Source organism: Sorangium sp. So ce834 (genome assembly GCF_051521425.1).
Taxonomy (GTDB): Bacteria; Myxococcota_A; Polyangia; order Polyangiales; family Polyangiaceae; genus Sorangium; species Sorangium cellulosum_D.
Genome location: NZ_CP150351.1, coordinates 5,521,788 through 5,579,072, shown reverse-complemented (window position 1 = coordinate 5,579,072; position 57,285 = coordinate 5,521,788). Strand labels below are relative to the sequence as shown.

At 73.4% G+C, this 57,285-nt stretch carries 46 protein-coding genes (2 of these 46 running past the window's edge); 23 read left to right on the top strand and 23 right to left on the bottom strand.

Annotation, left to right across the window (positions count from 1 at the left end; all coding sequences use genetic code 11):
• The 7 genes from WMF20_RS20090 to WMF20_RS20060 all read right to left on the bottom strand — a co-directional run.
• Nucleotides 1–62, bottom strand: the 5' end (the start) of a protein-coding gene (locus WMF20_RS20090; RefSeq protein WP_437615931.1) for a hypothetical protein. 1,480 nt of this gene lie to the left of the window's left edge; the window shows 62 of its 1,542 coding nt (coding positions 1–62); its start codon is at nt 60–62; its stop codon lies beyond the left edge, outside the window.
• 125 nt (nt 63–187) lie between these two features.
• Nucleotides 188–1,204, bottom strand: coding sequence for an ABC transporter ATP-binding protein (locus WMF20_RS20085; protein ID WP_437615929.1), 1,017 nt, complete (start codon nt 1,202–1,204; stop codon nt 188–190).
• Nucleotides 1,201–2,214, bottom strand: coding sequence for an ABC transporter ATP-binding protein (locus WMF20_RS20080; RefSeq protein WP_129575911.1), 1,014 nt, complete (start codon nt 2,212–2,214; stop codon nt 1,201–1,203). Before WMF20_RS20080 ends, WMF20_RS20085 begins: the two co-directional genes overlap by 4 nt.
• A 43-nt stretch (nt 2,215–2,257) precedes the next feature.
• A complete protein-coding gene (locus tag WMF20_RS20075) occupies nt 2,258–3,331 on the bottom strand; it encodes an ABC transporter permease (RefSeq protein WP_437615927.1) in 1,074 nt (357 codons plus the stop codon).
• 2 nt (nt 3,332–3,333) lie between these two features.
• The gene (locus tag WMF20_RS20070) at nt 3,334–4,254 is read right to left on the bottom strand and encodes an ABC transporter permease (RefSeq protein WP_129575909.1); all 921 of its coding nucleotides are present in this window, start codon (nt 4,252–4,254) and stop codon (nt 3,334–3,336) included.
• A gap of 290 nt (nt 4,255–4,544) precedes the next feature.
• Nucleotides 4,545–4,910 (bottom strand): glutaredoxin domain-containing protein, encoded by a 366-nt coding sequence (locus tag WMF20_RS20065; RefSeq protein WP_129575908.1) that lies wholly within the window; start codon nt 4,908–4,910, stop codon nt 4,545–4,547.
• 173 nt (nt 4,911–5,083) lie between these two features.
• Complete coding sequence (locus WMF20_RS20060) at nt 5,084–6,052, bottom strand: quinone oxidoreductase family protein (RefSeq protein ID WP_437617146.1); 969 nt, start codon at nt 6,050–6,052, stop codon at nt 5,084–5,086.
• A 171-nt stretch (nt 6,053–6,223) separates the two neighbouring features.
• Here WMF20_RS20060 and WMF20_RS20055 point away from each other — a divergent pair, with 171 nt between their 5' ends.
• From WMF20_RS20055 to WMF20_RS20035, 5 genes are all read left to right on the top strand, one after another.
• Nucleotides 6,224–7,756 carry a GH1 family beta-glucosidase gene (locus tag WMF20_RS20055; protein WP_437615925.1) on the top strand — a complete coding sequence of 511 codons (1,533 nt, stop codon included), beginning with the start codon at nt 6,224–6,226 and terminating at the stop codon, nt 7,754–7,756.
• A gap of 228 nt (nt 7,757–7,984) precedes the next feature.
• The gene (locus WMF20_RS20050; protein ID WP_437615923.1) at nt 7,985–9,484 is read left to right on the top strand and encodes a hypothetical protein; all 1,500 of its coding nucleotides are present in this window, start codon (nt 7,985–7,987) and stop codon (nt 9,482–9,484) included.
• A gap of 88 nt (nt 9,485–9,572) precedes the next feature.
• Entirely contained in the window at nt 9,573–11,156 is a 1,584-nt protein-coding gene (locus WMF20_RS20045) for a family 43 glycosylhydrolase (protein ID WP_437615921.1), read from the top strand.
• Between the two features lie 457 nt (nt 11,157–11,613).
• Entirely contained in the window at nt 11,614–12,831 is a 1,218-nt protein-coding gene (locus WMF20_RS20040) for a hypothetical protein (protein ID WP_437615919.1), read from the top strand.
• 45 nt (nt 12,832–12,876) lie between these two features.
• Nucleotides 12,877–13,545 carry a hypothetical protein gene (locus WMF20_RS20035; protein WP_437615917.1) on the top strand — a complete coding sequence of 223 codons (669 nt, stop codon included), beginning with the start codon at nt 12,877–12,879 and terminating at the stop codon, nt 13,543–13,545.
• A 109-nt stretch (nt 13,546–13,654) separates the two neighbouring features.
• On the opposite strand, the gene WMF20_RS20030 is transcribed toward WMF20_RS20035, so the two are convergent.
• Both WMF20_RS20030 and WMF20_RS20025 read right to left on the bottom strand, forming a co-directional pair.
• The gene (locus WMF20_RS20030) at nt 13,655–14,587 is read right to left on the bottom strand and encodes a fibro-slime domain-containing protein (RefSeq protein ID WP_437615916.1); all 933 of its coding nucleotides are present in this window, start codon (nt 14,585–14,587) and stop codon (nt 13,655–13,657) included.
• Nucleotides 14,588–14,885: 298 nt separating this feature from the next.
• Complete coding sequence (locus WMF20_RS20025) at nt 14,886–15,602, bottom strand: SDR family oxidoreductase (protein WP_437615914.1); 717 nt, start codon at nt 15,600–15,602, stop codon at nt 14,886–14,888.
• Nucleotides 15,603–15,651: 49 nt separating this feature from the next.
• On the opposite strand from WMF20_RS20025, the gene WMF20_RS20020 reads away from it, so the two are divergent.
• A complete protein-coding gene (locus WMF20_RS20020; protein ID WP_437615912.1) occupies nt 15,652–16,551 on the top strand; it encodes a LysR family transcriptional regulator in 900 nt (299 codons plus the stop codon).
• A gap of 26 nt (nt 16,552–16,577) precedes the next feature.
• On the opposite strand, the gene WMF20_RS20015 is transcribed toward WMF20_RS20020, so the two are convergent.
• The 6 genes from WMF20_RS20015 to WMF20_RS19990 form a co-directional block, all read right to left on the bottom strand.
• On the bottom strand, nt 16,578–18,977 hold the full coding sequence (locus WMF20_RS20015; protein WP_437615910.1) for a glycoside hydrolase family 31 protein: 2,400 nt from the start codon (nt 18,975–18,977) through the stop codon (nt 16,578–16,580).
• A 98-nt stretch (nt 18,978–19,075) separates the two neighbouring features.
• The gene (locus tag WMF20_RS20010; RefSeq protein WP_437615908.1) at nt 19,076–21,376 is read right to left on the bottom strand and encodes a peptide ABC transporter substrate-binding protein; all 2,301 of its coding nucleotides are present in this window, start codon (nt 21,374–21,376) and stop codon (nt 19,076–19,078) included.
• A 45-nt stretch (nt 21,377–21,421) separates the two neighbouring features.
• Nucleotides 21,422–22,438: a UDP-glucose 4-epimerase GalE gene (gene galE / locus WMF20_RS20005; protein WP_129575900.1), complete on the bottom strand. Its 1,017-nt coding sequence runs from the start codon at nt 22,436–22,438 to the stop codon at nt 21,422–21,424.
• Nucleotides 22,439–22,608: 170 nt separating this feature from the next.
• On the bottom strand, nt 22,609–24,999 hold the full coding sequence (locus WMF20_RS20000) for a peptide ABC transporter substrate-binding protein (protein ID WP_437615904.1): 2,391 nt from the start codon (nt 24,997–24,999) through the stop codon (nt 22,609–22,611).
• Between the two features lie 145 nt (nt 25,000–25,144).
• Nucleotides 25,145–25,522 (bottom strand): type II toxin-antitoxin system RelE/ParE family toxin, encoded by a 378-nt coding sequence (locus WMF20_RS19995; RefSeq protein WP_437615902.1) that lies wholly within the window; start codon nt 25,520–25,522, stop codon nt 25,145–25,147.
• Nucleotides 25,519–25,797: a type II toxin-antitoxin system Phd/YefM family antitoxin gene (locus WMF20_RS19990; RefSeq protein WP_437617145.1), complete on the bottom strand. Its 279-nt coding sequence runs from the start codon at nt 25,795–25,797 to the stop codon at nt 25,519–25,521. The genes WMF20_RS19995 and WMF20_RS19990 overlap by 4 nt, the downstream gene beginning before the upstream one ends.
• A gap of 141 nt (nt 25,798–25,938) precedes the next feature.
• Between WMF20_RS19990 and WMF20_RS19985 the strand changes: the two genes are divergently transcribed.
• Nucleotides 25,939–30,360, top strand: coding sequence for a hypothetical protein (locus tag WMF20_RS19985; RefSeq protein WP_437615900.1), 4,422 nt, complete (start codon nt 25,939–25,941; stop codon nt 30,358–30,360).
• A 26-nt stretch (nt 30,361–30,386) separates the two neighbouring features.
• Here the strand turns inward: WMF20_RS19985 and WMF20_RS19980 are convergent, their stop codons facing one another.
• Both WMF20_RS19980 and WMF20_RS19975 read right to left on the bottom strand, forming a co-directional pair.
• Nucleotides 30,387–31,379 (bottom strand): OmpA family protein, encoded by a 993-nt coding sequence (locus tag WMF20_RS19980; RefSeq protein WP_437615898.1) that lies wholly within the window; start codon nt 31,377–31,379, stop codon nt 30,387–30,389.
• A gap of 238 nt (nt 31,380–31,617) precedes the next feature.
• Entirely contained in the window at nt 31,618–32,658 is a 1,041-nt protein-coding gene (locus WMF20_RS19975; protein WP_437615896.1) for an RNA polymerase sigma factor, read from the bottom strand.
• A gap of 302 nt (nt 32,659–32,960) precedes the next feature.
• Between WMF20_RS19975 and WMF20_RS19970 the strand changes: the two genes are divergently transcribed.
• On the top strand, nt 32,961–33,386 hold the full coding sequence (locus tag WMF20_RS19970; protein ID WP_437615894.1) for an EVE domain-containing protein: 426 nt from the start codon (nt 32,961–32,963) through the stop codon (nt 33,384–33,386).
• A gap of 32 nt (nt 33,387–33,418) precedes the next feature.
• Entirely contained in the window at nt 33,419–34,165 is a 747-nt protein-coding gene (locus tag WMF20_RS19965) for a hypothetical protein (RefSeq protein WP_437615892.1), read from the top strand.
• 226 nt (nt 34,166–34,391) lie between these two features.
• Here the strand turns inward: WMF20_RS19965 and WMF20_RS19960 are convergent, their stop codons facing one another.
• Nucleotides 34,392–35,213, bottom strand: coding sequence for a fatty acid desaturase family protein (locus WMF20_RS19960; protein ID WP_129575895.1), 822 nt, complete (start codon nt 35,211–35,213; stop codon nt 34,392–34,394).
• A gap of 328 nt (nt 35,214–35,541) precedes the next feature.
• Here WMF20_RS19960 and WMF20_RS19955 point away from each other — a divergent pair, with 328 nt between their 5' ends.
• From WMF20_RS19955 to WMF20_RS19930, 6 genes are all read left to right on the top strand, one after another.
• Nucleotides 35,542–36,621, top strand: coding sequence for a fatty acid desaturase family protein (locus tag WMF20_RS19955; RefSeq protein ID WP_437615890.1), 1,080 nt, complete (start codon nt 35,542–35,544; stop codon nt 36,619–36,621).
• 13 nt (nt 36,622–36,634) lie between these two features.
• A complete protein-coding gene (locus WMF20_RS19950; RefSeq protein WP_437615888.1) occupies nt 36,635–37,486 on the top strand; it encodes a hypothetical protein in 852 nt (283 codons plus the stop codon).
• Nucleotides 37,487–37,827: 341 nt separating this feature from the next.
• On the top strand, nt 37,828–40,446 hold the full coding sequence (locus WMF20_RS19945) for an efflux RND transporter permease subunit (protein WP_437615886.1): 2,619 nt from the start codon (nt 37,828–37,830) through the stop codon (nt 40,444–40,446).
• 635 nt (nt 40,447–41,081) lie between these two features.
• Nucleotides 41,082–41,213 carry a hypothetical protein gene (locus WMF20_RS19940; RefSeq protein ID WP_437615884.1) on the top strand — a complete coding sequence of 44 codons (132 nt, stop codon included), beginning with the start codon at nt 41,082–41,084 and terminating at the stop codon, nt 41,211–41,213.
• Nucleotides 41,206–42,483 carry an AAA family ATPase gene (locus WMF20_RS19935; protein WP_437615882.1) on the top strand — a complete coding sequence of 426 codons (1,278 nt, stop codon included), beginning with the start codon at nt 41,206–41,208 and terminating at the stop codon, nt 42,481–42,483. Before WMF20_RS19940 ends, WMF20_RS19935 begins: the two co-directional genes overlap by 8 nt.
• Nucleotides 42,480–43,058, top strand: coding sequence for a hypothetical protein (locus WMF20_RS19930; protein ID WP_437615880.1), 579 nt, complete (start codon nt 42,480–42,482; stop codon nt 43,056–43,058). The genes WMF20_RS19935 and WMF20_RS19930 overlap by 4 nt, the downstream gene beginning before the upstream one ends.
• 12 nt (nt 43,059–43,070) lie before the next feature.
• On the opposite strand, the gene WMF20_RS19925 is transcribed toward WMF20_RS19930, so the two are convergent.
• A complete protein-coding gene (locus WMF20_RS19925; protein WP_437615878.1) occupies nt 43,071–44,111 on the bottom strand; it encodes a hypothetical protein in 1,041 nt (346 codons plus the stop codon).
• Entirely contained in the window at nt 44,092–45,087 is a 996-nt protein-coding gene (locus tag WMF20_RS19920) for a hypothetical protein (RefSeq protein ID WP_437615876.1), read from the bottom strand. Before WMF20_RS19920 ends, WMF20_RS19925 begins: the two co-directional genes overlap by 20 nt.
• Nucleotides 45,088–45,481: 394 nt before the next feature.
• On the opposite strand from WMF20_RS19920, the gene WMF20_RS19915 reads away from it, so the two are divergent.
• From WMF20_RS19915 to WMF20_RS19895, 5 genes are all read left to right on the top strand, one after another.
• Nucleotides 45,482–45,787 carry a hypothetical protein gene (locus WMF20_RS19915; RefSeq protein ID WP_437615874.1) on the top strand — a complete coding sequence of 102 codons (306 nt, stop codon included), beginning with the start codon at nt 45,482–45,484 and terminating at the stop codon, nt 45,785–45,787.
• A gap of 68 nt (nt 45,788–45,855) precedes the next feature.
• Nucleotides 45,856–46,728 (top strand): MNIO family bufferin maturase, encoded by an 873-nt coding sequence (gene bufB / locus WMF20_RS19910; RefSeq protein ID WP_437615872.1) that lies wholly within the window; start codon nt 45,856–45,858, stop codon nt 46,726–46,728.
• Nucleotides 46,712–47,635, top strand: a complete 924-nt coding sequence (locus WMF20_RS19905) for an HvfC/BufC family peptide modification chaperone (protein WP_437615870.1) — start codon at nt 46,712–46,714, stop codon at nt 47,633–47,635. Before bufB ends, WMF20_RS19905 begins: the two co-directional genes overlap by 17 nt.
• A 9-nt stretch (nt 47,636–47,644) precedes the next feature.
• Entirely contained in the window at nt 47,645–48,076 is a 432-nt protein-coding gene (locus tag WMF20_RS19900) for a secondary thiamine-phosphate synthase enzyme YjbQ (protein WP_437615868.1), read from the top strand.
• A 131-nt stretch (nt 48,077–48,207) separates the two neighbouring features.
• The gene (locus WMF20_RS19895) at nt 48,208–48,960 is read left to right on the top strand and encodes a lysophospholipid acyltransferase family protein (RefSeq protein ID WP_129575880.1); all 753 of its coding nucleotides are present in this window, start codon (nt 48,208–48,210) and stop codon (nt 48,958–48,960) included.
• Between the two features lie 40 nt (nt 48,961–49,000).
• On the opposite strand, the gene WMF20_RS19890 is transcribed toward WMF20_RS19895, so the two are convergent.
• Nucleotides 49,001–49,864 (bottom strand): SGNH/GDSL hydrolase family protein, encoded by an 864-nt coding sequence (locus WMF20_RS19890; protein WP_437615866.1) that lies wholly within the window; start codon nt 49,862–49,864, stop codon nt 49,001–49,003.
• A 147-nt stretch (nt 49,865–50,011) separates the two neighbouring features.
• On the opposite strand from WMF20_RS19890, the gene WMF20_RS19885 reads away from it, so the two are divergent.
• Complete coding sequence (locus WMF20_RS19885) at nt 50,012–51,391, top strand: site-2 protease family protein (protein WP_437615864.1); 1,380 nt, start codon at nt 50,012–50,014, stop codon at nt 51,389–51,391.
• A gap of 49 nt (nt 51,392–51,440) precedes the next feature.
• Nucleotides 51,441–51,896, top strand: coding sequence for a dUTP diphosphatase (dut, locus tag WMF20_RS19880; protein ID WP_129575878.1), 456 nt, complete (start codon nt 51,441–51,443; stop codon nt 51,894–51,896).
• A gap of 22 nt (nt 51,897–51,918) precedes the next feature.
• Here the strand turns inward: dut and WMF20_RS19875 are convergent, their stop codons facing one another.
• Both WMF20_RS19875 and WMF20_RS19870 read right to left on the bottom strand, forming a co-directional pair.
• Complete coding sequence (locus WMF20_RS19875) at nt 51,919–52,827, bottom strand: LysR family transcriptional regulator (protein ID WP_437615862.1); 909 nt, start codon at nt 52,825–52,827, stop codon at nt 51,919–51,921.
• An 8-nt stretch (nt 52,828–52,835) separates the two neighbouring features.
• Nucleotides 52,836–54,332: a serine/threonine-protein kinase gene (locus WMF20_RS19870; RefSeq protein ID WP_437615860.1), complete on the bottom strand. Its 1,497-nt coding sequence runs from the start codon at nt 54,330–54,332 to the stop codon at nt 52,836–52,838.
• A gap of 494 nt (nt 54,333–54,826) precedes the next feature.
• Between WMF20_RS19870 and WMF20_RS19865 the strand changes: the two genes are divergently transcribed.
• A protein-coding gene (locus tag WMF20_RS19865; protein WP_129575876.1) for a phosphoenolpyruvate carboxylase crosses the window boundary here: on the top strand, nt 54,827–57,285 show its 5' portion. The gene runs 283 nt beyond the window's last position; only the first 2,459 of its 2,742 coding nucleotides appear in the window; the start codon lies at nt 54,827–54,829; the stop codon falls past the right edge of the window.

The following is a 57,285-nucleotide window of genomic DNA, read 5'->3' as shown; positions in this document are numbered from 1 at the left end:
CCGCCGATGAGGAGGGCCGTCGGGATCTGGGCGCGAAGCGTGGCGTCAGAAATTCGCGGCATCGGTCCAAGGATCCTAACCTCCTCGACCCAAACAGAGGTCAGGAAAATCCTGTCATCGGACATTCCCCGTCATGTCTGGACAGCGAGCTCAACCGATGTCGGGAACTGCGCTCCGCCGGACCACCTCACGGATGCGTAGGTGCGGTGGGCAACTCGGTGAGGTGGCAAGCAGCCCAGTGACCGGGACGGCGCTCCTCCAGCGGAGGAACCTCGATGCTGCACCGCTCCATCGCATAGGGACAGCGGGTGTGGAAATGGCACCCTGAGGGCGGATTCAGCGGACTCGGCACCTCGCCGACGAGCGTCAGGCGACGCCGCTTGCGCTCCTGGTCGGGATCGGGGATCGGGATCGCCGACAGCAGCGCCTGCGTGTACGGATGCTGGGGTGAGCGGAATAGTGCATCTGGGCGGGCGCGCTCGACGATCCGGCCGAGGTACATCACCGCGATCTCGCTTGACAGATGGCGGACCACCGCGAGGTCGTGCGCCACGAACACGTACGTGAGGGACAGCTCGCGCTGGAGCGAGGCGAGCAGGTTGACGATCTGCGCCTGGATGCTCACGTCGAGCGCGCTGACCGGCTCGTCCGCGATCACGAGCTTCGGCTTCAGGGCGAGCGCGCGGGCGATGCCGATGCGCTGCCGCTGGCCGCCGGAGAACTCGTGCGGATAGCGGCGCATGTACGAGGGCGAGAGCCCCACGAGCTCCATCAGGCGCGCCACCTCGCGGAGCGCCTCGTCGCGGGACGAGGCGAGGCCGTGGGTGAAGAGCGGCTCGGCGATGAGGTCGTGGACCGTCATGCGCGGGTTCAGGCTCGCGTACGGGTCCTGGAAGATCATCTGCATCTCGCGGCGCGCCTTGCGCAGCGCGCGCGGCTCGAGCGTCAGGATCTCCCGGCCGTCGATCTTCACGCTCCCCGACGTGGGCGGGACGAGGCGCAGGATGCCCCGCCCCGTCGTCGACTTGCCGCAGCCGGACTCGCCGACGAGGCCGAGCGTCGCGCCGCGGTCGACGTCGAAGGAGACGCCGTCGACCGCGCGCACCGTGCCGACCTGCCGCTGGAGCAGGCCGCGCCGCACCGGGAAGTGGACCTTGAGATCGCGCACCGAGAGCAGCGGCGGAGGTGTGGCGGGTGTGGTCATGGCGCTCGTCCGGCGACGTCCTCGACATGGCACCGCACGACGTGCAGCGCCCTCCTGTCCCCCTCGCCCGAGACGACCCGCGGAAGCGGCGCCTCCTCGCGGCACGCGGCGACCGCGTGGGCGCAGCGCGGGTGGAACGGGCAGCCCGGCGGCAGGCGCGCGAGCGACGGCGGCATCCCGGGGATGGGGACGAGATCCGCGCCGCGCGGGCCCTCGAGCCGCGGGATCGACCGCGACAGGCCGATCGTGTACGGGTGGCGCGGGGCGTGGAAGATGGCGTCGACCGGGCCCTCCTCGACGATGCGCCCGGCGTACATGACCGCGACGCGATCGGCCATCTTCGCGACGACGCCGAGGTCGTGCGTGATGAGCAGGACCGCCGCGCCGAGCGCCTCCTTCCGCTCCCGGATGAGATCCAGGATCTGCGCCTGGATCGTGACGTCGAGCGCCGTCGTCGGCTCGTCGGCGATGAGCAGATCCGGGTCGCAGAGCAGCGCCATGGCGATCATCACGCGCTGCCGCATCCCGCCCGAGAGCTGGTGTGGATAGTCGTCGATCCGCGACGCCGCCGCGGGGATGCCCACCGCCTGCAGCATCTCGACGCTGCGCCGGCGGGCCTCGGCGCGCCCCATGCCGCGGTGCAGCTCCAGCACCTCGATGAGCTGCTCGCTCACCCGGAGGTAAGGGTTCAGCGACGTCATCGGGTCCTGGAAGATCATCGCGATCCGGTCGCCGCGGATGCGCTCCATCCGCGCCTCGCTCGCCTCCACGAGGTCCTCGACGACGCCCCCCTCGGACTCGATCAGGATCTGGCCGCCGACGATCCGCCCAGGCGGGTCGGGGATGAGCCGGAGCAGCGAGAGGCTCGTCACGCTCTTGCCCGAGCCGGACTCGCCGACGATCCCGAGCACCTCGCCGCGATCGAGGCTGAAGGAGATGCCGTCGACCGCGCGCACGACCCCCTCCTCGGTGAAGAAGTGGGTCTTCAGGTTGTTGACCTCGATCAGCATGGTTCGTCTGAGCGCGCGCGCGCCGCGGGGGCGGCGCGCCCCTTCAGTCCTTTCGGATGCGTGGATCGAGGGCGTCGCGGAGCCCGTCGCCGAGGAAGTTGAAGCAGATCAGCGTGAGCGCGAGCATCAGCGCCGGGAAGATGAGCTGCCAGGGGAAGAGGTCCATCGCGTCGGCGCCCGTGGACGCGAGCAGGCCCCAGCTCGAGAGCGGCTCCTGCGTGCCGAGGCCGAGGAAGCTCAGGAACGCCTCGGTCATCATCACCTCGGGGATGGTGAGCGTCGTATAGACGATGATCGGGCCGACCGCGTTCGGCACGAGGTGCCGGAAGATCAGCGCTGCGTGGCCGACGCCGATCGAGCGCGCCGACTCGATGAACGGCTGACTGCGCAGCGCGATGACCTGGCCGCGGACGATGCGGGCCATCGTGAGCCAGGAGATGCCGCCGAGGGCCGCGAAGACGACGACGATCTGGAAGATGGGGAAATAGCTCGGATCCGAGGGATCCTGCACGAACAGGCCGAGCGCGACCTTCCAGGCGCGGTAGAGGGGCGTCTGGTCGTTCGCGAAGAAGACCATGAGCAGGATGACGAGGATGAGGAACGGGAACGTGTAGAGCACGTCCACGATGCGCATCATGATCGCGTCGACCTTGCCGCCGAAGTAGCCGGCGACGCCGCCCCAGCTCACGCCGATGACGAAGCTCACGAGCGTCGCGATGATGCCGACGGCGAACGAGATGCGCCCGCCGAAGAAGACGCGGGCCATCAGGTCGCGGCCGAAGTAGTCGGTGCCCATCCAGTGCGCGAGCGAGGGCGGCTGCGCGCCGAGCTTGAGGTCGGCCTTGTCGTACCGGTAGCTGGAGAGCTCGGGGACGAGGATGCAGGCGAGGATCATCGCGAGGAGCACGGCGCCGCAGGCGACCGCCGCGCGGTTCTTGCGGAGCCGCCGCCATGCGTCGCGCCCGAGGCTCGACCCCTGCTCGAGCGCGTCGAGCCGCAGCGGGCCGGCCGGGCGCGGCGCCGCGCCGCCGGGGACGGCGGGCAGGTCGCCGGGCGCGGCGGGCGAGGCGCCGGCAGCGGCGGGCTCTGCTGCGGGCGGCGGGGGGGCGGCGGGCATGGTCAGCGCAGCTCCACCCGCGGGTCGATGAAGGCGTACGCCACGTCGACGAGCGCGTTGAAGAGCATGAGCAGGAAGCCGTAGACGAGCATGACCCCCATCACGAGGTTGTAGTCGCGGTTCGTGGCCGCCTCGACGAAGTAGCGGCCCATGCCGGGGATGTTGAAGATCTTCTCGACGACGAGGGAGCCGACGAGCAGGCCGCTGAAGCCGGGGCCGAGGAAGCTCACGACCGGGAGCAGCCCGCCCCGGAGCGCGTGCTTCAGGACGACCTTGCGCTCGGAGAGCCCCTTGGCGCGCGCGGTCCGGATGAAGTCGGAGCGGATCACCTCGAGCATCCCGCCGCGCGTCAGCCGGGCGATGTAGGCGGCCACCGGCAATCCGGCGCAGATGACCGGGAGCACCATGTGCCGCCACGTCTCCCAGCGGGCCACGGGGAACCAGTAGAGCTTGAGCGAAAAGACCAGCATGAGCAGCGGCGCGAGCACGTACCGCGGCACGCTGAGGCCGACCATGGCGACCCCCATGGCCGCCGTGTCTTTCCAGGTGTTCTGGCGGATGGCGCCGACGATGCCGAGCGGGATGCCCATCGCCAGGGCGAAGAGCATCGCCCAGAACCCGAGCTGCATCGACACGGGCAGGCTGAGGGCGATGATCTCGTTGACGGTGCGGTTCGGGTACTTGAACGTCGGGCCCAGGTCGCCGCGGGTGACGAGCGCAAAGAGCCAGTCGCCATACTGCTTCAGCACCGGATCGTTCAGGTGGTACTTGGCGTCGAGCTGGCGCTGGACCTCGACGGGCACGGCCCGCTCCTGGTCGAACGGGCCGCCCGGCACGATGCGCACCAGGACGAACACCAGGGTGGCGACGAGGAGGAGCGTGGGGATGATCGAGAGCAGCCGCTTGATGGCGTAGGTGCTCACGGCGCGCCGCCTCCCGGCCGTGGGGCCGCGCCGCTCGCCTCGTCATGCCGCCGCCTTCCGTGGATCCCGAGCGATGTCACGAGGTGCCTCCGTGCTGCCTTCCTTCGGCGCGGCGACGGCCGCGAGGGCGCGCCGCGTCTTCCCGCATATCACGGAATCGCTGGCCGGCACGGCGTTTCGCGCCGCGCGGCGCGTCGCGCTGCCGCGGCCGAGGCGGCCTGCGCGCTGGGGGCGCCGGATGCGGCCGGCGCGCCAGGCACGCGCGGCGCTCGCCGTTCATCCGCGCCCGTTCACGGTTGCTTCTTGAGCTTGCCCTGGTCGCGGAGCTTCACGAGCTCGGCGTAGCCGCCCTCGAGGACCCCGTCGACGAACACCATGGGAAGCGTCGGAAAGCCGGCCCAGAGCTTGATGGCGAGCCGCTCCCTCCACTTGGAGAGGTAACTCCCGTATTCCAGGTAGGTATATCTCACGCCCTCTCCATCGAGCAGCCGACGCGCCTTCTTCACGAAGGGATTCTGGGCCATCCCGACGACGACCACCCCGTCGCGGCTCACGGCGCCTGCGACCTCATCCACGATGGAGCGATGAAAGCTCGCGATCTGCGACTTCACCGCTTCGGCGACCTTCTCGGGAGCAAGCATGGGACGTTCGGACATGAGATGAGCACCTCCGCGCCGGCAGCGTACCGGCGCGGAGAGCGCGCGGTCAACCTCGCGCCGGAACGCGCTACTGCGCCTCGCGGCCCAGCGCGAGCGCCAGAGTTCGTGGAGACGGCGAACCGCCTTGCGTGGCCCGCTCGCGATCTCCGCGCGTCAGGCCGCCGGGCGCTCTACGGCACGAGCAGCACCTTCCCCGTCGTCGCCCGCCCGGCGAGCGCGCGGTGCGCCTCCGCCGCGTCGGCGAGCGGGTACGTCGCGCCGACCGAGATCGTGAGCTCGCCGCGCGCGATCGCGCCGAGCACGTCCTCGGCGCGCTGGAGCAGCTCCTCGCGCGTCGCCGTGTAGTGCCCGAGGGTCGGCCGCGTCAGGAAGAGCGACCCCTTCTGGCTCAGGATCTGCGGGTCGAACGCGGGCACCGGCCCGCTCGACTGGCCGAAGAGCACCAGCATGCCGCGCGGGCGGAGCGCGCCCAGGCTCTTCTCGAACGTGTCGCGCCCGACCCCGTCGTAGACCACGTCGACCCCGGCGCCGCCCGTGAGCCGGCGCGCCTCGACCTCGACGTCGGCCTGCGTGTACAGGATCACCTCGTCGGCGCCGGCCTCGCGCGCGAGCCGCGCCTTCGCCTCGGTCGAGACGGTGCCGATCACGCGCGCGCCGAGCCGCTTCGCCATCTGGCAGAGGAGCAGCCCCACCCCGCCCGCCGCCGCGTGGACCAGGCACGTGCGGCCCGGCCCGAGCGCGAACGTGGAGCGCACGAGGTAATGCGCCGTCATGCCCTGGAGCATCGCCGCCGCCGCGCGCTTCGCGCCGACGCCCGCTGGCACCGGGACCAGCTTCGCGACCGGGATGCGGACGTGCGTGGCGTACGAGCCGGCGCAGCCGGCCCACGCGACCTCGTCCCCTTCCCTCACCTCGGTGACCGACGGCCCCACCGCCTCGACGCGCCCCGCGCCCTCGAGCCCGAGCGGGATCGGCGGCTCGACCTTGTACTGGCCGCTCCGCTGGTAAATGTCGATGAAGTTCACCCCGGCGGCCTCGACGCGGACCACGGCTTCACCCGGGCCCGGCGTCGGCGTCGGGTGCTCCTCCAGCGTCATCACCTCGGGGCCGCCGGCGGCTTTCGGTCGGATCGCGAGCATGCCGCCCATGTTGCCGAGCCGGCGCGGCTCGTCAAGCAGCCGGCGCAGGCACCGACGCACCGTCGACGCATCGTCGACGCATCCTCGACGCATCGCTTCCCGCCGGGCGCCGCCGCGGCGCAGGCATCGATCCCATTGCTGCCCAACGCGCGCCGTGGATGATGCGCTCTCATGTCCGCTTCCACTCCTTCCGAGTCGCTCACCCAGCACAACGCCCCTGGCGCCTCGCACGCGCCGTCCGCTGCCGCGGCCGCCTCGGCGCTCGCGTCGCCGGCCCCGTCGGCCGGCGCGGGGCCGGCAGGCACGACGGCGGCGCCGTTCCCCGAGGGCTTCCTGTGGGGCGCGGCCACCGCGGCCTACCAGATCGAAGGCGCCGCCGCCGAGGACGGCCGCGGCCCCTCCGTGTGGGACGTCTTCTCGAACACCCCCGGGAAGGTCTTCGAAGGGCACACCGGAAACGTCGCGTGCGACCACTACCACCGCTACAAGGAGGACCTCGGGCTGCTCGCCGAGCTCGGGGCCAAGAGCTATCGCTTCAGCGTCTCGTGGACGCGCGTCCTCCCGGAGGGCACGGGCAAGGTCAACGCGAAGGGGCTCGACTTCTACGACCGGCTCGTCGACGAGCTCCTCCGCCTCGGCATCGTCCCCATGTGCACGCTGTTCCACTGGGACTTCCCCCAGGCGCTCCAGGACCGCGGCGGGTTCCTCCAGCGGGACGTCGCCGACTGGTTCGCCGACTACACGACCGTCGTCGCAGAGCGGCTCGGCGATCGCGTGCCGTGGTGGGTGACGCAGAACGAGCCGCAGGCGTTCATCGGCAACGCGCTCCTCGAGGGGCACTTCGCCCCGGGGCTCAAGCTCCCGTACCGGGACTACCTGACCGCCGCGCACAACCAGATGCGCGCCCACGGCAAGCAGGTGGACGCACTGCGCGCCGCGGCCAAGGCGGCGAAGGTCGGCTACGTGCTCGCGACCCAGGTCCAGCGCCCCGCGACGGAGGACCCGGGCGACGTCGAGGCGGCGCGCGAGGCGATCTTCTCGGTGTACGAGCGGCACCCGTGGAACAACGCCTGGTGGATCGCGCCGGTGCTCGAGGGGCGGTATCCGGAGAGCGGCCTCAAGCTCTTCGGCAACGACGTGCCCGACTTCCCCGCCAGCGACTTCGACCAGATCAAGCGGCCGCTCGACTACCTCGGGCTCAACATGTACTCGGCGGGCACGTGGCGGCGGGGCAAGGACGGCAAGCCCGAGCGCGTCGCGTCCCCGCCCGGCTACCCGCGCGCGACGCTCGACTGGCTGCAGGTCGTCCCCAGCACCCTGTACTGGGGCACGAGGTACTTCTGGGAGCGGTACAAGCTGCCCATCGGGATCACCGAGCACGGCACCGCCACGCGGGACCAGGTCTTCCTCGACGGGAAGGTGCACGACCCGCAGCGCATCGACCTGATGCACCGGTACCTGCTCGGCCTGGCGCGGGCGATGAAGGAGGGCGTCGACGTCTTCGGATACTGGGCCTGGTCGCTCCTCGACAACTTCGAGTGGGCCGAGGGCTACAGGGAGCGGTTCGGGCTCGTCTACGTCGATTACCAGACCCAGCGCCGGATCCCGAAGGACTCGTTCTCCTGGTACAAGAACGTCATCGCCACCAACGGGCGCTCGCTCCTCGGGCCGACCGCGGTGGCCTGGGACAACGTGACCGGCTGATCCCGGAGGCCCGCGGCCCGATGCCCCGTCGGGCCGCGGGGCCGGGCGCTTCCCCGCGCCGCTCCTCGTCGCGCTCGCGGTCCCGAGCGCGAGCGGGCAGCGCGAGCGGGCGTCGAACTCTGGCTTTCCCCAGGTCCTCTCCCTGCGCCATCTTCGACGATGATATCGTCGCGGCGTGGAGGGGCAGGGATGAACAGGAGCGAATACAGGCTGAGGCGTCTTGCTCTGGTGACCGCGCTGGCTGCGTTCGGATGCGGCGCGAGGAGCAGCCTGGACGACGCGGCGCCGACCCCGGCGAGCGGCCCGGCCGCCGGGGAAGGCGGCGCCGGCGGTAGCGGCGTCGGCGCCGGCGGTAGCGGCGTCGGCGCCGGCGGTAGCGGCGTCGGCGCCGGCGGTAGCGGCGTCGGCGCCGGCGTCGGCGGCAGCGCCCCTGTGTGCGAGGCGGGTTGCCTCGAGCTCGCGTTCGCCCGTCGATTCGACCGGGCCGACGTGGTCGGCCTCGCCGTGGACGCTCGCGGCAACATCCTCCTCACCGGGACCTTCGACGGCACGGTCGACTTCGGCGGCGGCCCTCTCGTGAGCACGGGCAACATGGACGCGTTCGTCCTCAAGCTCGATCCGCTCGGCAACCACCTCTGGAGCCGGCGGTTCGGCGACGTCTCCGCCGTGCCCGATCTTCAGGCCGGCATCGCCATCGCGGCGGACGCGTCGGGGAACATCCTCGTCGGGGGCCACTTCGGTGGAACGACGGATTTCGGCGGTGGCCCGGTGAACGCGCAGGGCTTGAACGCCTTCCTCGTCCTGCTCGACGCCTCGGGGCAGCACGTCTGGAGCACGCACTTCGGAACGGGGTCCGCGACGGTCCGCGGCGTCGGCTTCCTGCCAGCGGGCGATATCGTCGTCACCGGTGATTACGTGGGGACCGTGGACCTCGGCGGGGATACCTTCACGAACGACGCGGACGCCATGAACGTCTTCGTCGCCAGGCTCGATGCCGCGGGCGGCCACGTCTGGAGCAGGAGCTTCGGCTGGGACAGCGCGCACGTTTCCGCGCTCGCCCTCGACGCGGCGGGGAACCTCGTGCTCGGAGGCAGCTTCCACCACCTCGTCGACTTCGGCGGCGGCCCGCTCCGGGCTGCTGGCCCATCCTGGGCAGCCGAAGCGTCCGATATCTTCGTCGCCTCGCTCGGTCCGGACGGCGAGCATCGATGGAGCCAGCGGCTGGGCAGCGTCGCTGGCGAGCACCCCGGCGGCACGGTCGTGGATGGGGCAGGCAACGTGGTCTCGCTCGGCTTCTTCGGCGAGACGTTCCAGTTCGGCGGCGACACGCTGACGAGCGATGGGGATGCCGTGTTCGTCGCCAAGCTCTCCGCCACCGGCGCCCCGACGTTCGCCAGGAGCTTCCCCAGAGCGCACGCGCTCGCCGCCGACGCCGCCGGCAACACCTGGCTGGCCGGCGCCTTCATCGAGGACACGGACTTCGGCTGCGGTCCGCTGACCACGAGAACCCAGGGGCTGTTCGTCGCCGGGCTCGACCCGCGCGGCGACGGCTTCTGCAGCGCCTCCTTCCAGCCGTCGGAGCACGGAGGCCTCTCCCGGCTCGCCCTCGACCCCGCCGGAGCCCTGATCGCCGTCGGGAACCTCAAGGGCACGATCGATTTCGGCGCCGGACCGATCTCGAGCCCCGAAACGGAGGAGTCGATGCTCGTTGTCAAATTCATCCCGTGATCGCGCTGCGATCATGGCCGTGGCCGAAGAGAAATGGAGGGTGCGATGTCGGGTCCCGTGCCGGCGCCGGGCCCTGGTCTGCGCTGTCATGCCCACGGCGGTCGCGCTGCTGCTCCTCGGCGGCTGCGGGGAGGACGCCGTGCCCGCGGGCTCCGCCGAGATCGCGGGGAGCCGCGGCGGCGGCGTGTACGCCAACCCGGTTGTCCCGGGCGACTTCCCGGATCCTTCGGTCCTCCGCGTGGGCCGGGCGTACTGGGCGACGGCGACGAGCTCCGAGTGGGGCGCGCCGTTTCCGCTCCTCCGCTCGACCGATCTCGTGAACTGGGATCGGGTGGGCTCGGTCTTCCCCGATCTCCCGTCCTGGGCCTCGGGGAGCCTCTGGGCGCCCGAGATCACCGAGAACCGCGGCCGATATTACGTCGTTTACACGGCCCGGAAGCACGGCGGCCCGCTGTGCGTCGCCGCGGCCAGCGCCGATGCGCCGGACGGGCCGTACACCGACCATGGGCCGCTCACGTGCATGGCGGTCGGCTCCATCGACGGCTGCCCGATCCGCGACGAGAACGGGGTGCGCCACCTCGTCTGGAAGGAGGACGGGAACAGCATCGGGGCGCCGACGCCGATCTGGGCCCAGGAGCTCTCGGAGGACGGCACCGCGCTGCTCGGCGCGCCGGTCGTCCTCTTCCAGAACGACGCGCCTTGGGAAGATGGCGTCGTCGAGGGGCCTTATCTCATGCGGCACGGAGGCCGCTTCTACGCCTTCTACTCGGGCGCCGGCTGCTGCGGCAGGGCGTGCAGCTACGCGCTCGGCGTGGCGCGCGCGCCGCGCCTGCGCGGGCCCTGGGAAAAGAACCCGGCGAACCCGATCCTCACCGGCAACGACGCCTGGAAGTGCCCCGGCCACGGCAGCGTGGTGGACGACGGCGGCGGGCGGTTCTTTCTCCTCTACCACGCGTACAGCGCCCTGGACTCGGTGTACGTCGGCCGGCAAGGCCTGCTCGACGAGGTGACCTTCGGAGCCGACGGCTGGCCGTCCTTCCGCGGCGGCGGGCCCAGCGCCCGCGCCGCATCGCCCATCGCGCCCCAGGCGCCCTGGCCCGCGGAGATCGTGGACGAGTTCGACGGCGGCGCGCTCGATCCGCGCTGGCAGTGGCCCGTGGCGGCGCGCCCCGACGCGACCCTCGAGCCCGAAGGCGGTGGATGGCTCACGCTGGGCGCGATGCCGGGGGCTCCGGGCAGCCACCTCGGCGCGGTCGTCGGGCGCCCGACGCTGCGGGGCGATTATGAGGTGACCACGGAGATCTCGGCCCCGCCGGACGTCGAGGCGGGGCTCGCGGCCTACGGCGACGGCGACAACGCGGTCGGGATCTCGATGGGCGGCGGCCGCGCCGCCGTCTTCCGCTTCGCGCACGGCGAACGCCGGGTGGTGGCCGAGACGAGCGCGCCCTCGCGCGCCGAGCTCCGGATGACGGTCGTGCGCGGGCACCGTTTCCGCTTCGCGATCCGCGCCGGCGGCGCCGACGCCTGGGCCCCGGTCGGGGACGCCGTCGACGCCGACGATCTGCCGCCATGGGATCGCGGCGTGCGCGCGGCCCTGTTCGCGCGCGGCCCGAGCGGAGCCGCCGCGCGGTTCGCGTCGTTCCGCATGGCGCAGCCGTCGCCCCGGCGCTGAAGCCCGTCGAGCGCCCGCGGGACACGACAGGCGCTCTCGCCGCTCCGGAATCCGGATTACATCCCGAGGAGCGCCGGTGTCCATCGGACGCGACAACACGGCCGCTTGGCCGGCGCGCAGCGCGGGTCGCGTCGCGAGGGGGCGGGCTCGCGCCTGGCACGAGCAAAGACTCTGCGGACGCGATGCGAATGAGCTAATCTGTGCGTCTTTGCCTGTGTGCGCACCAACGCACAGGTGTCCACAAAGGAACATGGATATGGCTCTACGGAACGTTGTAGTTACGCTCACCTCAGTCTGTGTGATGTTCCTCGTCGCGTGCGATCCCGGCGACCCTCCCCCTGCCGGCGCTGGCGCTGCGGGTGGGGCTGGCGGCTCGGGTGGGGCTGGCGGCGGCGGCGGCTCTGCCGAGCCGGGGTGCCCCGCGCCGTCCGGCGGCCCGACGGATCACTCGGGCGATGTGAGCGAAAATGAGACCTGGACCGCGGAGGGGAGCCCGCACGTCGTGAGCTTCCCTGTCCGCCTCCGCCCCGGCGTGACGCTCACGATCGAGCCGTGCGCCGAGGTGCTGCTCGAGGAGGACACGGGCATCTCCGCGATGGATGAGGGCGCCGAGCTGAAGGCCGAGGGCACCGAGGCGCGGCCGATCACGTTCCGCGGCAGCGAGGGCGCGCGGTGGAACGACGTGCACGTCGCGTGGCCTGCCAAGGCGACCCTCCGCCACGTGACGCTCGAGGGGGGCGGCGGCGATCGCTTCCACGCGAACGCGGCGCTCTCCGCGTACGGGGCGTCCGTGACCCCCGCGGCGCCGGTCCTGCTCGTCGATCACGTGACGGTGCGCGGGTCGCTCGGCGCCGGGGTGCTCCTCCTGCGGGCGTCGGCGTTCGCGGAGGGCTCCACCGATCTCGTGATCACCGAGAGCGGCAGCGAGGAGCACCCGTATCCGCTGGAGCTCGGCGAGCAGGCGCTCGGCTCGATCCCGGTCGGCGTGTACACCGGCAATCGAAAGGACGAGATCCTGATCCAGGACGAGGGCGCCAATCAGACCTCCGGGCTGCAGCAGGACACGACCCTGCGCGACCGCGGCGTGCCCTACCACTTCGGCGACTGGCGCGACGCCCGCTTCAACATCGGCGGCGGCGGCGAGGACGCGCCGCTCACGACGCTCACCATCGAGCCCGGCGTCACCATCCGGTTCGAGCCCGGCAATTTCATGCAGATCGAGCACTTCACCGGCGATTTCGCCGCGAGCGGCGCCCTCCGCGCGCTGGGCACGCCGGAGAAGCCCATCGTCTTCACCTCGGCCGCGGAGACCCCCGCGCCCGGCGACTGGGGCGGGCTCTGGTTCGGCGGCATCCCGCGCGACGAGAACGTCCTGGAGAACGTCATCGTCGAGTATGCCGGTTACGACTGCGGCTGCATCCTGCTCAGCTGCAACGATCTCGCGACCTTCAATGGCGCCGTCATCTTCAGCCAGGCGCCGAGCAGCGGGTTCATCCAGGGATCGACGTTCCGCCACGTCGCCGGCCACGGCGTCACCCGCGGCTGGAACGGCACCGCGGGGCCCGACTTCGTCTCTGGAAACACCTTCGAGGACGTGAGCGGCTGCAAGCAGACGCGCCCCTGGGTCGAGGGCCAGCCGTGCCCCGACCCGAAGCCCGCCTGCCCGGAGGACTGATACCGCGCCGCCCTGCGACGAGGGTCGCCGCCGGACGATCTGCACATGCTCTACGGCATCTACGATTACACCTACCTGGCGAAGATCGGCGCCGGCGGCGCCGGCATCCTCTGGACACAGTTCGTTCCGGCATCCGACCTCAGCAATGCAGCGGTGAGCCTCGCGGTCGACAGCGCCGGCAACGCGATCGTGGCGAACGAGGATCCCCCGGACGGTTCGCATCTCGGCGCGGAATACTTCACCGTCTTCAAGTTTGACCCGGCGGGCGCTCTGGTCTGGACGCGGATGTTCGAGAACAACGGGGCGATGGGCGCCTCCTCGGTGGCGGTCGACGCGTCGGATGAGATCCTCGTGGCGGGCTCCGCGGATGGGTTCGTCGACTTCGGCGGCGGCGTGCTCCCCGCCGGCCCCGTGCTCGTCAAGCTGGACTCGGCAGGCCAGCACGTCTTCAGCCGCTCGGTCCGCTTCGGCAGCAAGATCGCCCTGGATCCTGCCGGCGGCGTCATCCTCGCCGGGGACGGGCTCGCCAGGCTCGACGCGAGCGGCAACGAGCTCTGGTGGGTCGATTTCGGTGCTCCCGTGGAGGATATCGCGATCGCGCCGAATGGCATGATCGGCGTCACCGGCGACATGAACGGTCCAGTCGATTTCGGGACCGGCCCGGTACCTTACGCGGGGGGCCGCGATATCTTCGTCGCCACGTTCGGCCCCTGAGGGGCTCGGTCCCGGCGTCGTCGCGACGCCCGCGCGCGCACGGTGGCGCGGGCGTCGCGCGGCGAGCGGGGCGATCCCGCTCGCGGCCCGGGGCGCGGCGCGTCTCGCCTCACCGCGGGACGTCGACGGGCACGAAGCAGGAGATGTTCGTCTCGATGTGGAAGTTCGACCCGTCGGTGTGGCGCTCCGCGTGGAAGATATCCATCGTGTACGTGTTGCCCGGAGAGATGCCGAGGTAATCGGCCTGGGCGTCGAAGTCGATGACGCCCGACTCGGGCCCGTGCATGCTGCCGAGATCGAGGGCGAGCTTGCCGTTGATGAAGATCCACATGTCGTCGTCGCCCCGGAAGCTGAACTCCTGGCCGGCGACGTAGCCGAACTTGAGGTGGATCTCGGTGGTGAAGAGGAAGTTCTGGTTCTTGCCGTTGGGAGGGTTGATCCCGAACCCCTCCTCCGGCGCGAGCGGGAAGAAATCCGTGCTGTCGAAGATGTACCGGCCAGAGCCGGGCGGCGACTCCTCGAGCTCGAGCTGCTTGGGGAACGTCATGTTCACGCCGGGCACGTCGCGGTACCACTGGCTGAACGACTCGGCGCTCGTGATGACGACCTGGTTCGGGTTCCCGCCCCCGCAGTCGAGCGGGGTCTGCAGGTCGGCCTGGCAGCCCACCGAGCTGAGGAACACCGGCTTGCTGTCGCCGTCGAGCTGCGGCTCGATGAGCTTGCGGCGAACCACATCGCCCCGGAAGTCCATCTCGAAGTCAGGGTGCGTGTCCTTGAAGTCGCGGTAGAGGACATCGAGCGTGCTCTTGCAATCGCTCCCGCCAGCGCCGCCGGCGCCGATGGTCACGTTGCCCCCCGAGATGCTCCCGATGTCGTCGCCCGTCGAGCTGCTGCTCTCCCCCGAAGGCGACCCGCTGGTGCCGCCGGAGGTCGGGCCGCCGCCGGAGCCGGAGCCCGAGTTGCCGTTGTTGTCGTCAGGCCCCGAAGAGCAGGCCAGGGCCGCGACGGTGAAGGTCACAAGAAAGAGAGATCGAGGGGACATAGAGCACTCCTGGGAGAAAGTAGGACAACCACACCTCGTGAGGGTTGTCAACGTCGCCCCTGGAATCCTACGCGAGATCGCGCGGCGCCCGCTGCCACGATCGCCTGGAGATCGCTGAATTCAGCCCGGCTGCATCCGACGGAATCCTGCCTTGTTCGACGCGAGAGGAGGTAATGCGGTGCGTCGTCCCTGCCCCGCGGGAAGAGGTCGAATCGGTGAGCTCTCCCGTGCTGGGCCCCGTCTCTCCGCCTCGCGTCTCCGCGCTTCCCGTCGCGTCAGGCCGCCTCGGCGGACGAGCTCAGACGAGGCGGTGTCCCCCGTCGACGTGCAGCGTCTCGCCGGTCGTGAACCCGTTGCCCATCAGGAAGAGGGCGGCGTGCGCGATGTCCGCGGGCGCGCCGACGCGCCGGACCGGGAGACGGCGCGCGTGCTGCTCGAACCGCTGCTCCTTCTCGCCGCCAGCGATGGAGTCCCAGATCGGCGTATCGACCCAGCCCGGCGACAGCGCGTTCACGCGCACCGGCGCGAGCTCGACGGCCAGGGCGCGCACGAGCGACTCGAGCGCGCCGTTCGCCGCCGCGACGACCGCGCCGCCCGGCCCCGGCCGCGCCGCCGCGATGCCGGTGGTGAAGACGAGCGAGCCGCCGGGCTCGATCCGCGCGTGCTTGGCGATGTGGAGCGCCGCCACGAGCTTCGAGTCGATCGTGCGGCGCGCCGCCGCGACGTCGAGCTCGCGGATCGGCTGGTAGTGGCCCTGCACCGCCGTGACCACCACGTGGTGCGCGGGCGGATGCTCGCTGAACAGGCCCCGCACCTCGGCCTCCTGCGTCGCGTCGGCGGCGACGGTGCGCACGCGGCGCGCCTCCCCGAGCTCGGCCGCGGCGGCGGCGAGCCTCTGCGGCGAGCGGCTCACGAGGGTCAGCGTCGCGCCCCGCGCGAGGCAAGCCTTGGCCACGCCGAGGCCGATGCCGGACGAGCCGCCGATGATGACGACATGCTGGTGTTCAAGGTTCATGAAGGAGGGGTAACGCGGGCGCCTCGCGCGCACCATGGGACGATATGGCATGCTTCATCCCATGAACGGGATGATCTCCCTCGAGGACGCACGGCTCTTCGCGGCCGTCGCGCACCACCTGAGCTTCGTCGAGGCGGCCCGGCGCACGGGGGTGCCCACCAGCACCGTGAGCCGCCGGGTGGCGCTGCTGGAGGAGGCGCTGGGGGTGCGGCTGCTCCAGCGCACCTCCCGCCGCGTCGGCCTCACCGGCGAGGGCGCGCGGCTGCTCGAGCGCGCCGGGCCCCTGCTCGAGGAGCTCGGGTCGGTGCTCGACCGGGTCGCAGATCGCGAGGACGAGCCCGCGGGCAGGCTCCGGGTGACGGCGCCCGTGATGACGGGCGCGCAGCGCATCGCGCCGGCGCTGTCCGCCTTCGCCGCCCGGCACCCTCGCCTGACCGTGGAGCTCACGCTCACGAACGCGGTGGTCCCGCTGGTCGAGGAGGGCGTCGACCTGGCGTTTCGCGCGGGGCCCGTTCAGGACGCCGAGCTCGTGGCGCGGCGCCTGTGGTCGCTCCCGTACGCGCTGGCCGCGTCGCCGCGCTTCGTGCAGCAGGCCTTGCGGGGCCGCGCGCGGCTCGCGCGCGCGTCGCTCGGCGCCTTGCCCGCCGTCCTGAGCCGCGCGGACGCCGCGTGGCGCCTCCGCCGGCGGGACGGCTCCGTCGAGGAGGTCCGGCCGCGCGCGCGCTTCTGCGTCAACGATCCGCGGGCGGCGATCGCCGCGGCGGCGCAGGGGCTGGGCGTGGTCTGCGCGCCCCGCGAGGTGATCGCGCAGCACGGCGAGGCGCTCGTCGAGCTCACCGTGACGGGCCGCACCGTCGAGCCGCGCGAGCTCTTCGCGGTGTACCCGTCGCGGCGGCTCCTCCCCGCGCGGGTGCGCCTGGCGCTCGACTGGGTGATCCGGCACGGCTGAGCGCCCCGCGCCGGCGCCGCCGGCGCTCAGGACGCCCGGAGCTCGATCCGCTGCCAGTCGGCCGCCACCTCGAGCTCGACGCCCCCGTCCAGCGCGCGGTGCGACCTCGCCCCGGCCACGGCGCGCGGCGGCGGCGCGCCGTAGATCCGGATCGTCTCCACCTCGCGCGCCGCCGGCGCCGGCAGCTCTCCCTCGACGCAGCGCTCGAGCGTGAACGCCGCGCCGTCGAAGCCGCCCGAGAGCCGCGTCGTGCGCGACGCGCCGTGCCCGTCGCCCTCGTCCTCGTAGAGGCGGCCGCTCACCCGCTCCGCCGCGTGCACGTGCCAGGTGATCTCCTCCCAGCGCGCGCTCGTCGTGTGCATCCGCGGCGCGGTGAGCGCGACCGCGCCCCCGGCGCGCAGCCACACGGGGACGACCCCGAGCGGCGCATCGGCGATCACGTGGCGCCCGCCCTCCTCCACCTTCCCCGCGCGCTCCAGGTTGGCGAAATCCATCCACGCGCCGGGGGGCAGGTACGACAGCCGCTTCGACTGCCCCGGCCGCACCACCGGCGCGACGAGCAGGTCGTCGCCGAAGAGGAACTGATCGTAGGCGTGGAGCGCCTCGGGATCCTCGGGAGCCTGGAAGGACAGCGGCCGCATGACCGGCAGGCCCGTCTCCGCGGCCTCGCGCATCAGCGTGTACAGGGTCGGCAGGAGCCGGTAGCGCTGCTCGAGCACCGCGCGCGCGAGGCCGAGGTACGGCTCGCCGAAGCGCCACGGCTCCTGCGCCGGGCGGCCCCGCGCCGCGTGGTTGCGCATCAGCGGGTAGAACAGCCCGGCCTGCATCCAGCGCACGAGCAGCTCGCCGTTCGCGCGGCCGACGAAGCCCGGGATGTCCGCGCCGACGAACGGCACGCCCGAGAGGCCGAGGCCGAGGAGCATCGGGATCGACGCCTCCAGGTGCGTGAAATTGCTGGCAAAGTCGCCGGTCCACACCGCGGCGTAGCGCTGGATGCCGGCGAAGGCCGCGCGCGTGAGCACGAAGGGGCGCCGCTCCGGCGCGTGGCGGGCGAGCCCCTCGTGGGCGGCGCGCGACATGCCCAGGCCGTAGACGTTGTGGACCTCGAGGTGCCGGCGGGCGCCGTGGCGCGCGTCGTACGGGAGCGTGCTGCCCTCGATCGTGCCGAGGCCCGAGGTGCGCCCGCCGTTCGGCGCGGGCAGGCCCCTGTCGGGCCGGACGGAGAAGCACGCCGGCTCGTTCATGTCGTTCCAGATGCCGGCGATGCCCGCGTCGACGAAGGCCTTTTGCAGCTCGCCCCACCAGCGCTGCACCTCCTCGCGCGTCAGATCCGGGAAGACCGCGGGATCGGGCCAGACCTCGCCGACGAGCGTGTCGCCGCGCGACAGCCGGACGAGGAAGTCGCGCGCGCGCGCCTCGTCGTACACGGCATAGCCCTCATCCGCCTTGATCCCGGGGTCGACGATCGTCACGAGCCTGACCCCCTCGGCCGCGAGATCGCGCGCGAGCCGCGCCGGGTCCGGGAAGCGCGAGCGGTCCCAGGTCCACACCCGGTAAGCATCCATGTAGTCGATATCGAGGTGGACCACGTCGAGGGGGAGGCCGCGCGATCGGTAGCCGCGGACGACGCCGCGCACGTCGTCCTCGTTCTCGTAGCCCCAGCGCGACTGATGCGCGCCGAGGCTCCAGAGGGGCGGCATCGCGGGGAGCCCGGTGAGCGCGGCGTAGCGCCGGAGGACGTCGGCCGGGCGCGGGCCGGCGAGGAGATAGACGTCGAGCTCGGGCCCCCACGACTCCCATTCGATGCGATCCGGGCGGCGGAGGGCGATATCGACCTCCGAGCGCCACGTCTCGTCGAGGAAGAGGCCCCAGGCGGCGCCGCCGCGGAGGGCCAGGAAGAAGGGAATCGAGGCGTAGAGCGGGTCGGACTCGACGTGCGGCGGGAAAGCGTCGGTGTTCCAGAAGGTGAAGCGCAGGCCGCGCTTGTCGAGGGGCCCGACCTTCTCGCCGAAGCCGAGGTAGGCCTCGCCGGGCGGCGCCGCGAGCGAGAGGCGCGAGCGGTGCTCGTCGACGGGGAACGCCGGCCGGACCTCGCCGGAAACGCCCTCGCTGCGCGCGAGGGCGCGGCCCTCTCCGTCGCCGAAGGTCCATGTGCCCGAGGCGAGCGAGACCTCGAGAGAGGCGCCCTCGGCGCACACGTGGAGCGTGTCGCCCTCGCGGCGCGCGGAGAGCGGCAGCGCGCCGTCGGCCACCACGGCGAAGGACCGCTTGGGCGGCAGATCGGGGTGCGTGAAGCTCGTCACGGCGGACGAGGGGGCGTGGCGCACGCGCAGCACGCCGGGGCCTGGACAGCGGATCTCGACCGCGGCGCGGGCGCCGGAGAGGAGCACGTGAGCCGCGCCGATCGCGGCGTCGGTGAGGAGCATCTGGCGACTCTAGCCGGCTGTGGCCGCCCGGGCCATGAATCGCCCCGGTCGTTCGTCACGGCGCCTCGTCATCGGAGACCCTCGTCGTGAGGCCTCGCTCACTGCGCACCTGCCAGCCGCCCCGGCGGCGGCAGCTCCAGCACCGGCGGGGGCTCGCCGGCCGGCCGGTGCTGCCAGTCGGGGTCGATCCAGAGCCATTTGACGAGCTGCGTGCTCCGCGCGTTGGGGACGTATCCCCTCACCCACGGCTTCACCAGCGTCGGCTTCTCCTCGAAATAGAGCGGGATCCGGCACATCCCGTCGAGCGCCCGCCGCTCGGCCGCGCGGAAGCGACGGATGCTCTCGCGCGGATCGGCGATCGCGGCGGCCCGGCGGAGCTCCTCGTCGAACTCCGCATCTGCCCAGCCGCTCCGGTTGTTGGGGCTGTACGACAGGAAGTTGCCGAGCCACGTCTGCGGATGGTTGTAGTCGGCGTACCAGGCCAGCCGGATCACCTGGAAGTTGCCGTCGCGGAGATTCTTGAGCATCACCCGCCACTCCTCGTTCCGCAGCGTGGCGGAGATCCCGAGGTGGCGCTTCCACATGTCCTGGATGGCCACGGCGACCTGCCCGTGCCCCTCCCCCGTGTTGTAGAGGACCTCGAGCGGCGGAAACCCCTTCGCGCGGAGCTCGTCCCCCTCGCGGGCGACCTCGTACCCGGCCTCGGCGAGCAGCGCGCGAGCGCGCGCGGGGTCGTGGCCGACCTCGGGGCTCGCGAACGGATCGGCGCCGCGCGCCCGGTCCTCCGCCACCTGCTCGGCGTAGCCGGATCCGGTGATGTCGGGCACGTAATGCGTCGCCGGCTTCCCCACCCGCGTGACCTTCTCGACGAGCTCGCGCTTGTCGATCGCGAGGTTCAGCGCCCACCGCACGCGCGCGTCGTCGAGCGGCGGCTTCGCCGTGTTGACCTCGTAGTACACGGTGGAGAGGTACTCGCTCCGCCGGAAGTCCTTCTTCCCGGACAGCCAGCCGAGGTGGTCGTACGGGAGCTCGGAGTTGTCGCCGACGTAATCGAGATCTCCCGCCTTGTAGAGCTGCAAGGTGGCGTTGTACTGGGCGATCTCCATCCAGACGATCCGGTGGATCCGGAGGGCGTCGTGGGCCCAGTACGCCGGATTCCGCTTCATCGTGATCTCGTACCGGAACTTCCACTCGTCGAGCTGGTAGGGCCCGTTGACGACGATGTTCTCGGCGCGAAACCAGAGCTCCGGCTCGCCGCGCGCCTCGAACGGCTCGATGACGTCGCGGCGCACCGGGAGCAGGGTGACGAAGCTCGTGAGATCGGTGAAGTACGGCGTGGGCTGCTCGAGCTCCACGTCGAGGGTGAGGTCGTCCCGGGCCCGCACGCCCACGGCGCTGTCGTCCTCGACGAGCTCCGAGGCGGCGACGAACCCGGTCACCCCGCCGCCGGAGGGCGGCGATGGCCGCGGCGCGGCGGGGTCGTACGTGGGGACGCTCGCGTGGGGCGCGACGAGCGCGTGCTCGGCGGCGCCCCCGGGCGCGAGCAGGCAGCCCGGGAGGAAGCCGCGGCCCTGGGGTCCCTCGATCTCGAACCAGCGGTCGGCCGCGCCGTTGCAGGCGACCGGCGGGCCGACCCCGAGGAGGGCGACCTCGGCGCCGCGCCACGCGCCGCCGGCGGCCGCGTCGACGGGCGCGGGCGCCGGGGCCGAGCCGGCCGCGCCGAACGAGAGCCGCTCGCCGGCGCCGGTCTTCTCGTCGGGCTCGGCGTACGTCACCGAGGCGACCCCGGGGGGCGGCGCCGCGAGGGGCGGCACCGCCGACGTCACCCGGGCGGGCGACTGGCCGAGCACCACGACGAACGCGCCCCGCGGCAGGGAGAGCGCGGGCGGCGCGTCGGGCCGCGGCGCCGCGCGCAGCGTCGCGGCCTCGCGCAGCGCCTTGAGCTTGCCCAGGTTGAAGAGCTCGCCGTTCTTGAGGACGTGCAGGTTCGTCGCGGCGAGCGAGGCGGTGGAGGGGCGCAGCACGCGCTTCCACGCGTACTCGAAGTCGTGCGCCGTCACCGGCTTGCCGTCCGACCAGCGCGCCTCGGGCCGCAGGTGGAACCGGAAGATCCGGTTGTCGTCGCTCTGCTCCCAGCGCGTCGCCACCCCCTGGACCGGGCGGAGGTCGCCGGGGCCGTAAGCGGTCAGCCCCTCGAACATCTGCTGGAGCAGCGAGATGCTCACCGAGTCGACGGCCTTGCCGGGATCGAGGTATTCCGGCTCCTCGCCGTTGTTGACGTAGAAGGTCGCTGCGTCCTTGCCGGTGCGCGCCGTCGTCCCGACGTAGCCCTCGCTCTCGCCGGAGCAGGCCGCGAGCGACGCGAGGAGGGCGCCGAGGACTGTGCCTCTGTGGTTCAAATTCCCCCCATCACGGATCCAGGGACGCGCTCGGGAGATGCGGTGTCAGTCGGCGAACCCCTTCGGGTTCTGCTCCTGCCAGCGCCAGCTGTCGCGGCACATGGTCTCGAGGTCGCGCTCCGCGCGCCAGCCGAGGAGCTCCGTCGCGCGCGCCGGGTTCGCGTACACGGAGGCGACGTCCCCGGGGCGCCGCGCGACGATCTCGTAGGGGACCCGCTTGCCGCTGACCTTCTCGAACGCGGCCACCACCTCGAGCACGGAGTTCCCGCGCCCGGTGCCGAGGTTGACCGTGAAGCTGTCGCCGACGGTGAAGATGCGGTTCAGCGCGGCGAGGTGCCCGAGCGCGAGATCGACCACGTGGATGTAGTCGCGCACGCCGGTGCCGTCCGGCGTCGGCCAGTCGCCCCCGAACACCCGGAGCTTGTCGCGCCGCCCCACCAGCACCTGCGTGATGAACGGCGTCAGGTTGTTCGGAATGCCGTTCGGGTCCTCGCCGATGAGCCCGCTCTCGTGCGCGCCGACCGGGTTGAAGTAGCGCAGCGACGCGAGCGACCAGCCCCCGGTGGCCGCGACGTCGCGCAGGATGTACTCCACCATGAGCTTGGATTGCCCGTAGGGGTTGGTCGGCCCGAGCCGGCACCCCTCGTCGAGCGGCACGCGCTCGGGATCCCCGTAGACCGTGGCCGACGAGCTGAACACGAGCTTCCGCGCGCCCCGGGCGTCCAGCGCCTTGAGCAGGCACACCGTCCCGGCGACGTTGTTCTCGTAATAGGCGAGCGGCTTCTCGACCGACTCGCCGACCGCCTTGAGCCCCGCGAAATGGATCGTCGCGTCGACCGGGTGCTCGGCGAGCAGCCGATCGAGCAGCGCCGCGTCGCGGACGTCGCCCTGGACGAACGTCACCTGCTTGCCGGCGATCCGCTCCACGCGGTCGACGGCCGCCTTGCGGCTGTTGCAGAGGTTGTCGAGGACGACCACTCGGTAGCCCGCGCGGAGGAGCTCCACGCAGGTGTGCGAGCCGATGTAGCCCGCGCCTCCGGTGACCAGGATCGTCTTGCTCATGTCGTTCTCCCGAGAGGGTCCATGCTGCTCTCCGGTGGATGAGGCCATGGCCCAGGCCAGCGCGTCAACGGGGACGTCTCCTCATCCCGCGGCCGCTCGGCCCGCGAAATCGTTGCGCCGCATCGTCGCGCCGCGCGGCCCGCGGGCGCTGCCGCGGCCGCCTGTCGCGCTCAGGGCGCGTCCGGCCCGCCCAGGGTCGGGCCGATCCGGCCCGGCGCGGGAAACTCGAGCTGCGGAAACGCGATCTCGTTCGACGGGTCGTCGCGCCACCGCGGGTCGATCCAGAGCCACTTCACGAGCTGCACGCTCCGCGCGTTGCCCTTGAACCCCTTGACCCAGGGCTTCACCAGCGTCGACTTCGTGTAGAAGTAGAGCGGCATCTTGGGCATGCGGTCGACGGCCCGCTCCTCCGCCCTGCGGAACATCCGGATGCTCTCCTTGGGATCGGACGTCGCCGCGGCGGCGCGCATCAGGTCGTCGAACTCCCGGTCGGCCCAGCCCGTCCGGTTCTGCGGGCTGTACGAGAGCAGCGTGCCGAGCCAGGTCGCCGGGTGGTTGTACTCGCCGATCCAGCCGAACCGCACGACCTGGAAGTGGCCGTCGCGCACGTTCTTGAGCATCACCTTCCACTCCTCGTTCCGCAGCGTGGCGGAGACGCCGAGGTGGCGCTTCCACATATCCTGGACAGCGACGGCGATCTGCTTGTGCCCCTCGCTCGTGTTGTAGAGGATCTCGAGGGCCGGGAAGTTCTTCGCCCGGTATCCGTCGCCCTCGCGGACGACCTCGTAGCCCGCCTCGGCGAGCATCGCCCGCGCGCGCTCCGGGTTGAACATGACGTCCGGCGACGAGAACGGGTCGACCCCGAGCCGCCTGTCCTCGGCGACCGCCTCCGCGTAGCCCGATCCCGTGTAGTCCGGGACGTAGTGCGTGGCCGGCGTCTGCCCGCCGCGCGTGATCTTCTCGACGATCTGCTGCTTGTCGACCGCGAGGTTGAGCGCCCGGCGGACGCGGACGTCGTCGACCGGCGGCTTCCTCGTGTTGAACTCGAACCAGTACGTGGAGAGGTAGGGATATCGCTGGAAATCCTTCTTGGTCGACAGCCAGTCCAGGTGCTCGGAGGGAAGCGAGGAGTTGTCGCCCGCGTAATCGAGATCGCCCGCCTTGTAGATGTTCATGGCGGCGTTGTACTGCTCGATCTCCAGCCAGACGACGCGGTGGATCTTCAGCTTGTCGCGGTTCCAGTACATCGGATTCCGCTTCATCGTGATCTCGTAACGGAACTTCCACTCATCGAGCGTGTAGGGGCCGTTGACCACGATGTTCTCGGGGCGGAACCAGAGCTCGGGTTCGCCGCGCTGCGCGAACGCCTCGATGACATCCTTGCGCACCGGGAAGAGGGTCACGTAGCTCGTGAGATCGGTGAAGTAGGGCGTGGGCTGCTCCAGCTGCACGTCGAGGGTGAGGTCGTCGCGGGCGCGGACGCCGACGGCGCTGTCGTCCTCGACGAGGAGCGCGTCGGGCACGAACCCGACCGGGGGCTCGCTCGGCGCGGCCGCGGGGGCCGCCGCGGGGTCGTACGTGGGGAGGTCCGCGTGCGGCGTGACGACCGCGTACGTGTCGCGGGGCGCCGCGCCCGCGGCGGGGGGGACGAGCAGGCAGCCCGGGAGGAAGCCGCGCGCGCCGTCCCGCGCGATCTCGAACCAGCGGTCGGCGGCGCCGTTGCACTGGCACGTCGGGCCCGCGCGGACGATGTCGACCACGGCGCCCTGCCAGCCGCCGCCGGGCGCGGGGCCGAGGGCCGCCGCGCCGCCCTCCCCGAACGAGAGCCGGTCGCCGGCGCCGCCTTTGCCGTCGCCCTTGGCGAACGTCACCGCGGCGGCGCCCTCGGGCAACGCCGCGAGCGGCGCGATCGCGGTGTCGACCTGGATCGGCGAGCGCGCCAGCACCACGACGAACGACCCCTTGGGCAGCTCCAGGGCGGACGGGGCGTCCGGCCGGGGCGCCATGCGCAGCGCCGCGGCCTCGCGCAGCGCCTTGAGCTTGCCCAGGGCGAAGAGCTCGCCGTTCTTCAGGACGTAGAGGTTCGTCGCGGCGAGCGAGGCGGTGGAGGGGCGCAGCACGCGCTTCCACGCGTACTCGAAGTCGTGCGCCGTCACCGGTTTGCCGTCCGACCAGCGCGCCTCGGGCCGCAGGTGGAACCGGAAGATCCGGTTGTCGTCGCTCTGCTCCCAGCGCGTCGCCACCCCCTGGACCGGGCGGAGGTCGCCGGCGCCGTAGGTGGTCAGCCCCTCGAAGAGCTGCTGGATCAGCGTGGAGCTCGCCGAGTCGTTCGACTTTCCCGGGTCGACGTACTCCGGCTCTCCGCCGTTGTTGATGTAGATCGTCGCATCGTCCTTGCCGACGCGCGACGTCGTCCCGGCGTATCCGCCTTCGCCCTCGCTGCACGCCGCGAGCGCGAGGCCCGCGAGCCCGAGCGCCGCGACGACGCCCCGCGCCGCTCGACCGGCGCCCCCGCCGCCCCCCTCGCCGCCGGCACCTCGTCGCTCCGGAGCCCGTCGCATGCTGCGGAAGTAGCACGGGGCGGTAGGGGCAGGAAGGCAGCGGCTGCGCGGCCCGGACGTGGCGCAGCCGACGCGCGGCCTGGTCATGGCCAGCTGCGCGGGCCGGCGAGCCTCCACGGTCGCACGGAATATCGCGGACGTACGCTCACCGACGCCAGAGCGCCCGCAGATCGAACGACAGCTGGCGATGGTGCTTGATGGCGAGCAGATGAATTCGCTCGCCGCCGAGCGCATAGAGCAGCAGATAGTCGCCGACGATATACTCCCTCAGCGACGAATCGGGGCCGAGACGGCGCCGGAGCGCCTGGATCCGCGCATCGGCCTCGACGGATTGCGGCGCCCGCGCCAGGAAGTCGAACCCGATCTGAGGAGAGACCTCCAGGCTCGGGATCACATCGCCGAAGAGGAGATCCAGCAGGTCGCCGAACGCCGAGGAGAGCTCCGCCTCCTCGAGAAAGCGCCGGATGTCGTCCAGGTTGCGCTCGAAGTTCTCGGTGACCCGAACCGCGGCGCGGCGGCTCATCGACCGTGCTTTTCGCGGAGCTCCTCGACGCTCAGCGTCCGCCCTGCCTCGAGATCGTCGAGGCCGCGCTCCGCCTCATCCAGGAGGGTGAGGTGGACATGCTCCCGTTCCAGGCGATGGTAGTGATCGAGCCTGCGCGCATCGACGAGGGCGATGTAGCTCTCCCCGTTGCGGGTGAGGATCTTCTCGTGACCCGCGCGAACCTGGTCCGCAAGCTCCGTGAGCCGAGCCTCCGCCTGGCTCAGCGGTACGATGTCCTCGGGAGAAATCGCCATGCGGTGCTCCTGTCGCGTCGAGGTGACCCGATCTTCTAACGGATCCCCGGGTCGTCGCAACCCGGCGGAGAGCCGGCCCCAGCCGATCCGCGATCCCATCGCAGCCCTCCTGCGGCCTTCGTGGTAGGTCGCGCGCCCGTCATGCTGCACGCTCGCGTGGTCGCCTCGTCGGCCGCTCTCTCGGTCTGCTCGGCGCTCGTCCTCGGGCTCCTCGCCGCCGGCTGCGGCGGCGCGAGCTCGCCGGGCGCCGCGCCCCCGCCGGCGGCGCGCTGCGATCCCGCGCGCCTCGACGCGTGCGAGCGCGCCCTCGCCGCGGCCCTCGCCGAAGGCCGCGCGCCGCGCAAGCTCGCCCTGGGGTACGTCGAGGCCCGCGCCGCCCGGGACGAAGGCGATCCGTGGGCGCGCCTGCTCCGCGACCTCGACCGGCGCGGCGGCTCGCGGCCGGGCGTCGCGATCGTCGTCGAGGCGGGCGCCGAGGCCGCCGCCAGGGCGCCGCGCGTGGGCGCGGCGGACGCGACCTGGATCCGCGCGGCGCCGCTGCCGGACCCCGGCGCGCTCGGCGCCGACGCGCTGCTCCTCGCGCTCGGCGAGGCCCTCGGGTACGAGCACCTCATCCTCGCGCGCGCTCGCGGCGGCGCGGTCCACATCTTTCCGCGCGACCCGCTCGGGCCGTTCATGGCCGACCTCGCGCCGATCGCGCGCGGCGATGCGTCGCTCGCGCGCGCCGCGGACGACATCGCGCTCGCGGCGCTCGTGCGCCGCGCCTTCGGCGCCGCCGGCGCCTTCCGCTACGTCGAGGCCGCCCGCACCGCCGACGCCCTCGCCGCCGCGCTGAAGGGGCGCGACCCCAACGACGAGCCCGCGCTGCGCGGCCGGTACGCGCTCCAGCTGCTCGGGACGGCCGGCGTCGCGCTCGAGGACGACGGCGACGCGATCGGCGCCAGCGCGCCCTCGGAGGATCCTCCGCCCGCGCCGGGCGACACGCCCTACGGCGATCTCCTCCGCGTGCGCACGGCCCGCGACGGCCGCGCGGCGTGGCGCGCCCGCGGCGCTGCGGTGCTGCGGGCCGTGCCCGCGGACCGGCGCGCCGCGCTCGACGACCTGCTCGGCAAGGCCCCGGGCTGCGGCCGGGACCTCGCCCCGCCCATGGACGGGCCCCGCGACCTCGTGTTCGCCGGCGCCCTCGCCGGCGCCCTCGCCCCCGGCGACGCCGCGGCCGCGCCCGCCCCGCCCGCGGCCGGGAGCTCCGGGGCCGCGGCGCCGGGCAGGCGGCTGCCGCTCGACGCGTGGCTGCCGCGCTACGAGGCGCTCGTCCGCGCCGTCGATCAGACGAGCACCGCGTGGGCCCACGCGCCGAGCCTGCTCTACGAGCGCGGCCCCGCGCCCGCCGCTGGCCAGGCGGGCAGCGCCGTCCACCGGCGCGTCACCGAGCTCGGCCTCGCGCACCTCGCCGCGCTGCGCGCGCTCGCCGAGGCCGAGCCGCGCCGCTACCGCGCGCTCGCGCAGATCCCCCTCGCCTACAGCCCCGGGGTGCTCGCCGACGAGCGCCTCCGCGACGCCATCGTCGACCTCACGCAGGTCGCTGTCCAGCGCCGCATGGCCGACGCGCGCGACCCCGAGGCGGTCCTCGGCGCGGCGCTCGCCGGCGTCTTCGCCGGCATGTCGTACCCGCCCGAGGTGCAGCCCGCGCACTTCCTGGCCCTCCAGGGCGCGCTCACCGCGAAGCTGCGCGGCGACCTCACCGCGCAGGCCGGCTGGGGCGTCGCCGGCCTGTACGCCGCCGACGCGCTGGTCCGGCTCCTCTCGGATCGAGCGCCCGATCTCGCGTTCTCGTCGGCGCAGATCGAGCGCGCGCTCGCGCCCGCGCCGGCGCTCCCCTACCCCGGCCTCGCGGCGCTCGCCGCGAGCCTCTCGCGCTACGCCGCGCTCGGCGCCGCCGGCGCGCTGGATCCGCGCGCGACCGACGCGGCCCGGCTCCCCCCGGAGCGCCGGGCGGCGCGCGATGCGCTCCGCCGCGCCGTCGCGGGGCTCGCGGCGCCCGGCGCTCCCGGCGACGGCGCGCCGGGCGACGCGGACGCGCCGCCGCCCGGCCTCGTGGAGGACATCACCGCGCTCGCCGACGGCGTCCTCGCCGTGCTGCTCACCGAGCGCTCGCGCAAGCCCCCGCCCGCGAAGGACGCCTGCGCCGCCGCCGGGCGCGGGCCGAGCCCCGAGGCGCGCCGCGCGCTCGCCCGGCTCGGCGACGTCCGCGGCCGGATCCTGCTCGCGCCCGGCTACCGGCAGGGCGACGGCGCGTGGGCGCGGAGCGCGCGGCTCCTCGTGACGCTCCTCTCCGACGCGATCGATCTGCTCGCCGCGCCCGGCGCGGGCCGCGCGCCGCGCGCCGGCGCAGAGGAGCCGCGCGTGCGCTTCACCGTCCCCGCCGCGGACGCCGAGGCCGCCGTCGCCGCGGGCCTCGCCGGCTTCGGCGACCCTGGCCTCGCGGACGCGCTCACCGGCGGCTACGCGCTCGCCCGCGCGCTCTTCTCGTCCGCCACCGCGGACCGCTTCGCGCAGCAGAGCGGCGCGCCGCTCGGCCGGGTGCTCCGCGGGCTCTCCGCGGCGCTTCGCGACGGCGCGGCGCCGCGCGGCGCCGGGCAAGGCAGCACGGCCGGCGTCGCCCTCCTCGACGCGCTCGCGTCGCTCCCCGCCTCCCGGACCGAGGGCGACGTCCGGGGCCTGTTCGTCGGCTATGCCAGGGCGCTCTCGGCGCTCGGGCTGCGCGACCAGGCCGACCTCGCGCTGCTCACCTCGCTCCTCGGCGCGGCCGTGCTGGGCGGGCCGCCGCCGCCGGAGGCCGTCGCGCTCGCGAACGAGCGCGGCAGCCGGGTCGCGTGGGCGCTCTCGTACCTGAGCGAGATCGCGAAGGCCCGGCGCGGCGTCGCCCCGGACCCGGCGGCCTACGCGGGCGCGATGCGCGCGGCGTCGGACGACGCCTGCCAGACGGCCGACGCGGGCGACGTGCTCGCGGTCATGGGCGCCGTGCGCGACTTCGCCGGCGGCCGGCGCGCCGAGGCGCGCGACGCGCTCGACCGCGTCCTCGCGTCCGCCGACGCGCGCGGCCTGCGCGTCCCGCGCATGACCTACCGCTACGAGGAGAAGACCGCGACCCGCGTCTTCTCGCTCAGCTTCGACGTCTCGTACGGCGCCGGGCTCCTCGAGGGGTCGACCGGCTTCCAGCTCGGCCTCGGCCTCCGCACCCGCGGCGCGCCCGAGGGCGCGCTCACGGCCGCGCTCGCGCCCGAGGGCTCGCCCCAGAGCGACGACGACGCCGCGCGCGCCTACGTCGGCGCGGCGGCGCTCGCGGCCGCCTACCACTTCCTCGACGGCGACGCCGAGCGCGGCGCGGTCGCCGCGCGCCGGGCGATCGCCGCGCTCTCGTTCGGCCTGCGGCTCGGGCCGCGGGCGCTGCGCCCGGAGCAGCCGCTCGCCTGGGGCCGCGACGCGCGCGCGCTGCTCGCGATCGACGCCCAGCTCGCCGCCGAGGCCGGCCACCCCTTCCTGGCCGGCGATCTCTGGACGCTCGTGCGCGGCCTCTTGCCGCCCGACGCCGACGACGCCGCGGTCCGGGCGCTGCTCGATCCGCTCCCCGCCGGGCTCGCCGCGGCCCCGGGCATCGGCCCGCTCGCCGCGAGGACCGCGCGCTCGCTCGCCGCGGTCGCCGGCCCGCTCGCGTGCACCGAGGCGAAGGTCGAGCTCGGCGGCTACGAGGAGCCCGCCTGCGACGCCTACCCGCTCGCGCTCTCGCTGCGCATCGCGGACGTGCTCGGCAAGCTGCCGCACCTCCGGCGCGCGGGCAGCGCGGCGGCGTGCCCCGTCCTACGCAGCCTCGACGGCTTCCTCACGGCCGCGGAGCGGGGCACGTACGACCCCGACGCGTTCACGGCCGCGGTGGAGGCGCTGCGCCGGAGCGGCCGGCTCTACGACGCCGGCGTGCTGCTCTCGCGGCAGCGGCGCGAGGGGCACTGCGGCCCGCTCGTGCGCGCGGCCGCGCGCGCGCTCGGCCGCGCGCCCGCCCTCGGCCCGGTGCTGCGCGCCGATCTGCTCAGCGTCGCGGTGCGCTGCGCGGCCGCGGCGCTCGACGCGAGCGTCGTCGACGACGTCCTCGCGCTCGACGGCGAGACGCGCGCCCTCCCGGACCTCGGCCGCAACCTGAAGGTCGTGCTCTTCGCGACGGAGCTCGCCGTGCGCGCGGAGCGCTGGGACGTCCTCGCGAGGCTCGCGAAGCAGCCCGAGTTCGTCGAGCGGTGGACGGGGGAGAGCGACGACGCGGCGGCGACCGCGCACCTCATCGAGGCCGCCGCGGCCGCGCTCGCGGGCGAGCCGCCGCCGCGCGGCGCGGGCACGGGCGGCGCGCACGCGCGGCTCTGCGGCGAGCCTCCCACCGCGGATCGCGCCGCGCTGTGCGCCGACGTCGAGCGCCTGCGCGCGGGCGCGCTGCCCGAGGCGCAGCGAAGGCAGCGCGCGAAGGAGGCGCTCCAGCGCCTGCTCGCCGCCGCACGCGGGCAGGCCGACGACCGGTAGCCGCCTGCCCGCCCGCCGCCTCGCGCCTACTTCACGCTGGCGGGCTTCGTCTCGGCCGGCTTCTGATCGGCGGGCTGCGCCGCGGCGGGCTTCGTGTCCGCGGGCTGCGCCGCGGCGGGCTGGGCGGCGGCGGCGGGCTGGGCGGCGGGCTGCGCCGCGGCGGGCTTCGCGTCCGCCGGCTTCGCCGCGGCGGGCTTCGCGTCGGAGCCCTTCGGGGCCGGGGCCGCGGCCGCGGCGCCCTTCGGCGCGGTGGCGGGCACGCCGGCCGGCTTGAGGCCCTTGGTGATGGCCGCGGCGCACGCGAGCTCGACGCCCGTGTCCTTGCCCTCGAACCGCATGATCTTGATCTCGACCCGGCGGTTCTTCTCCTTCGCCTCCTCGGTCTCGCCCGCGTCGGACGCGCAGTGCGCCCCGTAGCCGGCGGCCCGCAGCCGGTTCTTCTCGACGCCGAGCGCGGTCAGCGCCTTCACCACGGCGTCGGCGCGCTTCTTCGTGAGCGTCACGGTGGCGGCGTCGTTGCCGACCTTCTCGGAGTAGGCCGCGACCTCGACGAACTGGATCTGCGGATGGTCCTTGAAGATCTGGGCGATGTTGGCGAGGAGCTCCTGCGAGGCGGGCTCGATATCGGCCTTGCCGGCGACGAAGGCGATCTTCGCGTTGAGCTTCACCTCATTGTTGGCGAGCTCGACCGGGGGGACGTCGGGACAACCGTCATCGTCCTGGTAATTGTTCTTGACCTCGGCATCGTTCGGGCACTTGTCGGCCTCGGCCACGATGCCGTCTCCGTCCGGGTCGGTAGATTTACATCCGTCCTTGGCGTCCGGCGGCAGGCCGTCCTCTTTCTCGCCAACGCACTTGTCGGTGCCGTCGTCGAGCACGCCGTCCGCGTCTGCGTCGGGCGGCGGGGGCGGCGGCGCCGGCGGCGGGGCCGGCTGCACCGGCGCCGGCGGCTGCGCCTGCACCTGGGGCTCTTTCGCGCAGCCGGCGTTCGCGGCGAGCAGCGATACTGCGAATGCCATTCCAAGCCATCTCGTGGTTCGCATCTCGGGGGCTCCTCTCCTTGGCGTCCTTGATTGCGCCGAGCGCCAGCGTGTTTAGACGACTGCGCCGGAAACTGCGAGATTTAAACGCACGGTGAGGCGCGCGTCTCCCCCTCGGTCGGAGGCGCGTCGGACCCGCTCCGGAGACGACAGCGCCGCTGGCGAGCCATCGAGACTGGCTCCCCCGGGCGCTTCGTGGCTTGCCTGGCGGGCGGAGCTAGCGTTTCTCGGGCGAGAAATCCATCTTTTCGAGTGCGCCACTGCTCTTCAGGTCAGGCCCCTGTGGCTTCTTCGACTTGAGCAGCGGCCTCACAGGCGCCGACAAGGTGGGTGTCGGGGCGACGTTCTGGCGTGGCGGGGGCGCGGGGCGAACGTCGGTCTCGTCCAGCGCTTTCGATTTCTTGACGGGCAGCGGCTCCTGGATCGACCGCGGCGCCGGCGGCTTGTCCGTCGGCGCGCGGAGCCCGTCGAGCGCGCGCTCGCGCGCCGCCGCGACGTCGGGCGCGGCGGCGCCTCGCGGGTCGAGCCGGTCGGCCTCGTCGAGCTGGTCGAGGCACCGGCGCCACGCCGCCTCGTCGCAGGCGCGCAGCGCCTCGGCCCTCAGGGAGCGCGCGCGATCCAGCGGATCGACGAGCGGCGACGGCGGCTCGACGGGCGGGGCGCTCGGCAGCGGCTCGGGCAGCGGCGCGACCTCGGGCAGGTCCCGCGTCGAGCGCAGGAGCCGGACGATGACGATCGCGAGGATCGCCAGGGCCGCGGCGGCGGCGAGCTCCGCGAGCCAGCGCTCCCGCATCCACCGCCGCATCCTCGACACGCGCTGCCGCACCCGGGCGGCGGGCACCCGCTCCTCGGCGGCGATGCTCTCGAGCTTCTCTCCCTCACCTTCTCGGGCCATCCACGAGAGCGTCTGCCGCCCGTCGCGGTTCGCCGCGGCCTGCTCTTCGGCCCAGCGCGCCAGCTCGCGCGCCTCGACGGGCGGCGGACCGACCGGCAGGTCGGGCAGCTCGGTCGCGGTCTCCCGGAACGAGCGCCGGTGGTGGTCGGCGACCTTGTGGCGCGCGATCCCGAGCAGCCATCGCCGGAGCTCCGTCGGCTCGGCCGGGCGCGCGGGCGAGGCGAGCGCCTCGCAGAGGACGGTCTGCACCACGTCGTCGACCTCGCCGCTCGGCACCCGCCGTCGCACGAACTCCTCGAGGGCTCGGCGGATCCCCGGCTCGGCCAGGGGGTTCGTCGCGGGGGCGCTGGGCTCGGTGGTCATCGTCGTGCTCATCGCCCCTGCATCGCGCGGCGGCCGCGGAGTGTGACGCGCCCGCTCGAGAATACGGCAGATCTCGCTCGGGCGTCACACTCCGTCGCGCGGCGCCGGCGGCCGGGCGTGGGTCCTCCGCCCCCCTGCTGCCGCCTCGAGGTCGCGCGGCGAACGCCGGACGGCGCCAAGATCGTGATCACCGAAGGAACGGGGGGTGCTAGGGTGCCCGGTCACATCGACGGGCTGTCCGTCGAGGATGGGGGCGCGACGGCCCGACCGGCGCCGCCCCCATGCCGCCCTGGAGATCGTGCATGTCTCGCCGTTACTGGCTGATGAAGAGCGAGCCTCAAAAATATTCGTTCGCGCAGCTCGTGCGCGACGGCCAGACGATGTGGGACGGCGTCCGGAACTTCGAGGCCCGCAACAACATGCGGGGCATGAAGCCGGGGGATCTCGTGCTCTTCTATCACTCGAACGAGGGCAAGGCGGTCGCGGGCGTGGCGCGCGTCAAGCGCGAGGCGTACCCGGATCCGACCGCCGAGGCGGAGGAGGACTGGAGCGTGGTGGACATCGAGCCGGTCGCCCCGCTCAAGGTGCAGGTGACCCTTGACACGATCCGCGGCGACGAGTCGCTGGCCGAGATCGCGCTCTTGAAGAAGTCCCGGCTGAGCGTGGTCCCCGTCTCGAAGGAGCACTTCGATCGGGTGCTGAAGCTGGGCAAGACCAAGATCGCTTGACGCGGGCGCCCGGGGTAACGACTAATCCCGGCGTGAACCTCCGCCCCGGAGCCCGAGCCCTCGCCCTCCTTCTCCTCTCCAGCGCCGCGTGCGGCGGCCCGCCCACGCCGTCCCCGGTCGAGGGCGAGCCGATCTGCCCCGACTTCGAGGTCGGGGCGACGCGCGCGCCGATGCGCGGCAGCCTTCGCTTCCCGGTCACGCTGACGGTGCGCGACGGCAAGGACCCGATCACGCGCGCGACGCTCACCGGGCGCCGGTCGAAGGACGATCCGGTGAGCCGCGTCCTGCTCGCCGACGAGGACGCCGAGTACGAGCTCGAGTGGGCGCAGTGCGAGAACGAGCGCGCGCCGAGGGCGCGCACGCTGTCGCACCAGACGAAGCACACCGCCGAGTACGCGTGCGGCCACGCGACGGTGTACAAGACCGACAAGCTCGTCACCCGCAAGGGCGACGCCGCGTCGCGCACGGTCCACTTCGCGGCCCCGCCGAAGCCGGAGTGCTGGGAGAGCGAGCTCCCGGCGGCCCCGCCCGCCCCCTCGCCCACCGCGGTCGCCGAGCCGGCGCCGGCCGACGCGTCCGCCGAGCCGGCCGCCGCCGACGCGGGCGCGGCCGATGCGGGCGCGGTCGACGCGGGCGCGCGGGGCGCAGGCGCCACGCCGGCGGACGCCGGGGCGCCCCGCGGCGCGGGCGCTGCGCCCCGCGACGGGGGCGCGGGCGGCGCGCCGAAGCCTCCCAGCGCCGGGGCCGGGGACGCCGGCGTGACCCCGCAGGGCAGCTAGCTCGGGCGCGACGGGGGCGGCCCGCCGAGGCGCCAACAGAAGAGAAGAAAAAACGCAAAGGCGCAAAGGCGCAAGGGGGGGAAAGAAGGCACACATCCCTGGCGTGCGCCGGCGTCCCGCATCCGCAAGGACGCTGGGAACGATCACCTTCCCTCTTGCTTTTTTGCGCCTTTGCGCCTTTGCGCCTTTGCGTTTCCTCTCGCTCTCTTCGGCCCGCTCGCAGCCGCTAGGAGCGCCCCGGCCTCGTGATGGGCAGCCCCGGCGTGAGCTTCGCCGGGTTGAACAGGCCCGCGCGCTTGTGGTGGTTCGCGTGCATGTAGATGCCGTGCCAGAGGAGGTTGCCGAGCCGGTAATATCCGTGGTTCAGGTTCACCGGCTTGAAGTCGCCGTCCGGCGAGGACGCGTTGTGCGTCGACCAGTTGAAGTGCACGAGGTGCAGAAAACCGACGATGGACGCGGGCACGAAGAGGAAGAAGAACCCGACCGGGCCGAGGAACACGTACCAGCACGCGATGAGCAACAGGTTCGTCGCGTAGCTCACGTACGCGCGGACCCGCTCGTAACGGCGGCTCTCGGGCGTATCGCCGTAAAGATCGAAGTAGATCTGCTGGAGCTGGCGCTCCACGTTCACCACCGTCTTCACCAGGAACACCCAGTAGCTGGCCACGACCGGGTGCGGATCCCTGTCGACGTCGTCCGAGTAGCGATGGTGGCGCTGGTGGATCACCTCCCAGGACGCGAACCGCGTGAGCACCATGAGCCCGCAAAGCTCCCCGACGAGCCGGTTGATCGGCCGCGGAAAGTTGTTGTGGGTCGCGTTGTGGATGAACACGCTGCAAAGGATCTGCGCGTGGCAGACCAGCGGCAGGAGCAGCCAGAGGCGGCTGTCCCATCGCTCGATGAGCGGCTCGTGCCCGCCGAGGCGCATGCACGCGAGGAGGGCCACGCACGCGAGCGCGTAGAAACCGTCGTAATACAGGTAGAAATACCGGTTTCGTCGGAGCTGCGTGAACGGCAGCGACGTCAACGTGGAAACGATCACCGACATTGTGCTTGAGCCTCCCCCGCGCCCGAGGCGGCGCTGCCCTGGCGCGGAGAGGGCCCCACGCCGAGGGCCGCCTCCGCCTCGCCGCGAACGCCGTTGTCCAGACATCTGGATTACACCCGTTCCTCACTTCCGTCCATAGATTGTCCGCTCTCCCGCCGCCCCGAGCTGGATTTCAGCGCGCGCCGCCGGCGCCCACGCGCACATCGGCGTGCGAACCTGATTTCGCAGCTCGGCGCGATTCCGGGAGCGGCGACGCGATCGTGCGAGGCGCCGCCGCGCGGATCGCTCAACGTTGTTGGAGCTGGGCAACAGTGATAGTGACGGTGGGGTGACAGCCGAAGTCGCCACACGAGCTCCAGCGTCCGGCGGCGAGGAGCGCCCCGGCGCGGCCGGGGCTCCGGGGAGGGACGAGTCGCCCGCTCCGGGGGAGCCGGGGCAGCAGGGCGCGGCCGCGCGCGGCCGGCCCCGGCGCCCGCGGCGCGCGCCGTGGCTCGTGAAGCACCCTGCCGAGCGGCGCCAGATCGGGATCGTCGCCGCCTACCTCGGCCTGCTCGCGGCGATGTTCTGCGCGCCCGCGTGCCGCAACGTCGTCGTGTTCGCGGCGGCGTGCTGCCTGAGCTTCCTGAACGCCGTGGTCATCCACAACCACCTGCACCAGGGCATCTTCCAGAGCCGCCGGCTGAACATGCTCTTCCGCTGCGTGCTCAGCTTCGGCGCGCTCTACCCGGCGTCGGCGAACGTCCCCTCTCACAACCTGGTCCACCACCATTTCGACGACGAGGGCCAGCCCGACTGGGCGGCGCCGGAGCACGTCTCGTTTCGCTGGAACCTCCTCAATCTGATCCATTTCCCCAACGTCGCTGGACCGAACACCTTCGCCGGCGTCGGGCGCTGGAACGCGCTCGCCGGCCGGCCTGCGCACGTCCGGCAATACCGGCTCGAGACGGCCTTCGCCTTCGGGCTCACCGGGGCGCTCCTCCTCGTCGATTTCTGGACGGCGCTCTTCTTCGTCGTGCTCCCGCAGCTCTACGGCGCGCGCTGCATCCTCCGGATCAACCTCATCCAGCACGACGGGTGCGACGTCCGGAGCGAGTGGAACCACTCGCGCAACTTCGTCGGACGCGCCTTCAACTGGATCATGTGCAACAACGGTTATCACACGATCCACCACAACCGGGCTGGGCTGCACTGGTCGGTGCTCGCCGAGGCGCACCAGCGCGAGGTCGCGCCGCGCATCGATCCGGGGCTGAACGAGCCGAGCATGCTCGGCTACCTGCTCCGGACCTACGTGCTCCGCTTCGATCGGCCCGCCCCGCGCGACGTCGCCCAGGCGGAGCGGTCCGCGCCGCCGATCGCGCTCTCGCCCCGCGAGCTCCGCCGCGCGGAGGCCGAGGCGGCCAGCGTGTAGGGCGCGCCGAGCGATGCTGACGCGCGAGCTCATGGGCGCCCTCGCCCTGGCCATCCTCTGGGTGAACACGCTGCTCATCGCCGCGGCCGCGCTCAAGCAGCTCGCGGCCGTCGCGGCGACGCTCCGGCGGCTCGGCGCGCGCCTCGATCCCCGCGGCGCCTCGCTGATCGAGGCGCGCGTCCTCCGCGGCGACGGGCGCGGCGGCGCGCTCGCCGGCCACCGGATCGAGCAGGTCGGCCGCGCGGGCGCCGCGGGCTCGGCGCGCGAGGAGATCGTCTTCGCCGACAGCGGCCGCGGCGGCGAGATCTACGGCGGCGCCGTCGTCGCGGGCGGGCGGGAGATCGCGATCGCGCCCGCCGTGGAGGGCGAGGTCTGGGTGTCGCGGGCCGAGGTCCGCGCGGCGTCCGCGTGCCCCTCCGAGGCGCGCTTCGACGAGGCCTACGAGCACGCGCGCAGGCCGCGCGGCTTCTCCCGGACCGTGGAGGCCCGGATCTGCGCGGGCGCGCCGGTGTGGCTGCTCGGCGCCGTGGAGCGGGACGTGGACGGCGCGGATCGCATGCGCCCCGCGCTCGTGTCCAGCGTGGACCCGCGCGCCGTTTGCCGGCGGAAGCTCGCGCTGCTCTCGTTCGGCGTGGCCGGCGTCCTCGCCGGTCTCGTGGGCTGCACCGCGCTCGCGCTGTCGCGGCCGCGCTTCGGGCCGCTGAGCACCGCGGGCGGCGCGCTCTGCCTCGCGTTCTTCCTGCTCGTCCAGCCGCTCGGGACCGCCCTGCGCGACGCCGCGCGCTTCCCGAGCGCCGCGCCCGCGCGCGGCCGCTGGGTCCGGCGGCGCGCGCGCGGCGCCTCGCCTCGCGTCGCCTCCGGCTAGGCGAGAGGCGCCGATCGGACGAGCGCGAGAGCGTCGCTCCAGCCCCCGCCGCACCGCGGAATCTCCACGGCGCCGGCATGCGCGCCGCCGGGAGCGCTCGACCGGTCGCCGCTCGCGCAGGCCTTTCCGCCGGCGGCCGGTCGCTGCGTCACGGATTTGTTGCTATCGCTCCCCCGCGATCCTCGGGCCGCCGCCGGACCTCGGCTGCGCCCGGCCGCCTCGCCGGGCGCGCTCCGCTGTTCCGCGGGGAAGCCGTTCCCTAGGTAGGGCGTAGTCCACCTCGGCGCGCTCGCGCGCTCACCGTCTCCTTTTCCAAGGCCCCGGATCCACTGACCTCCTCCATGCCCTCACCGCAGATGCCACCCGCGGCGCCTCGCCCGCCGACCTCCCCTTCCCACGCCTCCTCCCCCCGCACCGCGCCGCCCTCCTCGAAGGGCGGCGGGCTCGCCGCGCGCCTCGCCGACCTCCAGGTGAACCGGCCCGCGGTGCCGCTGCTCGCGACCGGGCTCCTCACCGTCATCGCCCTCTTCCTGGCGACGCGGCTCACGGTGCTGACCGGCTTCGAGTCGCTCCTGCCTGCGTCCCGGCCCAGCGTGCAGGAGCTCGACCGGGTCGCGGCCAAGACCGCCGGCGTGTCGACGCTCTTCGTCGTGCTGCAGGGCGGCGAGGGCACGCCCACGGTCGCGCTCCAGAAGGCCGCGGACGCGCTCGTGCCCGAGCTCGATCGGCTCGGGCCGCCGTGGGTCGGCAGCGTCGAGGACGGCGTGCACGAGGCGTTCCGCTACCTCTCGCCGCGCGCCGGGCTCTATGTCGATCGCGACCGGCTCACGAAGCTGCGGGACGACATCGAGGCGCGCTACGCCTACGAGGTCAACAAGGCGACCGGCGCGCTGCTCGACGACGACGAGCCGCCGCCCGAGGTGAACGCCCGCTCGATCGAGCAGAGCCTCGGCCTGAACGGGATCGACACCGGGCGCTACCCCGACGGCTATTACCAGTCGAAGGACGGCAAGACCGTCGTCGTCGCCATCCGCTCGAAGGTGCTGGGGAGCGATTTCGCCGCCGGGAGCGAGGCGATCCGCCGCGTGCGCGAGGTCGTCGATCGCGTGCGCCCCGCCTCGTTCGACCCCGGGATCACCTACGGCCTCGCCGGCGATCTGCAGACCGGCATCGCCGAGTACGCGGCGATCAACGAGGACCTGACCGACGTCGGCGTCGCGGGCGCCGTCCTCATCGCGGCGGTCGTGTTCCTCTATTACCTGCGCGTGCGCATGCTCGTCGCCATGCTGATCACGATCGGCACCGGCGTCGCCTGGACGTTCGGGGTCACCCAGCTCGCGATCGGCCACCTCAACATGGCGACCGGGTTCCTCTTCTCGATCGTCGCCGGCAACGGGATCAACTTCGGCATCATCTACATGGCGCGCTACCTGGAGGCGCGCCGCGGCGGCGCGAGCCTGCTCGAGGGCGTGCGCGTCGCCCATCGCGAGACCTGGCTGCCCACGCTCACGGCCGGCTGCGCCGCCGCGGCCGCCTACGGCTCGCTGCTCGTCACCGAGTTCCGCGGCTTCCACGACTTCGGGCTCATCGGCAGCGCCGGCATGGTGCTCTGCTGGGCCGCCACGTTCCTCGCGCTGCCGAGCCTCCTCGCGGTGATGGATCGGCTCAGCCCCCTCGATCGGGAGTCGTCGGGCCTGCTCGGCAGGCTCCGGCGGCGCACCCAGGGCGGCATCGCGTTCGGCGAGCCGTTCGCGCGGCTCGCGGCGCGGAGCCCTGTCGGGCTGACGGTCGCCGGCCTCGCCCTGGCCGCGGTCGGCCTCGTCGCGACGGTCGCCTACGTGCGCGCCGATCCGATGGAGTACGACCTCCGGAACCTCCGCAACGACGAGAGCGCGCGCGCCGAGCAGATCCGGCTGGGCGCCCTCGCGGAGGAGATCACGGGCTACGTCGGCACCGACGGCATGGCGATCCTCGTGGATCGGCCCGAGCAGGTCGAGCCGCTGCGCGCGGCGCTCTACGCGCGGCGCGACGCGGCGCCCGAGGGCGCGAAGCCGTTCAAGGAGATCTACGCCCTCCAGGATCTGGTCCCGAAGGATCAGGAGGCGAAGATCCCGTTGCTCCTCGAGATCAAGGAGCGCGTGCTCCGGGCGAAGAAGCGCGGCCTCCTCGGCGACGAGGACTGGAGCCGGATCCAGGCCGTCATTCCGCCGGACGATCTCGCGCCGTTCGGGATCGAGGATCTGCCGGCGGGGGTGGCGCGGGCCTTCACGGAGACGGACGGGACGCGCGGGCGCATCGTGTACATCAGCCCGATTACGCCCGAGAGCGTGCACGACGCGCACTACCTGTTCCGCTGGGCGGACGCGTACCGCGAGACGCGGCTCCCGGACGGCAGCGTCGTTCGCGGCTCGGGGCGCGCGGTCATCTACGCGGACATGTGGGCGGCGGTCATCGACGACGTGCCGCCGGCGGTGCTCTTCTCGCTGGCCGCGACGGTCCTCGTCGTGCTCGTCGCCTTCCGCGGCGGCCGCCCGGCGTTCACGGTGCTGGGCGCGCTGCTCGTCGGCGTCTTCTGGATGGCGGGGCTGCTCGTGCTGATGGGCGTGAAGCTCAACTTCCTGAACTTCATCGCGCTTCCGCTGACGTTCGGCATCGGCGTCGACTACGCCGTGAACATCGTGCAGCGGTACGTGCGCGAGGGCGCCGGCGGCGCGCTGACCGCCGTGCGCGAGACGGGCGGCGCGGTGATCCTCTGCAGCCTGACGACGACGCTGGGCTACCTCGCCCTGGTGCGCTCGCAGAACCACGCCGTGCGGAGCCTCGGCGTGTCCGCCGTCCTCGGCGAGCTCGCCTGCCTCTTCGCCGCCGTCCTCGTGCTGCCCGCGGCGCTCCTCTGGCGCGACCGGCGGCGCCCGAAGGGCGCGGAGAGCTTCCTCGCCGTGGGTCGCCCGACGACCTGAGCGCGGCGGCCGGCGGCGTTGCCCGATCCATCGCGACACGCTGCGTCCGCCCCCAGTCGGCGGGCACGATCTGTAGCGACCCCCCGGCGCCGGGCCCTGCGGGAGCACTCGATCCGTTACGGGCCCCCGGCGCCGGCCCCTGCGGGAGCACTCGAACCGTTACGGCCCCCCTGGCGCCGGCCCCTGCGGGAGCACTCGAACCGTTACGGCCCCCCTGGCGCCAGCCCCCTCCTAACGGCTGGGATCCGTTGCGACCCCCGGCGCCAGCCCCCTCCTAACGGTTGGGATCCGTTGCGACCCCCCGGCGCCAGCCCCCTCCTAACGGTTGGGATCCGTTGCGACCCCCCGGCGCCAGCCCCCTCCTAACGGTTGGGATCCGTTGCGACCCTCGGCGCTGGGCCCTCCCAACGGACGCGGTCCGGCGCTGGCCCCTGCGGCCACCCCTCGCCGAGCCGTGCATGCTCCACCTCGGCCCGCGCGCTCCACCGGGGCCGCTGCGCATCACCCGCCACGGCGGCCGGCCCCAACGGCGAAGTCGAACGGCTCGCTTCCTGGCGGCGCACCAGGCCGGGGGAGCCCTACGGGAGCGCCATTTCTTGCCTTTTGCCGCGCGACCCAGCAGATCACGCGTTGCCATGGTCGAGACGCAGCCGATGACGTCCCGCCGCAAGAAGGCCAGGCATGGCTTCCGCGGCCATCCGCTCGCGACCGCCATCGGCTTCGGCCCGGGCGATACCCGGGCGATTGAGAGGGGCCGCGATGCTTGAGCGGCTCGAGCTGCGCGACACCGGCCCCGCGCCGTCGATGGAGTTCGAGCTCGCGCCGCGGCTGAACCTCTTCGCAGGCGACAACGGCCTGGGCAAGACCTTCGTGCTGGACGTCAGCTGGTTCGCGCTGACGGGCACGTGGCCAGGGTACCCCGCCGCGCCGCGGCGTGGCCCCACGGTCAAGCCAGAGATCGTCCGGGAGACGCGAGACGGGGGCGTCACGCATCGGATCTCGTCTTCGTTCGATTTCGAGCGGCAAGACTGGCACACCGTCTATCCGCCCGGCGCCTCCAGACGCTCCGGGCTCGTCTTCTATGCCCGGGTCGACGGCAGCTTCTCCGTGTGGGACCCGCTTCGACCAGCAGGGCACCTGCAGCCCCCCCTCGGCGTGAAGTCCACGGGACCCGTGCCTGGCTTTCACTTCACGCCCAGCCAGATCTGGAATGGGCTCACCGCGGACGACCACGACGGCTCGGTGCTCTGCAACGGCCTGATCCGCGACTGGACGACATGGCAGCTCCGGAGAGACAGCACGTTCGAGCTGCTGACGCGCGTGCTGGAGGTGCTGTCGCCGAAGCCTGGCGAGACCCTCCGCCCCGGGGCGATCACGACCCGGGTCTCGCTGCATGACGTGCGCGACATCCCCACCCTCGACATGCCCTACGGCAACATCCCGGTCGTGCTCGCGTCCGCTGGGATGAAGCGGATCCTCTCGTTCGCCTACCTGCTCGTCTGGATGTGGCGCGAGCACGTCGAGGCGGCGAAGCTCCGCAACACTGCGCCGGAGCGAGGCCTGGTCGTGCTCGTGGACGAGCTTGAGGCTCACCTGCACCCGCAGTGGCAGCGCGTGATCCTGCCCGCCTTGCTCCGGGTGTCCCGGGAGCTCGAGGCGTCCATCGAGACGCAGCTCTTCATCACGACGCACGCGCCGCTCGTCCTCGCCTCCGCCGAGCCGCACTTCGACGACGCGCGCGACGCGCTCTTCCTGTTCGACCTCGACGGGGCCGAGGTCACCGTGTCGAAGCCCGCATGGAAGCCGCGCGGGGATGCCTCGTCGTGGCTCACGTCCGACGTGTTCGACCTCGGGCAGGCGCGGTCCGTCGAGGCGGAGAGGGCGATCCTCGACGCCATGGCGGCGATGCGGCGGCCGGATCTGCCGATCGAGGACGCCAAGCGCATCCACGAGGAGCTGCACGAGGTGCTCAAGGACACCGACCCCTTCTGGGCGCGCTGGCTCGTCAGGGCGCGGCAGGCCGGACTCACGCCGTGATCCACGTGCCGCTCCAGCCGGAGCCAGCGCGCTTCGACGCGCTCGTCCGGCAGCCCGGCCTGCGCGCCCTCGCCGCGAAGCTCGAGCACCTGCCACCTTACTGGCGGGAGTGCCTGGACGATCTCCGCGACAGCTACCGCAGCATCTGCGCCTACCTGTGCGTGCTCGTTCCTCGAGGCACAGGAGCGCGATCGGTCGACCACATCGCGCCGAAATCGAAGCGGCGCGAGGTGGCGTACGAGTGGAGCAATTACCGCTTCGTGTGCTCCCTCATGAACGCGCGCAAGCGCGACTTCGAGGACGTCCTCGATCCGATGGAGATCCCTGACGGATGGTTCGTCCTGGAGATGTCCTTCCTCCAGGTGCTGCCAGCGCCAGGCCTTCACGACGAGGCGCGCGAGCGTGTCCAGGCGACCATCGAGCGCCTGAAGCTCAACGACAAGGAGTGCATCGCCGCACGGGAGATGTACTACGCGGCGTACTTGGACGGAGGGCTGACGCTGGAGTGGCTGCACGAATGGAGCCCGTTCGTCGCCAGCGAGGTCGTGCGGCAGGGGCTGGCCAGGGTCCGTTGACGCGCGCAGCCCTCACGGGGGCTCGCGCAGATCGGCGCAGCAGCGCACGCCGGTCGAGTAGTCGAAGTACGTGAAGTCGTGCGACACCACGCGCGCCATGCACCCCTCCCGGGTCGCGCGCGCATAGAACCCGCCGACGAAGGTCCCCTCCGGATCGTCGATCCACTCGTCCAGGTTCCCCACCATGTCCGCGATCGCGTCGCCCTCCCACGCGCTCGCGCACGTCGCGGTCTCGCCCGTCCGCCGGAGGAGCGGCGCCCCGCCGACGCGCACCAGGTTGAGCCGCGGATCGCTGTGCCCGAGGCTCACGTCGCGGTGGAGCACCGCGGCCGGGTGCGCCTCGCGGAAGACGTTGCACTTCCCGTCCGCGTACGCCGGCCCGTACGGGAACCGCTCGTCGCGCTCGCCGCGGCACGCCGTCCGCCACTCGTCGAGCGTGCAGAGCCGCTTGCCCGCGTTCCGGCACGCGAGCTCCGCCTGCGCGCCGCTCGTGTAGCCCTGCGGGAGCACGCCCCGGCGCGACACGGCGCGCGGCTCGAACTCGCGCTGCTTCTGCCACCCGGGCAGGAGCGGCAGCTCCATGCGCCGCGCCTCCGCGTCCCCGAGCTGGAGCCGCATCTTCGACCACGCGCGCTCCACCGACGCGGCCCCCTGCCGCGACGGCGGGTAGAACGCCGAGATCTCGAGCCCCGTCTCCCGGTCGAGCAGCACCGCCTCGTAGCGATCCACGCAGAACCGGCGCGCCACCCGCACCATCTCCGGCGGGCAGCGCGGCTCCGCGATCGGCGCCGGCGCCCTCGGCCCGGGCGGCGCCCCCACGAGCGGCGGCGCCACCTCCACGGCGCCCGCCCCCGCGTCCGCCGCGCCGGCCCCACCGTCCACGGCGCCGGCCCCCGCGTCCGCCGCGCCGCCCTCTCGCTCCGAGCGGCAGCCGGCGAGCGCCGCGCACGCGAGCGCCACGGCCGCGAGCGACGCGCGCCCGCGCGCCGCGCCCGCGAGGCGGCGACGGCCGGCGCGAGGCCGGGCGGAGCGCTCAGCGGATCGCGCCGGCATAGGGATCCATGGACGCGGGCGCCCGGCAGAAGAAGCGGCGGAGCACGAGGTAATGGTGGACCGGCAAGAGCAGCGTCTGCTCCCGCATCGAGAGCCCCATCCGGCTGATCTCGGCGCCCGGGAACGGCGTCTTCGGGTAGCAGCGGACGATCCCGGAGAGCGCCTCGTACTCGTCGAGCAGCCCGAGCACGTGCCCCACCTCGTGCGCGAGCACCGGCAGCGACCAGCCGGCCCGCATCGCGCTGAAGTACGGCGTCCGCCCGCAGGTCGGCGAGAGCGGCACCGCGAGGTCCACCCGGAGCGCCCCCCCGCGCGCGTCGTCCCCGAGCACGAAGTCGAAGTCGTAGCGCACCGGCAGCCCGAAGGCGCGCGCGTCGCGGTTCCAGTACCCCTCGACCTCGGTCGACCAGCGCGCCAGCAGCGCGCGGATCGCGGCCGGCGTCGCCCGCGTCGAGAACTCGCCGGAGCCCGGGCAGGCGTCCGTCGACCCGGAGCGCGCGTACGGCGTCCCGCGGCACGCGATCGCGCCCCCGAGCGCGCCGGCCAGCCCGCAGTCGGGCAGCTCGAGCCGGGCACCAGCGCCTGCCGGCGGATCGACCGCGATGCGGGCCTCGACCTCCCAGGCGCCGCCGCGCCGCCGCACGAGGTAGCTCATCGGGCCGAAGAACAGGCCATAGTGCGGCATCATCCCGGCGATCCGCCGCTCGCCCTCCGGCGCCTCCCCGTGGAAGACGTCCCGCGGCGCCGGCAGGCACAGGTAAGCGTCCTTCGCGATCGTGTCGGCCAGGATGTCCCGGAACGTGGCCTCGCGGCCTTCGAGGACGGCCCCGCTCATCGCCTCGAGCTCCGCGGCCGCCGCCGCGATCGAGACCTCGCGCCCGGAGGCCGCGCCGCCCGGCGTACCGGCCTCGTCGCGCGCGGACCCCCCGCAGCCCGCCGCCCCGAGCGCGAGCCCCGTGAGCGCCGCGCGACACACGTCGACCAGACCGCGCCACCCCGGCCGCGCGGCTCCACAACGCGCCGGCCGCGGCGCGCCGCCGTGGACGCTTTGTCTTGCGCGTGCGCGCCGAAGCGAGCTACGTCGTACCTGGAACGCCGCGTGCTGGCCGGCCGTCCGAGCCGCAGAGGACACGCCGCCGGACGCGGTGCGCGCAAGGGGGGCTCGCGTGGGCCTGGAGGTCAACGCCGCTCACTTACGGGGAGTTGAAGGAAGAATCAACGCGTCCGAGGTGAAACCGCGCAGCCGGTCGGGCGTAAGGACGCGTAGCGAAGGGCTCGGCGCGGTCGAGGAGACCGGCGAGCCCCGAGGAGCCCAGACGCGCGGGCCGCCATGCGGGCGAGGCGCGCGATGGGCTCGGTGCTCTCGATGAATGACGAAGGTGGAGGCTCCGATGGCGATGGACATGGGCAAGTCGTTGGCGTTCACGGCGGTGTCGGGCATGGTGGCGGGCCTCGCGGGCTGTGCCTCGTCGCCGCCGCCCGAACCCGAGACCGGGGCCTCCCCGGCCGAGCCGGCGGCCGCCGAGGCGCCCGCGGCCAGCGCCAAGGAGTGCTGCGCCGGCAAGAACGAGTGCAAGGGCAAGGGCGGCTGCAAGAGCGACACCCACGGGTGCGCGGGCCAGAACGAGTGCAAGGGCCAGGGCGGCTGCAAGCCGGCCGACTGCGGCGGCCACTGAGCCGCTGAGCCGCGCGACGCCCGGCCCGCGACCCCGCGGGCCCGGGCGTCGCCGCGACGTGGTGATCCATGGCGAACCTCGAGCGCGCGAACCTCGAGCGCATGCGGCTGGGGCTCCCCGACCTCGGCGTCGGCGTCGGGCTGCGCATCCCGCACTACCGCCACATCTTCGAGCACCGGCCGCGGGTCGACTGGTTCGAGATCATCAGCGAGAACTTCATGGTCGACGGCGGCATGCCGATCGCCAACCTCGAGCGCGCCCTCGCGAGCTACCGCCTCGTCCAGCACGGCGTCTCGCTGTCGATCGGCAGCGCCGATCCGCTCGACTTCGACTACCTGCGCCGGCTGAAGGCGCTCCTCCGCAAGGTGGGCTCGCCGTGGGTGAGCGATCACCTCTGCTGGAGCGGCGCGCACGGCGTCCACCTGCACGACCTGCTCCCCCTGCCCTACACGGACGAGGCCGTGCGGCACGTCGCGGCGCGGGCGCGGGCGGTGCAGGACTTCCTCGAGGTGCGGCTCGCCCTCGAGAACGTGTCGAGCTACCTGACCTTCACGTCGAGCCGGATGAGCGAGTGGGCGTTCCTCTCGGCCGTCGTCGAGGAGGCCGACTGCGGCATCCTGCTCGACGTCAACAACGTCTACGTCTCCTCGCACAACCACGGCTTCGATCCGGCCGCCTACATCGACGGGGTGCCGCACCACCGGATCGTGCAGATCCACCTCGCCGGCCACGCGGACCAGGGCAAGTACATCCTCGACACCCACAGCGATCACGTGGCCGACCCGGTGTGGGCGCTGTACCGGCGCGCGCTCGGCCACACGGGCGACGTGTCGACGCTGATCGAGTGGGACGACGATCTGCCGGCGTTCGAGGTCCTCGCGGCCGAGGCCGAGAAGGCGCGCGCGATCCGGGAGGAGGTGGCGCGTGCGCGCGCCGCGTGACGCCGCGCCCCCGGCCGGGCTCGCCTCGCTCATGAGCGAGCTCACCCGCCTGTTCACGGCCGGCGCGCCGCTCCCCGACGACCCCGAGCTCGCCGCCCGGTGCCGCGCGCACGTCGCCGGGAGCGATCGCCTCACGCCCGCCGAGCAGGCCGACATCTACCGGCGGCAGTTCTGGCTGCGTCACCGCGACGCCCTGCGCGAGGACTTCCCCGCGCTCGCGCACGTCCTCGGCGACGACGGCTTCGACGCGTTCTGCCGGGCGTACCTCGCGGCGCACCCGCCCGCGAGCTTCACCCTGCGCGATCTCGGGCGGCGCGTCGCCGACTTCGCGGCCGCGCACGAGGGGTTCCCCCCTGCCCTGCGGGATCTCGCGCGCGACGTGGCGCGCTACGAGCAGGCGCTCGCCGATCGGTTCGACGGCGCCTCGCCGCCGCCGCTCGATCCGGCGAAGGTGACGGGCATGCCGGAGGACGGCTGGTCCACGGCCCGGATCGTCCTCCATCCGCTGCTCGCGCTGATGCAGCTCCGCTACCCGGCGCACGCCCTCCGCGGCGAGCTCCGGCAGGGCAGGTCGCCGGCGCTGCCCGCGCCGCGCCAGGTCCGGCTCGCCGTCTTCCGCAGCGACGCCGATCTCACGATGCGCTGCGAGGAGCTCGAGCCCCCGGCGTTCGCGCTCCTCGAGGCGCTCGGGCGGGGTGTGCCGCTCGTGGCGGCGTGCGAGGAGGTGGCCGCCGGCGTCGACGAGGCGGCGGGCGTCGACGAGGCCGCAGGCGCTCGCGAGGCGGCGGGCGCGGCGCTCGGCGCGCGGGTCGGCGCCTGGTTCCAGCAGTGGACGAGCTGGGGGCTGATCGTCGACGTCGCGCACGTCGCGCACGTCGCGCCGGGCTCCGGCGCCGAACGCGGCTAAGATGGCGCGGTGACCACCATCGTTCAGCGCACGCTCGAGGTCCGCACGAGCGGCCGCGGTTTCGTCGACATCACGCGCGAGGTCGCGCGCGTCGTCGCCAGCGCCGGCGTCGACGTCGGGCTCTGCGCCGTGTTCCTCCAGCACACCTCGGCGAGCCTCGTCATCCAGGAGAACGCCGATCCGGCCGTCCTCCGCGATCTGGAGCGCTGGATGTCGCACCTCGCGCCGGAGGGCCGCGACTACGAGCACGACGACGAGGGCCCCGACGACATGCCCGGTCACCTCCGGAGCGCCGTCACCCGATCGAGCGAGGTGATCCCGATCTCCGGCGGCCGCCTCGCGCTCGGGACATGGCAAGCCCTGTATGTCTGGGAGCACCGTAGTTCTCCACACGCGCGCCGCGTGGTGGTGACCGTAACCGGCACCACAGCTGCGGGTTGAGTGGTATACTCGAAGCGTTCGCATCCCGGATGAGCTCGGCGCCCCCGGAGGGCCGCTCGTCCGCTGCCCCCGGCAGGGCCTGATGGCGCGAGCGCGCACGCGACCTCTCACCCTTCAGCGGAATCAGAGCGATGAGCCTTCATACGACGTTCATGGGGATCTTCGACACGGCCCGGATCTGCGTTCCGACCGTGGTGGACGCGATGATGAGGCGCGTGACGCTCGAGCGTTGCGATGAGCGGCTGGACTGGTGGGCGCGCAAGGTCCTCGAGGACGCCGACGTGGATCTCGTGGTGCGCGGGCGCGAGCATGCCGCGGGGACGCGGCCGTTCGTGGTGATGTCGAACCACCAGAGCCTCTTCGACATCCCGGTGGTGTTCCGAGCGATCCCGGGGCGGCTCCGGATGATCGCGAAGAAGGAGCTGTTCAACGTCCCCGTGTTCGGCCAGGCGATGAGGGCGGCCGGGTTCATCCGGATCAACCGGAGCGATCACGTCCAGGCGAGCGCGAGCCTGCAGGTCGGCGCCTCGATGCTCCAGGACGGCACGCGGGTCTGGATCGCCCCGGAGGGCACGCGGAGCCGGACCGGCGCGCTCCTGCCGTTCAAGAGCGGCGGGTTCCGGATGGCGATCGAGACGAACACGCCGATCCTCCCGGTCGCGATCGACGGGACGCGGCATGTGCTGAGGGCGAAGGATTTCGTGGTGCAGCAGCACCACCGGGTGGTGGTCACGATCATGCCGCCGATCGATCCGGCGCCCTACGGCGCGGGCGGGCGCAACCGGCTCATGCGGGACGTGCGCGCGGCGATCGCGGGCGCGCTCGGGCATGATCCGGGGCTGGTGCACCGCGGCGTGGGAGTGGCGACGTCGTCGCCGGCGTAGGCGGAACGCCGGGGGGCTAGACGCCCCCGGGGCTCCGCGCTCAGAGCCTCTCGACCTGCCGAGCGGCGGCCGGCTCGCTCTGCTGGAGCGCGCTCTCCGGCGGCTGCGCCCGCGATCGGTGCTCCTCCGGCGGGGACGGCCGGAGCGCCCAGGGGCTGCGCTTCGGCGCCTCGCCGCCCTCGTCCTCGCCCGGCGGCAGGTGCTCCGCCATGAGCCAGGCCCAGAAGGCGTCGGCCCAGCGCGCGCCGCCCACCTCGTTCGGGTGGATCTTGTCCTTCTTGCGCGGGAGGGGGCCGGGGACCAGCGCGTCGGAGTCGAAGAAGCGGCACGGCGCCGAGTTGGTCCGGATCACGTCGATGATCCCGGTGTCCTTCCGCCAGAGCGGAGGGGAGACCCAGACGCACGGGCGGCCGCCGATCGCCTTGACGATGCGCCGGACCGCGCCGGCGTGGGCCGGGGGATTGACGTTCTCGACCTCGTTGGCGCCGAGGCTGATGATCACGAGATCCGGCTGGTAGTTCGCGACCAGGAGCTCCATCCGGGAGGCCCAGGTCACCGTGTACGAGCTGGTCTCCGCCTTCACCGCGTAGCGGACGCGGTGCGCCTCCATCCGCGGACGGAGCGCCTGCGCGAACCCCGCGAGCGCGAACGAGTCGCCGATGTGCAGGACCGCCGTGTTGGGCGGAACCGAGAACTCCGGGGGCGCCGCGGGCGGCGGCGCGACGACGGCCGCGGGCGGCGCGGCGGCCTCCGGGGGGCGGGCCTGGGCCGGCGCGACCTCGGACGGCGGCGCGGCCGGAGGCGGCGGCGCGGGCGGCCCCGGCGGCGGCGCGGCGCCGCACGCCATGCCGGCCGCAGCCACCCCGGCGAACGCCCATTTCCTGACCCGGATCTCCCTGCCCATGCTCGCTCCAGCGCCGCGTCCAGCGCGCGGCCGGAGGCGCCGGAGGGGCACGCGGCCGCGCGAAAAGGTCGCGCGGCGCACTCTAGGGCAGGCCGCATCCGCACGGCAATCATTGAGCAGACGGCCCGCAGGCCTTATTACATGCGCATGAGCTTCCGTCTGTTTGGAGTCTCGGTCGACGTCCAGCTCGGGTTCTGGCTCTCCGCCGCGCTGCTCGGGTTCGGGATCTTGGCCAGGGAACAGTACCAGCAGTTCCTCGTGTGGGTCCTCGTGGTCTTCCTGTCGGTCCTCATGCACGAGTTCGGTCACGCGTTCGCCATCAAGCGGCACCGGATCGAGCCGGAGATCACGCTGCACTTCATGGGGGGGACGACGACATGGCGGTCGCTCCTGCCGCTCGGGCGGCTCCAGCACGTGATCATCAGCCTGGCCGGCCCCTTCGCCGGGTTCTTCGTCGCCGGCGTCCTGCACCTCCTGCTCCTCTATGTCCCGGCGCTCTACGCCCTCCCGATCTCGGTGCTGCGCGGGATGGAGATGCTCATCACGGTCAACGTGTGGTGGGGCATCCTCAACCTCATCCCCGTGCTCCCGTTCGACGGCGGCCACGTCCTCGAGCACGCGCTCGGCCCGCGGCGGGGCCGGCTGACGGCGGCGATCTCGGGCGTCTCCGCCGTCCTGCTCGCCATCTTCTTCCTCCGCGCGGGGTTCTTCTTCTTCTCGCTGATCCTCGTCATGTCCGCCTTCCAGAGCCTGCAGCGGTTCCGCAGCGAGCCGGCGGCCTCGTCGCCGACGATGAACCGCCGGCGCGCCGCGCTCCACGAGGAGCCGGTACCGCCTGAGACGGCGGTGCTGCTCCAGCGGGCGCGCCGGGCCTTGGAGGACGAGCGGACGGACGAGGCGATGGCGCTGGCGAACGAGGTGCTCGCGCAGCCCCCGGCGCCGCCGAAGCGCGCGATCCGGGAGGCGCATGAGCTCATCGGCTGGTCGCACCTGCTCCTCGGCGACACGAAGCGCGCGGGCGAGGCGCTCGCGCAGGCGCGCAAGCACGGCGAGCCGGATCCGGCGCTGGTCGGCGCGGTGCACCTCGCGCTCGGCGAGCTGAAGCAGGCGCGCAAGGCGCTGGAGGCCGCCCGCGAGGCCGGCGACGACCGGAAGGAGGTCGCTGGGCCGCTGATCCGCGTGCTCGTCGAGCAAGGCGAGGTGGCGCGGGCGGCCGCGGTCGCGCTCGACATCGTGGAGCAGCTCTCCGAGGACGACGCGCGGAAGATGGCGGAGATCGCGTTCGCGCACGGCGCGTTCGACTGGTCGGCGCGGCTCTACGAGGCGATCTTCCGCCGCGCGGGCCAGAGCGAGGACGCCTACGGCGCCGCGCGCGCGAGCGCCAAGGACGGAAATCTGGAGGGCGCGCTCGATCTGCTCCGGCGCGCGGTCGAGGCCGGCTTCTCGGATCGGGCGCGGGCGTGGTCGGACACGGCGCTCGAGGCGCTCCGCGGCTCGGGGCTGGAGGCGGTGCTGCCGCGCCCGTGATCGCGGAATCCTGACGGGATCGCCGGGGCGCTGAACTAGGCTCCGGCGCGTGCGCATCCAGGTGTCTTTCCTCCGGGTGGGATCCGTCGAGGTCCCGCCGCCCGCCTACCAGTCCGAGGGAGCCGTCGGGCTCGATCTCTGCGCCGCCGTCGACGCGCCGGTGACGCTCGCGCCCGGGGAGCGGAAGCTCCTGCCCACGGGCTACGCCGTCGCCCTCCCCGACGGCTACGAGGGGCAGGTGCGCCCGCGCTCGGGGCTCGCGCTCCACCACGGGATCACCGTGCTCAACTCCCCCGGGACGATCGACCCGGACTACCGAGGGGAGATCAAGGTCGTCCTGATCAACCTCGGCGCGGCGCCGTTCACCGTGAGCCGGGGCGATCGGATCGCGCAGCTCGTGATCTGCCCGGTCGCCCTCGCCGACGTGGTCCTGGTCTCCGCGCTCGCGCCCACGGCGCGCGGCGCGGGCGGCTACGGCTCGACGGGCGTGCGCCGCGAGCCCTAGCGCCGCGCGCCTGGGGCCCGGCTCACCGCGACCTGAGCTCCTCGACCAGGAAGCTCCACACCGCGGACACGCGGGGGACGCCGCGCAGGGCGCGGTGCCCGACGAGCCAGAGATGATCGGTCGGCCACTCGGCCGCGCTCGCCTCGAGCGCGCCCGCGAACCCGAGCGGCGTGAGCGCGTGCACGCGCAGGTAGGGCTCCGGGACCAGCACGGCGCCGAGGCCGATCTCGGCCGCGGTGATCTGCGACCGGAAGAAGCTCGTGCGCAGCGCGATCTCCGCGCCGGGGGCGTGGCGCGCGAGCCAGAGCGCCGGAGGGAAGCTGCCGAGGTCGCGATCCCAGGTGATCCACGGCAGGGCGTCCCAGGCCTCGACGCGGCCGGCGTCCCTCGCGACCTCCGCCGACGCCGCGGCGACCCAGCGCCCGGACGCGAGCCTCGTCGCGACGAGGTCCGCGCCCTCCGGCCGGACCGAGCGCAGCGCGAGATCCGCCTCGCGCCGGGTGAGATCGAGCACGCGCACGGACGCGTCGAGCTCGATCCGGATCCCGGGGTGGCGCGCGCGGAGGCGCGCCAGCGTGGGCACGACGAACGAGTCGGCGAAGCCGGGGGCGACGCTGAGGCGCACGACGCCCTCCGCGTCCGCCTCGGCGCCCGAGGCGTCGCGCGCGAGGCGCCGGTGCGCCGCCTCCATCGCCTCGGCCGCGGGCAGCACGAGCTCGGCGACGGGCGTCGGGACGAGGCCGTCGCGCGTCCGATCGAAGAGGCGCGCGCCGAGCGTCGCCTCGAGCGCCGTCAGGCGGCGGCTCACCGTCGAGGTGTCGAGGCCGAGCCGCGCGCCCGCCTGGCCCAGGCTGCCGTGGCGGTGGATGGCGAGGAAGATGCGGATGTCGTCCCACCGCGCGTCGCCGAGGTCCTGCGATCTCGCGGCCATGGAGCGCGCTAGCGATCCGACGCGAACAGCCGGAAGACCGCGATCCCGATCCCCAGGACCACGAGGCCCACCGCGACGTGGAGGAGCCGGAGCGGGCCCACGCCGATGCGCTCGCCGCCGAAGAGCAGCGACGCGGCCCCGAGATCGAGGAGCGTGATGACGACGGCCGCGCCCGCGAGCCGCACGGGCAAGGCGAACATGGCCATGAGCTCCGACGCGCTCAGGCTGGGGCGCGCGGGCGCGCGGGCCGTCATCGGGGGCGGCATCCGCGACGGCGCATACGACGGCCGCGCGAACGGCGGGGGCGCCGGGGGAGACCAGTCGAGCGCGAGCGGCACGACCGGCTCGGTGGGCAGGCTGTGCGCCGGGAGGCGGCCGCCGCGCTCCGGCAGATCGAGCTCCCGCGCCGAGTCCGCGAACGCCGCCGGCGACGTGAGGCCAGCGCCCGGGAGATCCAGCGCGCGCGTGGATCGCGGCGCCGCGGGCGCCGCCGAGGGGCGGCGGGCGCCGGGCGGCGCGGGGCCCCGGCCGGGCAGCGCGATCGGCGGCGCGCTCGGCGGCAGCCCGAGCGCCTGCTCGACCTCGTCCCAGAACGCGCCGAGGTCCCGGAAGCGATCGCGCGGGTCCACGGCCAGCGCGCGCCGGAAGGCGCCCTCGAGCGCGTCGGGCACGAGGACGCCCTCGTTCCTCGGGGTGGGGCGGCGCTTCTCGTCGAGCACCGTGCCCATCATGGCGACGTGATCGCCGGCGATGATCTCGCGGCCGGCGAGCGCCTCGACCGCGGTGACCGCGAGGCCCCAGACGTCGGTCCACGGGCCCGTCTTGCCGAAGCGCTTCGGCGCCCACTGCTCGGGCGCGCCGTACGCGGGCGTGAACGCCGTCGAGAGGCCGCCCGACGTGGTCGCGGTCTGGCCGGCCATGAGCGTCGCGGCGTCGCGGGCGCGGGCGATCCCGAAGTCGAGGATCTTCACGACCTCGGCGCCGTGGATCTGGGCGAGGAAGATGTTGGCCGGCTTGAGATCGCGGTGCACCACGCACGTGGGGCCGCTCGGCCCGGGGAAGCGGTGCGCCGCCTCGAGCGCCCGCGCCACCGGGGTGAGCAGCCGGATCGCCTCGATCGGCGAGAGCGGCGGCCGCCGCTCCGCGGCGCGGGCGGCGATGTGGCTCGCGAGCGTGCTGCCCTCGAGCCACTCCAGCGCGATGAACGGGACGAAGACGCCGCCCGCGGTCGAGATCACGTCGTGGTGCAGCGGCCGGACCACGGCGGGGATCGCGGCCGAGAGGCGGAACAGGAGCTCGGCCTCCTCGCGGAATTTGTCGAGGAACTGCGCGCGCAGCTGCTCGGGCAGCGTCCCCGGGACCTTGAGGCATTTCAGCGCGACCGGCGCGCGGAACGCCTCATGGTACGCGCGGTACACGACGCCGAACCCCCCTTCGGCGACGACCCGCTCCACCTTGAACGCCCCCTGGGTCGTGCCGACGATCCCGAAGACGTCATCGGCCATCCGCCGGAGCGTACACGAGCTCGATGCGGCCTCGAAAGGCCCGGAAGCATTGACCTCGCGGCGCCTGCCCTGCCGCGCCCTACCTGCGATGCCTACCCGCGCGCACAGGGCGCCTCGAGGGCCGGGCTCCCGCCCACCACGCTTCCGCTCCCGCCTCACCACGAGCGCCCGATCGGATCGCGCTGCCCCCGCGATGTCGGGCGCAAACGCAAGAGAAAGAGCAATCATTCTGATGGCTTCCATCTTCACGTGAAATCTTTCTTCTCAGCAAAGGCGCCCGCGAGCTCAGCCGGCGGCCCTCGCTGCCGCCCCGCGACGGCGCTCCCGCCGCGCTCCGCGGCCGTCGCGAGCGCCCTCGCTCCCCTGCCCCGGCACCCCGGCCGCGCTCCCACGTATTCTGTAAGTTACGTAACATTACCTCCGGGGGCGCCCGACAGTCCGCCCGGGCCACACTCGGTGGTCCGTTTTACGCCGCGTCGCGCTAGGCTCGCCGCATGCCGCCGCGTCGCCGCGAGGTCGATCGACCTCTTCGTAAAGAAGTTCGCCTGCTTGGCCGCCTGCTCGGTGAAGTGCTGATCGAACAGGAGGGGGAAGAGCTCTTCGCGCTCGAGGAGCGCATCCGCACGCTCGCCATCCGGAGGCGTCGCGGCCCGAGCGACGGGCGCGCGCACGCCGCGGCGGAGCTGAGCAAGCTGCTCGCGAGCCTGCCGCACGATCGCATCGAGCCCGTCATCCGCGCGTTCACCGTCTACTTCCGCCTCGTCAACCTCGCGGAGCAGCACCACCGCATCCGCCGCGCGCGCGCGTACGCGACCGACCCCGACGCGCGCCCGCAGCGCGGCTCGCTCGAGGCCGCGATGCGCGCGCTCAAGGACGCGGGCGTGCCCGCGGAGCGCGTGCGCGCCGCGCTCCGCTCGCTCGACGTCACGCTCACGCTCACCGCGCACCCGACCGAGGCCGCGCGGCGCACCGTCCTCGAGAAGCTCTACCGCATCGCGCGCAACCTCGAGGAGCGCGACCGCTGCAAGCTCACGCCGGACGAGTCGGCGAAGAAGCTCGCCGAGATCCGCGAGGAGATCACCGCGCTCTGGCAGACCGACGAGGTGCGCCGCGATCGGCCCACCGTCGGCGACGAGGTGAAGAACGTCGCCTGGTACATCGAGGAGATCCTCTGGGACTTGCTCCCCGAGCTCCCCGCCGCGCTCGAGCGCGCGTTCGAGGCCGCCTACGGCGAGCCGCTCGACGCGGAGTTCGTGCCGCTCCGCATCCACTCGTGGGTCGGCGCCGACATGGACGGCAACCCGCTCGTCGTGCCCGCCGTGCTCGAGGACGCGCTGTTCGCCTACCGCATCCGCGGCTTGCGCCGGCTCATCCGGGCGGCGCGCGAGCTCGGCGGCGCGCTGTCGCAGTCGCTCCGGCACGTCACGCCGCCGCCGTGGCTGCTCGCCTCGATCGAGGAGGACGCCGCCGCGATGCCCGAGGTGGCCGCGCACTTCGGGCCGCGCACCGAGGGCGAGCCGTGGCGCCGCAAGCTGCGCTTCATCGAGGCGCGCCTCACCGCGACGCTCGAGCACGCCGAGCACGGCCGCGCCGAGGCCCGCGCGCGCTACGGCCAGGGCCCCGCGCTCGAGGGGCGCGCGTTCGTGCGCCCGGAGGAGCCGACGCTCGCCGCCCCGTACCGCGAGCCCGCGGAGCTCGAGCGCGACCTCGCGCTCGTCGCCGACAGCCTCCGCGCCGCGCGCTCCGGGCACTCCGGCGAGCGGCGCGCCCGCGCGCTCCTGTCGCAGGTGCGCGCGCTCGGGTTCGCGCTCGCCGAGCTCGAGATGCGCGCCCCCGCCGAGGACGCCCGCGCCGCGGCGGCCGAGGTCGCACAGGGCCGGATCGAGCCGGCGCAGATGGGCCCGGAGGCGCGCCGCGTCTTCGAGGCGCTCCAGCGGATCGCCGCCGCCCAGCGCGACAGCGGCGAGTCGGCGTGCCGCACGCTCATCCTGTCGATGACCCATAGCGAGAACGACGTCCTCGCCGCGCTCGCGTGCGCGAAGGCCGCCGGGCTGTGGGACGAGGCCCGCTCGTGCGCGCGCATCGACGTGGTCCCGCTGTTCGAGTCGCTCGGCGCGCTGAACGACAGCGCGCGGATCCTGCGCGCGCTGCTCGCCCACCCGGAGTACCGCCCGCACGTCCTCGCCCGCGGCGTGCAGGAGGTGATGATCGGCTACAGCGACTCCGGCAAGGAGGTCGGCCTGCTCGCGGCGAGCGCGGCGCTCCGGCGCGTGCAGGAGACGCTGCCGAAGATCGCCGCCGAGGCCGAGCTGCCGCTCCGCGTCTTCCACGGCCGCGGCGAGTCGGTGGCGCGCGGCGGCGGCCCGGCGCACCAGGCGCTGCTCGCCCTGCCGGCCGGCAGCGTGGGCGGCCGCTACAAGGCGACGGAGCAGGGCGAGGCGCTCGACCACAAGTACGCCCGGCCCGAGCTCGCGATGCGCACGCTGGAGCTCATGCTCAGCGGCGTCATCCTGCACACGCTGGGCGCGCAGCCGCGGCCGCCCACCGCGTCCGAGCTGCGCTACGCCGCCGCGTTCGACGAGCTCGCCGAGACGGGGCGGCGCGTCTACCGCGGGCTCGTCTGGGAGGAGCCCAAGTTCGTGGAGTTCTTCACGGCGGTGACCCCGATCGACGAGATCGCGCGCCTGCCGCTCGGCTCGCGCCCGAGCAAGCGGCGCGCGGGCGGCCTCGAGTCGCTGCGCGCGATCCCGTGGGTCTTCGCGTGGACGCAGAACCGGGCGATCCTGCCGGGCTGGTACGGCGTCGGCAGCGGCCTGGAGGCGATGGGCCAGCGGCCCGAGGGCGCGGAGCTGCTGAAGGAGATGATGGCGTCGTGGCCGTTCTTCCGGGCGGTGATCGACAACGTTGAGATGGTGCTCGCGAAGGCCGACATGAACATCTTCGCGGGCTACGC

Bases quoted from the DNA above. Each gene is read 5' to 3' on its own strand.
- WMF20_RS20085 (WP_437615929.1), bottom strand. From the start codon at position 1,204: ATGACCACACCCGCCACACCTCCGCCGCTGCTCTCGGTGCGCGATCTC.
- WMF20_RS20080 (WP_129575911.1), bottom strand. From the start codon at position 2,214: ATGCTGATCGAGGTCAACAACCTGAAGACCCACTTCTTCACCGAGGAG.
- WMF20_RS20075 (WP_437615927.1), bottom strand. From the start codon at position 3,331: ATGCCCGCCGCCCCCCCGCCGCCCGCAGCAGAGCCCGCCGCTGCCGGC.
- WMF20_RS20065 (WP_129575908.1), bottom strand. From the start codon at position 4,910: ATGTCCGAACGTCCCATGCTTGCTCCCGAGAAGGTCGCCGAAGCGGTG.
- WMF20_RS20060 (WP_437617146.1), bottom strand. From the start codon at position 6,052: ATGCTCGCGATCCGACCGAAAGCCGCCGGCGGCCCCGAGGTGATGACG.
- WMF20_RS20055 (WP_437615925.1), top strand. From the start codon at position 6,224: ATGTCCGCTTCCACTCCTTCCGAGTCGCTCACCCAGCACAACGCCCCT.
- WMF20_RS20045 (WP_437615921.1), top strand. From the start codon at position 9,573: ATGCCCACGGCGGTCGCGCTGCTGCTCCTCGGCGGCTGCGGGGAGGAC.
- WMF20_RS20035 (WP_437615917.1), top strand. From the start codon at position 12,877: ATGCTCTACGGCATCTACGATTACACCTACCTGGCGAAGATCGGCGCC.
- WMF20_RS20030 (WP_437615916.1), bottom strand. From the start codon at position 14,587: ATGTCCCCTCGATCTCTCTTTCTTGTGACCTTCACCGTCGCGGCCCTG.
- WMF20_RS20025 (WP_437615914.1), bottom strand. From the start codon at position 15,602: ATGAACCTTGAACACCAGCATGTCGTCATCATCGGCGGCTCGTCCGGC.
- WMF20_RS20020 (WP_437615912.1), top strand. From the start codon at position 15,652: ATGCTTCATCCCATGAACGGGATGATCTCCCTCGAGGACGCACGGCTC.
- WMF20_RS20015 (WP_437615910.1), bottom strand. From the start codon at position 18,977: ATGCTCCTCACCGACGCCGCGATCGGCGCGGCTCACGTGCTCCTCTCC.
- galE (WP_129575900.1), bottom strand. From the start codon at position 22,438: ATGAGCAAGACGATCCTGGTCACCGGAGGCGCGGGCTACATCGGCTCG.
- WMF20_RS20000 (WP_437615904.1), bottom strand. From the start codon at position 24,999: ATGCGACGGGCTCCGGAGCGACGAGGTGCCGGCGGCGAGGGGGGCGGC.
- WMF20_RS19995 (WP_437615902.1), bottom strand. From the start codon at position 25,522: ATGAGCCGCCGCGCCGCGGTTCGGGTCACCGAGAACTTCGAGCGCAAC.
- WMF20_RS19990 (WP_437617145.1), bottom strand. From the start codon at position 25,797: ATGGCGATTTCTCCCGAGGACATCGTACCGCTGAGCCAGGCGGAGGCT.
- WMF20_RS19985 (WP_437615900.1), top strand. From the start codon at position 25,939: ATGCTGCACGCTCGCGTGGTCGCCTCGTCGGCCGCTCTCTCGGTCTGC.
- WMF20_RS19980 (WP_437615898.1), bottom strand. From the start codon at position 31,379: ATGGCATTCGCAGTATCGCTGCTCGCCGCGAACGCCGGCTGCGCGAAA.
- WMF20_RS19975 (WP_437615896.1), bottom strand. From the start codon at position 32,658: ATGACCACCGAGCCCAGCGCCCCCGCGACGAACCCCCTGGCCGAGCCG.
- WMF20_RS19970 (WP_437615894.1), top strand. From the start codon at position 32,961: ATGTCTCGCCGTTACTGGCTGATGAAGAGCGAGCCTCAAAAATATTCG.
- WMF20_RS19960 (WP_129575895.1), bottom strand. From the start codon at position 35,213: ATGTCGGTGATCGTTTCCACGTTGACGTCGCTGCCGTTCACGCAGCTC.
- WMF20_RS19950 (WP_437615888.1), top strand. From the start codon at position 36,635: ATGCTGACGCGCGAGCTCATGGGCGCCCTCGCCCTGGCCATCCTCTGG.
- WMF20_RS19945 (WP_437615886.1), top strand. From the start codon at position 37,828: ATGCCCTCACCGCAGATGCCACCCGCGGCGCCTCGCCCGCCGACCTCC.
- WMF20_RS19940 (WP_437615884.1), top strand. From the start codon at position 41,082: ATGGTCGAGACGCAGCCGATGACGTCCCGCCGCAAGAAGGCCAGGCAT.
- WMF20_RS19935 (WP_437615882.1), top strand. From the start codon at position 41,206: ATGCTTGAGCGGCTCGAGCTGCGCGACACCGGCCCCGCGCCGTCGATG.
- WMF20_RS19925 (WP_437615878.1), bottom strand. From the start codon at position 44,111: ATGCCGGCGCGATCCGCTGAGCGCTCCGCCCGGCCTCGCGCCGGCCGT.
- WMF20_RS19915 (WP_437615874.1), top strand. From the start codon at position 45,482: ATGACGAAGGTGGAGGCTCCGATGGCGATGGACATGGGCAAGTCGTTG.
- bufB (WP_437615872.1), top strand. From the start codon at position 45,856: ATGGCGAACCTCGAGCGCGCGAACCTCGAGCGCATGCGGCTGGGGCTC.
- WMF20_RS19895 (WP_129575880.1), top strand. From the start codon at position 48,208: ATGAGCCTTCATACGACGTTCATGGGGATCTTCGACACGGCCCGGATC.
- WMF20_RS19890 (WP_437615866.1), bottom strand. From the start codon at position 49,864: ATGGGCAGGGAGATCCGGGTCAGGAAATGGGCGTTCGCCGGGGTGGCT.
- WMF20_RS19885 (WP_437615864.1), top strand. From the start codon at position 50,012: ATGAGCTTCCGTCTGTTTGGAGTCTCGGTCGACGTCCAGCTCGGGTTC.
- WMF20_RS19875 (WP_437615862.1), bottom strand. From the start codon at position 52,827: ATGGCCGCGAGATCGCAGGACCTCGGCGACGCGCGGTGGGACGACATC.
- WMF20_RS19870 (WP_437615860.1), bottom strand. From the start codon at position 54,332: ATGGCCGATGACGTCTTCGGGATCGTCGGCACGACCCAGGGGGCGTTC.